Genomic DNA, 57,671 nt, shown 5'->3' with positions numbered 1-57,671 from the left:
CGCTTCCGACCGGTCAGCTGCCACCGCCTGAAGGAATTCCAGCCATGCCCGATGCACCCGCCGCACCCGCGTCTGCGCTCGACGGAGCGAAATTCACTCAGTCGGCTCCCGCTTTCGACCCGAAGCAGTACGGCAACCTCACCGAGATCACCAAGGCCGTTCACGATCTCACGCACAACAGCGACGACGCGCACGCCGACCTGTCCCACTCGTCGGCGGCCGAGCGGTTCTACGAGCTGGAAACCTCGGTGAACACGGCGGTGCAGCGCATCGGTGAGATCAACGAGGCGATGGCCACCGAACTGAAGGCCTTGCGGGACAGTCTCGTCGGTGAGGCGGGCGACGCGCTCCAGTCCTACGGCACGGCGATCCTCAAACAGAGCGAAGACCTCTACAGCGCCCTCAACGGTGGTCAGTACGGCGCGGCGATCGGGAACATCGGGCACGCCATCCAGGCCTTCGCCGCGGGCTGGTGGCAGATCCACGCCCAGATCGACAAGGAGCAGAACGCCGCCAAGGAGATCCTGGAAAACGAGGCTTCGCGGTACATCCAGCAAGCCACCACGCAGCAGCAGGTCGACTCGGTGCAGCCGTGGCTGAAAAAAGAGCTGAACAGCATGTACGACCAAGCCGCCGATGAACGATTGAAGCGGCTTCAGGAAGCGGTCGGCGCGCTGGCGAACCAGTACAACAACCGCGGGAACGATCTCGCCCCGATCCAGATCGTCAACGGCCTCGCCGACCCCGGCGCGGCTGCCGATGTGGCCCGGCAACAACAAGAGGCGCTGACCGCGGCCCAGGGCACGGATCAGCAGGCGGTCGACAGAGAACTGGACCGCATCCAAAACCCGTTGTCGGAGCTGAAACCGAGCACCGAGGGTGCTGAGGCCGTACCGGCGAATCTCACCCCGGCCGAAGATCCACAGGCGGCCGAGCAGGCCGCGGGCGGAGCAGGGACCGGCGGAGCGGGTTCGGCGACGGATCCCGCGCTGGAACAGGCCAAGCAGCAGGCGGCCGATGCCGCCGGCGCGCTCACCGACGCGGCTGTGCCCGCGGAAGAAGCAGCGGCGGCCGGTGAAGGTGCGGCGGCGGGCGAAGGAGCGGCCGCGCCCAGCGAGGCGAGCACCGCTCAGCCCGCGACCGATCCCGCGACCGATCAGGCACTCCAGGACGCGAAGCAGGCCGCCAACGACGCCATCAACGGCCTCACCTCCCCTCCGGGCGGAGACACCGCGGGCGCCGGAACCGACGGCAGCGCCGGAACCGGCGGTGCGGCGGACCCGGGTACCGAAGGCAGCGGAGCCGTGCCGGCCGGCGGCGTCGGAGTGCCTTCGGCTCAGCAGCAGGCACAAACGGCCGCGGACGCCAAGCGGAAGCAGGCCCTGGACGACGCGAAGAAGGCCGCGAACGACGCCATCGAAGGCCTCACCGGTCAGCCGGCCACCGAATCCAGCGGACCCGCCGGTGGCGGTGCCGGATCCGCCAGTGACCCGGCGAGTGCGGCGAAGGACGCGGCCGGGCAGGCGATCGACGATCTCGCGAGCAGCTCGCCCGAGCAGCAGCAGGCTCTCGATCAGGCCAAGCAAGCGGCTCAGCAGGCCATCGACGATCTCGCCGGCCAGGGGGTCACCGATCCCGCGGCGCTGGGCCAGGGCGCGAGCGACGCCATCGACAAGATGGCGCAGCAGACGCAGGATCCCGCGACGCAGGAAGCCCTCGCCAACGCCAAGCAGGCCGCGCTGGACGCCATCAACGGTGACTCCGCCGCGGACACCCCGCGTCAAGAAGCCTTGGACAGCGCCAAGAACGCGGTGCACCAAGCGATCGACGGGCTCGAACAGCCCGACTCCACGCCGGAGGAGAAGCAGGCTTACGCCGACGCCAAGGCCGCGGTGGACAAGGCGATCGACGGTCTGTCCGGCTCCGATCCGCTGGCGGACTTCCTCGGTGGCGACCAGACGGCCACCGCACCGGCGCCCTTGGGCAGTGGTGTCGACGCAGGAGCACTCGACGTCGGTGGTTCGGGCGGCTCGGGTGGCGGCGTCGGTGGTTCCGGCGGCAGCGCCGGGGGTTCCGCCGCGCTTCCCGCGGCGGCGGGCTCCGCCGCACTGGGCCAGTTCGACACGCAACCCGCGCGGGCGGCGGCGCTGCCCGCCTCGGCGGCTGTTCCGACGGTCTCGGGAATGCCCGCCCTCGACCCCAACCTCGCCCAGGGCGGTATGCCGATGGGTGGCATGCCCATGGGCGGTGCGCCGATGGGCGGCGGGATGGGCGGCGGGGCCAACGGCGAGCAGAAGGAGCGCGAGCCGCAGATCTGGCTGCAGGCCGAAGAGGGCTCGTGGGGCGATGGCGACAAGGACGGCCCGCGACACCGTCCGGTGCTGGGCAGGGACTGAGCCATGACCCAGCCCGCGCCCCCCGTCGACGACCCCGCCCTGGCCGGCCTCGACTTCGAGCAGCTCGCCCAGCTCGTCGAAGGACAGAATCCGGACGCGCTGTACCAGCAGGCGGCCGCCTTCGACAGTGCGCTCATGCGGTATCACGACATCTTCGCGGAGATCGTGCGAGAGAGCAGGCAGGTGAGCGAGCTGTGGGACGGTCAGATCGCCGAAGCCTTCGACTCCTTCGCCGCCGAGCTGACCGGTGGCGTCGACAAGATGGTCCAGACCATGGAGAGTCCCGGTCACGGTGTGCTGTTACGTCGTGCCGGTGACGCGCTCACCGTTGCGCAGCAGCGTTTCCGGGAGCTGCGGGCTCAACCCGGGCACGAGGCGGACAACCGGCCCGCCCTGCAGATCGTCCACGACCTTTCGGCCGCGTACCAGGAGGCCGGCGGGGCCATGCCGCTACCGCCGGAGTTCGTACGACGCCTGCCCGGTGCCACGGCGGACGCGCAGGGCGTCCAAGGCGGCGGCGCCGCGGCGGGTGGTGCGTCGCCTGTTCTCGCGACGGTCGACCCCGCCGCGAGCGCGGACGCCGCCGTGCACGCCCAAGGCGACTGGGCGGCCGCTGGAGCCGGACATGCTTTCGGCGTCGCGGGAGCGATGATGGTCTCGTCGGCCCCGGGAGGCGGCAGTAGCACCACGATGGGCGCCGTCGGGGGCGGAGTCGGCGGGTACACGGGCCATGGAACTCCGGTGCTGGGCCGGTCCGCGCCGATGGCGGCCCAAGCCGCACACCAGCCCGTCGGCAGGGCCGACACCGCCCGAGGCCCGATGGGCGGCGGTCTGGTCGGCGCGCTGGGCCGTGGCCGCCCGGACAAGAAACGCGAGCGGGAGCGGCAGACGTTCGCCGTGCAGCAGGAAGACGCGGCGGCGACACCGGGAACGGTCGAAGACGCGCGGCAGCGGGCGGCGGGTGTCAGCACGACCTCGTCGTTACCCGACGGTGTCGACACGAAGTCGTCGGCGGCGTCGGAATCCGGAATCGCGATTCCGGTCGTCGCTTCGCCCGCGCCGGCGAGCGGGCCCGCTGTCGCGACCGCTTCGGCGGGCAGCACGGCTCCGGCGGGCACAGCGGTCCCAGGGCCGTCCCAGCCGTCGGCGGTCGCACCCGGTTCGGGATCGTCCGGTAGCGGCGGGACCACCGCGCCTCTCTCGCTTTCTTCCGGGAGTACGACGATCTCGTCGGTCCCGGCCGCCCCCGCGGGCGGCGGAACTCCGGCCGTGCCCCCGGTCAGCAGGCTCGACGCGACCCTGCCGGTGACCCCCGTGCCCCCACCCGCCGGCCCGCCCGCCCCGGCCGCCATCGGACACGGCGCGCCGATGATGCCGATGGGGATGATGGGCCGCGGGATGGGCGCCGAATCCGGAGCCGAGGGCCGGGACCCGGACATCCCGGTCGGTGCCGCGCCCGAAGTCTGGGACTCCGGTGCCGGAGCGGCGGTGCTGGGACGTCGTCCCAAGGAAGAGATCCCACCCGCCCCGGACGACGGTGCGGACACGAACGAATTCACGCCGGGCTGGCTTTCCTCCGGCCGCATCGATGGACGAAAGAGCTGAACGACATGAACGATTGGGCCTCACTGGGCGATTCGGAACGCGCGCTGGAAAAAGCGATGGCCGATCTGAACGCCGAACGCGAAAAACTCACCGAGCTGAGCCGCGTGTGGAAAGAAGAGCGTACGACCATCAAGGCGAAGGACCAGTCGCTGTCGATGACCTTCGACGGCCGAGGCGACCTGGTGGAACTCGTCTTCAACGAATCGAAGTACCGCGCGATGCCGCCGGCCCAGCTGGCGAGCGTCATTCTCGAGACCTTGCGCAACGGGCGTGCGAAAAGCCTGGAACGCATGAACGAGATCATGGGTGTCGGCGGTTCGCAGGACGGTATCGACCTCGCCGCGTTCGCCACGGGCGAGCTCGATGCCGAGAAGATCATGGAATCCCTGATGGGACCGATGTACGAGAAAATGGACGAGTTCGGCGTCGAAATGCCCGGACGGCGGGAAACGCCGCGGCGTGAGGAGTGACGATGGCTGACCAATTCCGGCTCGACCCGGAGGCACTGGAGCGGGTGAACGGCGATCTCGCCGCGGCCACCGCGCGATTCAAGGAGGCCCTGCGCGAACTGGGCGGCAAACTCGCCGAGCACTACGGCTGCTGGGGCGAGGACGAGGCTGGCAAGGCGTTCGCGAAGAACTACGTCCAGACCGCGCAGGAGACCAATTCGGGCGCCCATCAGACCGCCGACGGCGTGGAGAGCACCTGCGGGAGCTTGCGCGACGCGTCGAAGCAGTTCGTGGGCCTCGACGAGGAGAACGCCCGCGCGCTCGACAAGAGCATGGGCGAGCAGTTCTCCCAGAACAAATAGCGCGTCGAAGCGAGTACAGGCCGCTCCGCCGATCCGTTGGCGGAGCGGCCCTTCCAGGTCTCGGTGCGCGGAGGCCGGGCGATCCGAGGGGGAGCGCCCGGCCCCCGGGCACCGAGATCGTTCACGGGGGAAAGTCCCCATTCGGGCTGGTGCGTGCCCTGCGGTCGGGTGGCGGTGGGCGCCACATGGTCCTCTGAGAGTGAATCGGTCTCGGTATCTCGGTGAAAGGAAGTGGTGAGAGTGGTCGTGGGCGAGGAGACGATGACCGCGGATCCCGAGTCGGAGCAGTGGCTGCTGTTGCTGGATCCGGCGTGGAGCCCGTCGGAGGAGGGGCAGGAGCCGCCGGTCGAGGCGGTGGTGGGCATGTGGCCGGTACTGGAGGAGAACCGGGTGGGGAAGTTCCGGGGAAATCCGGAATACCGGCCGACGGACGAGAACTCGCCCGCCGACCCCTTGGACGCGGTGTTGCGGCTGATGATCGAAGGATCGGCGGAGACCGAGCAGCTGCAGGCGATGTTGTGCGGGACCCTGATGGACGTGGCGATGAACGGCGACGGCCGTCCGCTGGTGATGAAGTCGCCGGACGACATCCGGTGCGTGGTGGTGGCGACGGCGGGCTCGTATCGGGACCTGGTCGTGTCGCCGAGCTGGTTGCGGACGGATCTGGCGGGGCTCATCGAGCTGCTGGAGGACCAGTACGACGTGCTGTTCAACTCGGGCGGGCCGGCCTCGGTGCGGCTGACCGGGGACTTCCTGCGGATGACCGGCGAGTTGTCGGAGGAGGAACTGGAGGAGATCCAGCAGGCCTTCCGGGACCGGGCCCAGGTGCAGGTGGTGTCGAGCGATGCCGAGACCCCGGCCGAGACCGAACCGGCGGCGGAGTCCGAGACCGAGGACGGTCCGGTGACCGTGACTTCGGCCGGTCCGAAGACTCCGACGGCCGAAGCCGAACCGGTGGCGGAGCCCGGGACCACGGCCGAAACCGGTGGCCGAGGGGCGTAGGGAGCGACGTGGGCCGGGCCGGAACGGACGGCACACGTGATCAGAGGGACGACACCTGTCCCGTCCGTCTGATCACGTGTGTCGTCCATTCCGTCACGCGAGACCGCCACCACGGACACGGCCGACCGGATCACGAAGCCCACCTATTTGAGGGGGAAGGCAAACGTGTCGTGTCCCGAGCGCCACGTTGGGGACGCTCACCGTCTCAAGCGTGGCGCTCGCGACGTCCAGTCTCGACGGTCCGGCGATGGAGGTTCCCAATGTCGCATCTGAGACACTCAGCGTCTCAGATGCGACATGGGGAACAAGAACCGGGAACAGGGCGACCCGGCGGTGCCGCGAACGCCTCTTCCGCAACGGTGAAGGTTGCGAAAGTGGCTTTCACAACATCCAAGGCAGGCACACCGGCAAGCGAACATGACACCTTTGCCCTACCTCCCGATAACCCGAATCGCCACTCACGACCACCCCGACCCGATACGCCACGTTTGCCTTACTCCTCGATAACAGACCTGCACAGCCTGCCCGCGGAAGCTTCAGCTTTGACAGGCGCGCAGACCGGGGATGAATTCGCCGTTCGGATCCGCCGGGTGCCCGCCACGCAGCGCGGTACGGGTGGCGCGGAGGGCCAGAGGCACCATGGAGTCCGTCTGGAGCGAAGCCGCGTCCGGAATCCCGAATCCGAGAAGCCGCGAGGGCGCCGTAAGGCCGGGCGGAGCGGTGGGGCACGGCTTGCGCCGCCTGCTCGCCGCCGACGGACGCCCGGCGTGCGACCGGGACTGATCGGCCGCCGTCTTTCCAGTGAGTCGCCGGACGGGGATTTCGGTCCCGAGCACGGCCGAGCGCACCGACGGCCGAGAGAACGCGAGCTTGGTGCCCGCTTCGATGAGCAGACCGGCTTCCATCGCCTCGGCGAGGGCCGGGACGACATGTGACGCCGCCTTTCCCATCGCCGCGGCGACCGAGCCGAAGTCGAATTCCTGGCCGGCGACCGCGGCCCGGCGCAGCAGCTCCCGCGTCTCGACGGCGAGCTCTTGGACCAGGCGGACGACCGCCGTGGCATCGGGTTCGGCCGGTTCGGGCAGCTTCGTCCCCGGTGCCACTTCGGCGACCCCGTCGACGACGGTCAGCGCCGGACCGGCCAGCAGGGCTTCGGCCAGTTCACGGAGCCTGCGCGGGTTGCCCGCCGCTCCGGCGGCGAGCCGGCGCAGTGAGGCGCCCGCCGGTGCGCCGACGAGCTCGCCGACGAGGTCGTTCACCTCGGTTTCCGGCAGTGCCGACACCCGGATCACGTCGTCGATACGGTGCCCCACCGTCTCCCTCAGCCGGGCGACCGCGTCCCGCTGTGGGGCGGGCCGGGTGACCGCGAAGGTCAGCAGGGGCAGCCGCCGGCTGGCCGCGGCCAGCCGGTGCCACAGTCGCAACGTGGCCTCGTCGGCCTGGTGGAAGTCGTCGAGGACCACCACGAGCCGCGCTTCGGCGCACAGCTCGTCGACGCGGTCCAGAAGACGCTCCACCGCGGCTTCGGGCGGCAGGTCCTCCGTAGCGGTCCCCAGCGTGCGTGCGACGGCCTGGAGAGGTCGCGGGGCGCCGGCTTCCCCCAAACTCGCCCAGGCCAGGTGACAGCGAAGCCCGTCGAGCTCGTCCAGGCCGGTGGACAGCAGTTCGGTCTTGCCGATCCCGGCCTCGCCTTCCAACCAGGCGGCCGCCCCGTGGCCGTCCCGCAGAACGCCGACCAGACGGTGCAGGGAGGCGATCTCGGCACGACGTCCGTGCAGGCGGGTCGTCCGCGCGGAGGGTTCCGGCCACGCGCGTACCAGGGGCGGAGCCTGTCGTTCCTGCTCACGGGCCAGATGGACGGGTTCACCGTCGAGGATGTGGTGGTAAGCCCACATCAACTCGTCCCCAGGGTGCACGCTGAGCTCCGTACGGAGGGTGTGGCGTGCCTGGTGGAAGGTTTCCAGGGCCTCGCTGGTGCGGCCACCGCGGTGCAGGGCGATCATCAGCGACCGCCACAACGGCTCGCGAAGCGGATGTTCCCGCACGGCGGCGGTCAGCTCGGGGACGAGGTCCGCGTAGGAGCTCGTCTCCACGGCGGCGGCAGCGCGTTCTTCGACGACGGTCAGCCGCCGATCGGCCAGCCGCTCGCGGTGCGCCTCGGCGAAGGGGCCGGGCAGGCCGGCGAGCGCCTCACCCCGCCACAGGGCGAGTGCTTCGTCGAACTTCGCGACCGCGGCCACCGGATCCCCGCCACGCGCCGCCGTCCGGCCCGCTTCGAGCGCCTTCTCGAACTCGTCGGCGTCGAGTGATCCCGACGCCAGCCGGTACCCCTGAGGGCCGGACACCAGCGGTCCGTCGGTGGACCAGCGGGCGCGCCCCGGGTCGAGCGCCCGGCGGAGCCCCGAAACGTAGGTGTGCACGCTCCCGGCCGCGCTGGCGGGCGCGTTCTCGCCCCAGATGCCGTAGATCAGCTCCGACCGGCTGATGGGCCGGACGGTGGCCCGGAGTGCCAGAACGGCGAACACGGCCTGTTGCCGCGCCGGTCCGAGATCCAGCTCGTGGTCGCCTCGACGGACCCGCAGAGGGCCGAGGAGGTCTACGCGCAGGGAGTGCTCGGTCATGGCTGGATCCGGGTCTCGAGGGTGGCGGGGCGGAGGAGGTCCATATCGAGTTGCACGGCGCCCTCCTCCTGGGTCGATCGGTCTCCGCTCGCGGGCCATCGGGCCTGGCCGGGAGAACATCCGATGGGACTTTTTACCTCGTGAGGGGCTTGCCGAGGGGGTACGAGAAGCCTCAGGGGCCGAACTGTGTGGTCGAACCACAGGGTTCGGCCCGCAGGGGTGTCCTGAGCAGGCGCGCGACTGTGTGACCCCGGGCTGGCCGCACCGGCCCTGGCCTGCGGTTTTGCCCGTCCGGCGCGGTGATTCGCGCCGAACGCGCGCGGTCATCCGTTCCGGCTGTGGGGTGACCCGGCCCGGCTGTCGTGCCTTAGCACGCGACGAGTTCCCGTGAAAGCGTTGCGATGAAATGTTCCGGAGAACTCTATGAACACAATTCGACGTAAGCGCTGCACGTGCATTCGCATCGTCGTCGCCGGATGTTGGTGGGGGTTTCCCCTACCGCATTCACTTGACCGTTTCGAATGAATGCGGCCGTTCAGTAGAGTCGCCCGGTCCGACTCCGGACAACGGCGATATGGCGCGGCTGTCGTCGAGCGTGCGTGCTTGTTTTTCCTTGCTGGTGCGTATGTGCCCGCCGTCGAGAAATGGTTCTTCGGCCCCTGCTGCGTGGAACCTCAAGAAATGTCCGTCCTGTTTTGATGATGATTGGATTTTGATGGATCCGGCTGTGCAGGAAAAAAGCAAGGAAGAGTATTCGAAATCCCTCGGCAATCGCCATGTCCAGATGATCGCGATCGGGGGTGCGATCGGCGTCGGGCTGTTCCTCGGCGCGGGCGGGCGGCTGGCCCAGGCCGGGCCGGCGCTGATCCTGTCCTACGCCGTGTGCGGTATCGCGGCCTACTTCGTGATGCGTGCCCTCGGCGAGTTGGTGCTGCACAACCCGTCGTCGGGGAGTTTCGTCACCTACGCGCGGCGGTTCATCGGGCCATGGGCCGGTTTCGCCGCGGGCTGGATGTACTGGCTGAACTGGGCGATGACGGGTATCGCGGAGATCACGGCGGTGGCGATCTACGTCCACAAGTGGTTGCCGGACGTACCGCAGTGGGTCACCGCGCTGATCGCCCTCGGGGTGCTGCTCGGGGTCAACATGCTGTCGGTGCGGCTGTTCGGCGAGCTCGAATTCTGGTTCTCGGTCATCAAGGTGCTCGCCATCGTCGTCTTCCTCGCGGTCGGCGCGGGCCTGGTGCTCTCGGCCGCGCAGGTCGGTGACACCACGGCCGGTGTGCACAACCTGACCGGGCACGGCGGCTTCTTCCCGAGCGGAATCGGCATCACGTTGATGACCCTCCAGGCGGTCGTCTTCGCGTACGCGGCGATCGAGGTCGTCGGCATCACGGCCGGGGAGACCAAGAACCCGGAGAAGGTGCTGCCGAAGGCGATCAACGGTGTGGTCTGGCGGATCGCGATCTTCTACGTCGGTTCGGTGGTCCTGCTCACCATGCTGCTGCCGTGGTCGGCCTATCGGGGTGGCGAAAGCCCGTTCGTCACCGTGTTCACCCTGCTCGGTATCCCGGGGATCGGCGACGTGATGAACGCGGTGGTGCTGACCGCGGCGTTGTCGAGCTGCAACTCGGGGCTCTATTCGACCGGGCGCATCCTGCGGGCGCTGGCGGAAAAGGGCGAAGCACCGGCCTTCGTCGGGCGGATGAACCGCCGTCAGGTGCCGTTCGGCGGGATCCTGTTCACCGCCGGGGCCTACCTGCTCGGCGTGGGCCTCAACTACCTGGTGCCCACCGAGGCGTTCGACATCGCCGTCGCCGTCTCGTCGATCGGTGTCGTGAGTACCTGGGCCACCCTGCTCATCTGCCAGATGCGGTTGCGCAAGGCCGTGCTCGCGGGGGAGATCGAACAACCGTCGTATCGCATGCCCGGCGCACCGTATACGGGCTGGCTGACACTCGGCTTCCTGGGACTCGTACTGGTGTTGATGGGCTTCTCGACCGGTCCGGAGAAGATCGCCTTCTATTCCATCCCGGTGGTCGTGGTGGTGCTCGCCGTGGGCTGGCGGCTGGTGTCGCGCAACCGCGTGGTCGCCGGACGGGCGCCGACGCGATCCCGATGAAGTGGGCCGGGGTGCCGGAGTTCCCGTCGGCACCCCGGTTTCATCGTGGCGCTCGCACCAGCGGGTCGGACGGCGGGATCAGGCGTCGAAGCCGGCGCAGGGCGCGGTGGACGGCGACCCGGACCGAGCCCGGTGTGGAATCCAGCCGCTCCGCTGCCTCGATGGCGGAAAGCCCTTCGAAGACCCTGAGCCACACGGCGTTGCGCTGATTGTCGGAAAGGTAGCGGAGCAGGGCGTGCAGCCGGGCAAGGAACTCCTCGGTGAGGAGATGGTCCTCCGGAGACGGTCCGGGCTGCGGCCGCTCGGGCGGCGTGGCGACCGGTTTCGCCCGGTCGCGCTGGTGCCGCCGCCGGGCGTCGACGACCTTGTATTCGGCGATGCGGTAGACGTAGCCCAGGAACGACGTGCCCTGATCGTGGAACCGGGGCAACGCGGTGAGCAAGGCCATCGCCGTCTCCTGGGCCACGTCGTCGGCGGTGCACATCCGATAGGTGTCCGGGCCGAGCCGAATCCGGCAGTACGCAAGGATCTTCGGGTACACGAGGCGCAGCAGTTCGTTCACGGCCTGCCCCGTCCGGGCCCCCCGTTCCGGCCGTGACAAGTCCAGCTGGGCCTCCCGCGCCAGGCGGAGCAATTCGACGTTCGTGCCGTTCGCGGGCGCGTCGATACAGGACATGGTCATCGGATGCTCCGTCCGGCCGGGCCCGGGATGGGCACCGCGAACGGACGTTCGCGTGCGTTCCGGTTCTCTCGTTCCGCCATGATGCGAAGCCGCACAAAGCACGTCGAGCGCCGGGACGAGACGTAGGGGTTTCCCGCACGGACCGCCGAAGTGAAGGATTGTCATCCGATCGAGTGGTCCGCCGCCGGGCGCGTTTCTTGTAGCCGTCTCTGACAGCGGGATACTGTCACCCGGTGACCGACCTCGACCTGCGGCTGGTGCGATACGCCGTCGCACTGGCCGAAGAACTGCATTTCGGGCGCGCGGCGAATCGGCTGCTCATCGCCCAGCAGACGCTGTCCGCCCAGATCGGCCAGCTGGAACAGCGGCTCGGCGTGGTCCTGTTCATCCGCGACCGCCGGCACGTCGAAGTGACCGACGCGGGGGCGGTCTTCGTGGAACGCGGACGCAGGCTGCTCGCCGACGCCGAGGACCTCGTCACGGCGCTCGGGCGCACGGCACTGCCGCTGCGGATCGACGTGATCACCGAAGGCCTGGTGACCAACGCGATCGCACAGGTACTTCGCGAACGGCTGTCCGGGCAACCCCTTGAGGTCCTTCAAGGACAGGGGCTCGCGGGAGCGCTCCCCGACCTCGCGCAGGGCAGGCTCGACATGGCGTTCGGGCGGGTGAACTGGCCGGGAATGGTGCTGCCGAAGTCGATCCAGCACGAACTGGTGCGCCTGGAGCCGCACGGTCTGGTCGTGCCGGAGGGCCACCCGCTGGAAGGCCGCGCGGAACTCCGGATGCGGGAACTGCAGGCGCATCCGTTGCTGCTCCACACCTCCGATCGCGCGCTCGACTGGCACAACTGGAACGAGGAACTCGCCGAAGAGTTCGGCCTGACCCATGCCGAGAAGCTGCATGGCCACGGGCGCAGTGCCGCCAACGCGGCGATCCTGGCCTACGGTCTGCCCGCCATCGCTCCGCTGACCGCACCGGTGCCCGACGGTGTCGTCGTGATCCCGGTGGTCGACCCCGTCCCGCTGTACCCGTTCTCGCTGCTGTGGCGGCCGGATCGGGCGGACGGCGCGATCACCCGCGCGGTCCAGGTCGTTCGCGACGCCGCCACCGAACTGGGCTGGCTCATCCCGCCGTGGGAATCCTGGTGGCTTCCGTCGACTGATCGGGAGTACGTCGAGACGGTGCTGCGCGGCCGTCACTGATCGACCGTCCGTTCGTGATCAGCGGAGGATTTCCCTCCAAAGGACGCTTGTGCCGCCACACGGCCCTTGTGTCCGGCCGTCACCGGGGGAACCTCAGCCGAGGAACGAGTCCGGAGGAGACGGTCGTGGTCCAGTACGACGTTGCGGCGATGGAAGCGGCGAGCAAGCGGCTGGCCGCGCTCAGGGACGAACTGGACCGGGCGCGCACCCTGCTGGGGGATGGCGCCGGCGCGAGCAATCCGTTCGGCGGGCTCGGCTCGGGCGACGGCGCGCACGCGTCGGTCTCCGGCTTCCACGCCGGCGTGCACGGGGAGTTCGGGCACGCCATCGAGCACCTGGACCGCTCGGCCGCCAAGTTGCGGCAGACCGCCCAGGAGGCCCAGGGCGTCGACACGGACAACGCGCGGGTCGTGCACCACGCCACCGGTGCGGCCTCAGCGGATCCTGTACCGGCTTCACCGCCGCGAGACACCCCCGAGGTCGGCAACGCCTGGCTGGACGAGATCCGATGACCGCGCCGATGCCACCCGAATGGGGTGCGGTCGAGGAGAAAGCCGCGCGGCTCGAAGCCCTCGAACCGGAGCGCGTCGAGGAAACGGCTAGAAGTTTCCGACAGGCCGCCGAACGACTCGATGGCCACGCGAGCGGGCTTCGCGCCGCCATCACCGGACTACGTGAAGGTGCCTGGAGCGGGCAGACCGCCGAAGGCTTCTACGGCTATGTGGACGAACTCGCCGGTGCCGGCGGCCGGCTCCGCGGCAGCCTCGGTTCGGTCGCCGACGATCTCTCGGCGCTCCGGGAGCGGCTCGGCGGCATCCGGACCTCGGCGGGGGAGCGGGTCGAAGCGGCCCGGCGCGAGATCCGGCAGATCGACAGCGAAGCGGCCGCAGCGGCGGCCAAAGCCGAGACGCGGCAGGACGCCGTCAACCGGCAGGTCGTCGGTGCGGTGCCGCCGGAGAAGCCGTCCACCACGATTCTGGCCGAAGCCGCCGAGCGTGCGGCCACGGCGGCCCGCGCCGCGGGCGAAGACCTCGACCGGCTCGCCACCGAGGCGGACACGGCGATCGGGCGAACCCGAGAGGTGATGAGCCGGCACACCGGCGGAACCTTCTCCGCGGTGGGGAAGCCCGTCGTCGGCACCTCGCGCAAGGGCGCCGCGCCGAGCACGAGCGGTGGTGGGGCAGGCGGAGGTGGGGCGAGCGCGCCCGCGACGACGAGCGGAGGGCCGCCCGCCGCGATGCCGCCGGGCGACGTCCACCAGTGGATCCTGGAAGCCATCAAGGAACTTCAAGCCGTCGGCATACCGGTGTCCGAAGCGGATATCGCGAGCATCTGGGCGATCATCCAGCACGAATCGAGCGGGAACCCCAACGCGATCAATCTCTGGGATTCCAACGCGGCGGCGGGACATCCGTCGAAGGGGCTCATGCAGTGCATCGACCCGACGTTCGAGGCGCACAAACTTCCGGGACACGACGACATCTACAACCCGGTCGACAACATCATCGCGGGAGTGCGATACGCGCTCGACCGCTACGGTTCGATCGGCGAGGTGCCCGGCCTGCAGGCGATGGCGGCAGGCGGTGCCTACCGGGGCTACTGACCGGAACCCGTAGACGGCCGGCGAACGCGAAAGTGGACAGGGTCCGGGTCCGGGTCGCGTTCGCCGGCCGTCGTGGTCGTCCGCGGCGCTCGGACACCTAGGATCACCGTAACTCCGCCGACAGGCCAACCGTAGGGCCGACGGCCCCGGTCAAAGGGAAACCGGTGATCTTTCGGACAACGGGAGTGCCCTCACGGCACCGGCGGCCGCTTCGTTCGAGAGCTCGTACGCGACGTGGCCTCGAATGTTCGTAAAGGATGCCGTGCCCGCTTGGCCCTCTGCGGTGATGAGGGTTGAAGACGGCGTGCCCGTGGGTGGGTGGTCCGCGCGGGGAGCCGTCCGCGCTGGGACGTCGTGAAAGTGGCTTTCGCGACGTGTCCGGGCCTTCCGTCGCCCACGAAGACCGCACCACGTGTGGTGAAGGGGACTTTCCGCGCGTGCGATGAGGGGAAAGCTCCCTTCACCTCGCTGATGCCCCCGAGCGCCGGTCCGTGAAGGCCTCCTTTCCTACCTTGAGAGTAAGGAAGGAGGCCTTCACGGACTTGCCACCCGACAGGACACCTTTGCCCTACGGCTCTTCGCAAGCCGGAGAGGATCCGCTGCCGCGCAGCCCATCTCGTCGCGAAACCCGGCCACGGTCGGTGGGTCGCGACACGAGTCCGATCACGGGACCGCGTAGGGAAAACCGGCGGGCCTGCCGTCTTCCAGCGGGATGACTTTGCGCGGATCCTGTCCGTACTCCAGAAAGGCGCAGATCGGCAGCGCCGCCGCTCCGATCCGGGCGGTGGCCGCGGTGGCCAGGCCCGCCTCGATCGTCGTGGGCCCGAGCGCGCGTTGGGCGAGGTTCTCGCGAAGTTCGTCGAGATGCCGTTCGGTCAATGCGCGGCCGAACCAGCCGGTGAGGACGACGCGCTCGGGCTGCAGAAGATTCGTCATTCCGGCGATGGAAGCGCCGAGATAACCGACGGTCTCGCGGGCGAGTTCCGGATGGGGAGCAGTCAGGAGTCGGCGGCCCGCCTTGGAACCCGGCTTCGGTGTGCCGCCGGAGAGCTGACGGTGGCGTTCGAGTACTCCGTCGGCCCCGATGTAGGTCTCCGCGCATCCGCGCGCACCGCACCGGCAAGGCCGTCCGTCGTAGACCAAGGTCGTGTGGCCCCAATCGCCGGACCACTCGATCCGCCGATCTTCGACCAGGACGACATGTGCCTCGGCTTCGAGCACCACGACCGCTGTGCGACCGGCCTTGCCCGCCGCGCCCAGCCAGCCTTCGGCGCGTGCCAGCGATCGCACCCGGTTGTCGCCGAGGACGATGCGCAGGCCGCTGCGCCCGGCCAATTCGGTCGCCAGCTCCGCGCCGGCGGGTAGGCCGATCGGGCCGGGCACGGCGACTCCGGCGCCGATGATGGCGCCGCGTGTCGTCTTCGCCGCGCGTTCGACCGACCGTAGCCCGGCGATGATCCGCTGGGAAAGCGCGCCGACGTCCGACAGACTGCCGGGAGCGCGGAAATGCGAAACCGCTTGCTGTCGCAGAGCGAAATCGTAGAGACCTATTTGGACATTGTCCTCGGTCACGTCGACGCCGACCACCGAACCGTAGGCGGGATTCACCTCGACCAGGATTCGCGGCCGTCCTCCTCGCGAGTCGGCGGCTCCGACCGTCCGGATCACCCGGTTCGAAAGTAACTCGCTGACCACCCGGCTCACCACCGAGCAGCTCAGGCCGGTCGCGTCACTGAGTTCCACCCGGCTCGACGGACCTTCGTGGTACAGGGTGGTCAGCACCGAAGATCGATTATAACGGCGCATTTCCCGGCCGGCTTCGCCGCGCATGGAGTCACTTTCCTCCCCGTTGACCCTCGAAAATCGACTTCACCATTCGGTTTCCGCTGAAGGCAATATTATTTGCTTTTTCGGATAAACTGGCTGCCCGTTCGTGGTGGTCCGTCACCCGGTTGCTTGGTGAACACTGTTCGGGCGCAGTGTTGACTGCCTGTCAACAAAATGCGTATGCGGATTACGATGGGGCTGTTTTGTGACACGTATTTCAAGGAAGGTGAAGTCCAAGTATTACTACCGGGAAGTATTCACTGTCGGAATCCTGCCCGAACGGGCGGTCCCGCTGACTCTGAAGGCCGGTCGCGGGATGCGGAGGCGCTCTCGTGTTAGCTTGCGGAGAGGGTATCTCCGGTGGGCGGAAGGGATCGCATGCCCCAAAGTCGTCGAAACCGGAAGCGTGGCAAGTCCGCCGCGCGCGGCTCTTTGCGCCGGAAGGCCACGCCGGTCGTGGATTCGGTGGTCCGCACCTCGGTTCGCGAAGCCGCGCCGTCCGAGCGGGACTCGCCGTTCGCCTCGATCGTGGGTAGCGCCGCGCACCAGGCCCGGCACGAGGACGCGGTGACCCGGCTGGTCAACGTGTTCCGGAAGAAGTCCGGCCTTCCGCCGTTCGAGACCGACGAACGGCTGCGGACGGCCGCGCGCCGGCACAGCAAGGACATGGCCCGCAGAAACTTCTGTGCGCATGTCGCGCCCGACGGCGGCACGCCGGCCGAACGGATGCGTGCGGCCGGATATCCCCATCCGGGCGGGGAGAACGTCGCTCGCGGTCAGGTCGATCCGCGAACGGTCGTCCAGGCTTGGCTCGACAGTCCCGGGCATCGGGCGAACCTGGCCAACCCCCAATTCACCACTATCGGCGTTGGTGTCTATTTCCTGGCCGACGCGGGGCCGTACTGGACCCAGAATTTCGGTTACTGAGGGCCGCCCTTTTGTCGGCTGTTTCCCGTGTTCGTCCCTACGGATGGCACTTGCCCTCTCCGAATCGGGCGGGAAGTGGGAATATCCGAGTATGAACAACCTTCCTGAGAAAAGCGCTCGGTCGGCCTTCATCGGGCGCTGTCGTGTTCCGAAGCGTCCGCCTGATCGGGCCGTACTCGTCGACGCTCTCCGCAAGAGCCCGCTGACGCCCGCGGTGTTCATCACCGGAATCGAGCACCGCGCCGCCGCGGCGATCGTGCACGCCGCCCTGCCCTCGGTGACGCACGCCCGGCGCAGGATCCATTGGCTGCTCGACGAGCACCTGTTCGTCGACGAGGCGACGAACGCCGGCGTCCGGGTCCTCACTCATTGGGACGAGCATTCGCAGTGCCCTCGGATGGAGGTCGCGGAGATCGGGGATCGTTTGCTGTGGCAGCGCCTCGTCATCACCTTCGCCGACTGGGAACGCGCGGGACGTCCGGTGCCCGAAGAGACACTGCCCAGCGTCTGATCCGGTCCGGCGGGAGAGGGGGACGGCTCACCGTGCTGTCGGGTGAGCCGTGCCGCGCTGGGGGCCGGGCGTGCGGGAAGGAAGGCTCGTGTTCCGGGATCCGGTGACGACGCCGAGGAGCCGACGACGATGAGGGGTGCATCGTCGTCGGCTCCTCGGGTTCCGGCAGGCCCGTGCGATGGGGGCGCGAATCGGCCTGCACTGCCCCGGTCAAGGCCGGGAGTCCTCGGTGATCGAGAACTGTTGTGACCACTGCCCGCTCCGGGCGGGGGAAGGGTGAAAACGAAGCGTGCCGCGGTCTTCTTCTTTCGGTGACGGGATCGGCGGGGGAACCGATCGGGTGTCACAACGAAGACTTTATCCGCGATCGGTGTTGCGGAAAAGGGAAATAAGGGCATTGTCGTTGGACATCGGCGGCATTCGTGAAAAGTGAGCGGATTTCGCATTCGTTCTTGTAGTTATTCGTCGATGATTTCAGGCGTTGCGGGCTCGAGGACTCGGACGTAGGATGATCGGTGATTTGGCGAGCGCCTGAGGAGTCGATCGGGTCGAAAGGGCATGTCTCACCGAATTTCGCGCTGCCTCCTTGACTGCGCGCTCCGCCTAATTAGAATTCGGCGGAGCATGAACGAGAATAATTCACCTTCGCCGCCCCTTGTCCGTGTGAGATCCTACTTCGGGCCGCCACTCAAGCAGGCAGGCCGGGATCCGGAGATTCCCAGGGACGCGCGATTCCGCGCCGTGGTGGTGGATCCTCATCCTCGAAGACGGCGCGCGTACGCCGGCCGGTTACGGAGGATGGGGGCCGAGCGCGTCGTCGAAGGCAGTACGCCCCGTGGTTTCCGTGCGGGGAAGACCGCGGCGAGCCGGACCCATGTCGCCGTCCTGTACGCGGGCGGCGACGCGCGCGCCATGGTCGATCAGGTGGGCGACCTGTACCGGCGGGGAGCGGAGAGGGTGGTCGTGGTCGCCGGTTCGCGTGACCCCGGTCTCGCCGTGGCGGCGCTCCGCGCCGATGCCGTCGGCTACCTCGCCGATTCGCCCGACTCGGCGACCCGGATCGCGGCGCGCAAGTCACCCTCGGCGGACGACAGACGCGTCGTCGCCGAGTACGCCGTGCAGAAGGCGGTTCTCTCGGAACGTGAGATCGAGATTCTGTGCCTGGTGGCCGACGGACGGACGAACCAGGAGATCGGCACCGAACTCCTGGTCTCGCCGAACACCGTCAAGGGACATCTCGCGCATATGGCGCGGAAGCTGCAGACCGGGGACCGGACCCGGATGGTGCTGCTGGCCCTGCGCGCCGGCGTGATCAGCTGAGGCCGTTGCGGTCACGCCACACCCGCCGCCGATATGCGGCGATCCGGCGGTTCGGCCGGGAGAGTGCCGAAAAGACCCCCGCGGCCAGGGGAAGCCAGCGTTCTTGCGGCGAGGGCTCACGCAGCCAGCGAACCGCTCCGCGGGTATCGACCGTCGGCGGTAGCAGGACCTTGCTCAGCGGACGGTGGAACAGCACGTTCTCGGGAAGATCCTGGTCCGGGATGACGAAGTCGCTCGCGTCGACGAGGGCGTGCACCCGGAACGGCGCCCCCGGGGTCAGGATCAGCGGTCCGCGCGGAACGGCGTCCCGCGCCGAGAAGAGATGCTGGTTCTTGGTGTGGAAGGGAACGGAGAACGCGGCTATTCCCCCGGTCAGCACCAAGGCCAGCGAACGTTCGCCGACTTCGACGTCCCAGGCGAAAGCGCCGCGATAAAACTCGGCCGCCGCCTGTAGCCGCGGCGAGGTCTCGGGAGCGGCCGTCACCGCGCCACGTCCGGGATCGTCCTGGCGAAGGCGCCGACGACCGCGCCGCCGACCACGAGGTGCATGATCATGAGGCCGGTGACGTTGACGGCGGTCGCGCCGTCGTTCAGCAGGAGCAGGTCCGGGATCCACGACAGGACCAGAACGACCGGAACGACGACCCGCGGCGCCCGTGGCGCGAAGCGCGCGAGCAGGCTCAAGCCGAGGGAGCCGACGAGGAAACCCACCACCGTGGCTGGAAGGTACTCGGTGGGGTCGAGCCCGACCGTGGCCGGTCCCTCGTCCAGGGACCTCGCGACGAGCGCGATGACCATGTTGACGGTCAGTGCCGCGATCAGGGCCAAAATGATCCGCGGCGCGGGAGGGCGGGTGTGGTGAATGGTGCGCATCGTGATTCCTTTCCCCGGCAGAGTGCCGCGCTTGTCGATGGTCGCCGGAAAAGGCTGTCCGATACCAGAGAACTTCGGGCATGATCCGCGCACGGAAACGCCCAGTGTGCGATCGTCCGTGCCTCGGCGGAGCGATTGAGGTCGAATGAAGACGGTGCGGCGATCCTGGCCGGATGAACCGAGAAGTGGATTCAGGAACGCCGGACGACCTTTCTGTCCGGCACGTGACGCACCGGCACGAGATCGTGTTCGGGCGGCTGCTGCCCGACGGGGAAGAGCTGCCGGAGAGCTGCGAACTGAGGTACGACACCAGCGATCCGTTCGCCGTCGTGGTGCGGTTCCTGCGCGATACGGCGATCGAGGCGGAATGGCTGTTCTCAAGGGAACTTCTGTCCGCGGGAATACTCACGCCATCGGGCGAGGGGGACGTGCGGATCGGTCCGGATCCGGACGGAGCCAGGCGGGTGATGGTGACCTTGACGACGACCGAGGGCGCGGCCACTTTCACCGTCCGGCTGGGCGAACTGGTCGAGTTCCTCGATTGCAGCCATGCCCTGGTGGCTCCCGGCGAGGAATGGCGCTGGTTCGATCTCGACCGTGAGCTGAGCCACCTGGTCGGTGACGGAGAACGGGAGAACTGAGCCCTGAAGAAGCCGGGCACCGCCCTCACAGCGTGATTCCAGTGCCAGGGAGCCTGTTTTCTCGGTTCGGCCGGCGCCTGTTCGGGCAATGGGCTTGGCTGGAAGGACAACCCGCACGGCCGGTTGGCTTCCCGCGCGTTAGCGTCAGCGCGAACCGGCGGGAGATCGGGCCCCACCACCGTCGGCATCCGGGCTGGGGGCCGTTCAGCCCCCCGGACAGTCCCCAGCCCGCTCGGTGGGAAGACTTTCACCGCCTCGGAGACAGCATGCCCGGGGGTGAAGGGGACTTTCCCCGCGCGAGATGAGGGGAAAGTCCCCTTCACCCCGCTGATCGCCGACGACCACCCGCCACCGGACAGGACACTTTGCCATAAACCTCAATAGCGTCAACCGAAGTACATGAAGGCCTCCTTCCTGGCGCCTAGCGCAAGGAAGGAGGCCTTCATGTACTTCCAGACCCGGACGAACGCGGGTGCTGCCGGGCGGCTGCGATACGGCACGGTTGACCACCTCCCGGTAGAGGCGTGGTGAAAGCCACTTTCGCAACGGTGAAGGTTGCGAAAGTGGCTTTCACAACACCGGCACCCACGATCGCGGGGACGACGCGGACGTCAAGACTCGACGAGAGGCGTCTGCACGAGCCGCACGGACCGGCGCCGGTTCACGAACTGAGCACGTCCGGTCGGCAGCACCCGGGGCTTCAGGTTGCCGAGGAAGGCCCCTTCCGACTTGGGACAGGACAACATCAGCGCGGGGGTACCCAGCTCCCACATGCGGCGGATCGCCGGGTTCGACATCGACCGGCCGCCACCCGAGGTGCTGCGGGCGATGATCACGTGCAGACCCACATCGGCACCCTGTGCCAGCACCGGCAGGAGCGGCTGCAGCGGGCCCGCGCTGCCCGCCGTCTCGGCGAGCTCGAAGTCGTCGATGATGATGTAGAGCCGCCCGCCCTTCCACCAGTCACGCAACGGCAACCTGCTCGGGCTGATTTCCGGGCCGGGGATGCGTTTCTCGAAGATCGTCGCCGCGCCGGCGATCGACTTCGTCAACGCTTCGGCGCCGACGGCGTATTCGAGCTGATGCGATTCCGGGATGCAGCCGCGTAGCTCGCGGCGGAAGTCACCGAACATCACGCGCGCCTCGCTGGAGGAGTGGTGGGCCACCACCGAGCGCGCGATGTGCTTGAGCAGGTTCGTCTTGCCGCTTTCGGCGTCACCGTAGACGAGCAGATGCGGGCTGGCGTCGAAGTCGTGCCACTCGGGCGCCAGGTGGACGTCTTCGACCCCGAGCGGGACGCGCATCTCCGCGGCCGGGTTCGGCGCCGTCGGCCCAGGCAGCTCACGGACGGTCAGCTTGTGCGGCAACAGCCGGACTTGCGGTGCCTTCGGCGCCTGGGGCGTGGTCAGCGCTTCCGCGAGTTCCACCGTGGCGTCGGCGAGGTCGTCGGTCCGCGAAAGGCCGTCGATGCGTGGCAGCGCGCTGAGGAAATGCAACCGGTCAGGGGTGATCCCTCGTCCGGGAATGGACGGCACGGTCGCCGCGAACCGGCTGTTCACCTCGGAGTCGACAGGGTCGCCCAGTTTCAGCTCGAACCGGGTGCCGACCACGTCCCGCAACCACGGCCGCATCTCCGACCACCGGTTGGTGGCGATGATCAGGTGGATACCGAAGCTGAGGCCGCGCGCGGCCAGTTCGCTGAACCGTTCCTCCAGCTCCTCGAAATCCTGCCGCACCGTGTACCAGCCGTCGACGATCAGGAACACGTCGCCGTACGGGTCGAGATCGAGATACCGGCCTTCCCGCCGGGCCCGCCGGTAGCTGGTCATCGAGTCGATGTTGTGCTCGGCGAAGATCGTTTCGCGCCGCGCCATCAGGTTGGTCACTTCGAGCACGGTCCGGGTCACCCGGTCGCGGTCCAGCCGGTTGGCCACGCTGCCGACGTGGGGGAGCGAGGCCAGCGCCGTGAGCCCGCCACCGAAGTCGAGGCAATAGAACTGGACCTCGTTCGCGGTGTGGGTCAGCGCCAGCGAGCAGATCAGCGTGCGCACCATCGTGCTCTTGCCACTCTGCGGTCCACCGACGATCGCGACGTTTCCCTTGCTGCCCGAAAGGTTCGCGCTCAGCAGCTCGCGCCGTTGCTGGGCGGGCAGGTCGATCAGCCCGACCGGGACGTCGAGGGTCGCGGTCTGCAGATCGCCGATCGGGCGGAACCCGAGTTCGGGATGGTCCACCAGCGGGGGCAGCAGCTGGTCGAGGGTCGGGGCCTGTTTCAACGGCGGCAGCCACACCTGGTGGGCTCGCGGGCCGATGCCCTTCAACCTGCCGAGCAACACGTCCAGCATCGTGTCCGTGGAGTCGTTCTGCTCGTCGATCTCTTCCGGCTCCGGTTCGGGAGTGGAGGCCGGGTCGACGTACCGGGTACCGAACGGGACGACGTTCTGACCGACCGAAGCGGCGTCGATCCGGCGGCGTTTGACCCGGTACGGCGCCGACGAGTAGGCCCCCTTGAACCGCACCAAAGTCTGCGTGTCCGGGCGGAGGTAGCCGTTACCGGGGCTGTTCGGGAGTTCGTAGGCGTCCGGGACGCCGATCACACTGCGGCTCTCCATAGCCGAGAACGTCCGGAGACCGAGCCGGTAGGACAGATGCGTCTCCACCTTGTGGATCCGGCCCTCGTCCAGCCGCTGGGAAGCGAGGAGGAGATGGACACCGAGGCTGCGGCCCAGCCTGCCGATCATCGCGAAGACGTCGATGAACTCGGGTTTGCTGGTGAGCATCTCGCTGAACTCGTCGACCACCACGAACAGCGCCGGCATCGGCTCCAGCGGGACACCTTGGGCGCGGGCCGCTTCGTAGTCGCGCCGGGAAGCGTAGTTCCCGGCGGCTCGCAGATGTTCCTGGCGCCGGTTCATCTCACCGGTCAGGGCGTCCTGCATCCGGTCGACCAGCTCGATCTCGTCGACCAGGTTGGTGATCACCGCCGAGGTGTGCGGCAGCTGGTCGAAACCGAGGAAGGCCGCGCCACCCTTGAAGTCCACCAGGACGAAGTTCAGATCCTCCGAAGAGTGGGTGGTGGCCAGCGCGAGTACCAGGGTGCGCAACAGCTCGCTCTTACCGGAACCGGTCGCGCCCACGCACAGCCCGTGCGGCCCCATCCCGTCTTCCGCGGCCTCCTTGATGTCCAGCTCCAGCGGGACCCCGTTGGCGGCGATCCCGATCGGCACGCGCAGCCTGCGCTTGCTGGTCATCCGCTCGCGGCGGTACTTGACCGGGTCGAAGGTCGCCACGTCGCCCAGGCCGAGCAGCGCGGCGAGGTCGTAGTCGACGGCCAGCGGCTCGTCGTCCCCGTCGGCGGCTTCGCCGATCCGGAACCGGGCCATGGTCCTGGCCAGCGCGTTCGCCGCGGTCGCGCTGAGCTGGTCCGGGCTGCACAGCGGCGCGGTCTGCGGTTTGCCGACCCGGTCGAACGACACGGTCCGGATCTCGTCGGCGTCGATCTCGAGGAAGAGCACGTCCGGGCGCTGCTGCCAGGGCAACGCGCCACCGACGTCCAGCACCACCGCGTTGCGGTAGCCCTCGTCGGCGATCCGGTGGTCGGAAGGTACGGACACACCGTCGACCAGCAGGACCACGAGGGGTTCCGACGCCGTGATCGGCGTGTCCGCCTCGAATCGCGGACGGCCGGTGAACGAGGGGCCGCCCACGAGGAGTTCGATCTCGTCGAGGCTCGTCGTGATCAGCCGCCTGGCCCCGGCGGCGTCGTGGCTTTCCTGGTCTTGGTTGTGGGGCAGCCACTTCAGCCAGTCCCAGCGCTCCAGCCGCTCCTCGGTGGCGCACAGCGCGATCCGGACGTCGCCGGGGGCGTGCGCCGTCACGAGCTGGGCGAGCATGGCCCGCAGCACACCGAGCACGGCCTCGTCGTCGCCGCTGAACTGGATCTGGCCGAAGCCGCGGAGATAGACCGCGATCGGCGAGTTCGGCAGGGTGGAATAGGCGCGCATGAAACGACGCAGGGCATGCGCCGAAAGCGGTTCCAGATCCTCGATCGGCTTGCTGTCCGGCGGGGTGAGGTTGAGCGAGGACCGCTGGGTGCCGAGCCCGATGCGGACCTCGCCGAAATCGTCGTGCGCCGGGCGGCGTTCCCACAAGCGGTAGCCCAACGCCATGGACCACAGGGAGTGCGGATCGGGGTGGATCCAGCGCGCCGCCTTCTGCTGATCGGTCAGCGCCTTGCGGACGCGACCGCGCAGCTGCGCCAGGTAGCGGATGTAGTCACGCCGGTGCCCGTTGAGCTTCTGCTTGTGCGTCACCGAGTTCCGCAACATCTGCGCGACCAGCATGCCGATCGTGGAGAGGATCATGAGGCCACCGCCCAGATAGGCGAAGATCCCCGCTCCCGGCCGGACGAACATCATCACCATCGCGAGCGAGCCGAGCCCCATCGGCGCGTACATCAGCACCGAACTGACGCCACCGCCGGTGTCCTCGGGAACACTCGGCGGCGGCTGCAGTTCGATGTCCGCACCGGAGGACGGCGGTTTCGGCCGCCGGGTGCGCCGGGGGAACAAGGTCGTGGCCATGTGGCTCTCCACTCGGTGAGTGAGGTTCTTCCCGCGGGTGGCGATCAGTTACGGCGGAACGTTGCCCGCACAAATGTCCGCGCGTAGCAGAAAACTCCGTGGGCGAGCTGCCTGAACGTGGACGGGCGGGTGACGCCGTGTCGTTCCTTGAGTGCCATGGTGGCGAGTTCCTTTCTCATCGGGTTGTTCACCGTTCGCGGTTCGTGACGGTCCGGGCCAGCTCCGCCAGCTTCTCGGCCGCTTCGTTGCCGGGGCCGAGACGCCCGAGCACTTCGATGGCGGCGGAAACATGACGGCGGCCCTCCGCTTCGGCCCGCTCGCGCGCGCCGGTGCGGACGATCACTTCGGCCGCCTCCTCCGCCAGTTCGTCGGTGATGACGGCCGGGCTCCGGTAGAGCCGCCGCAGCCATGCCGCGTCGGGAGTTCCGGCGTCCATCGCGGTGACGACCGGGAAGGATCGCTTGCGGCGCTTGATGTCGCCCAGAATCGGCTTACCGGTCAGCCGGGGGTCTCCCCAGATGCCCAGCACGTCGTCGGTGATCTGGAAGGCGAGGCCGAGATGCCGTCCGAAACCTTCGAGTGCCGTGACGAACGTGGGCGGGCTTTGCGCCAGGGTCGGCCCCAGGGTGGCGGCCGTGGTGATCAGGGCCGCTGTCTTGGCCGAAGCCATCCGCAGGTATTCCGCCGGTGTCACCACCTCGCGGGTCTCGAACTCCACGTCGAGGTACTCCCCGGAGACCAGCCGGTGGACCGACGACAGGAGCAGGCGTACCGATTCGGTCGCCCCGGGTGCCGCGCTGGCGGCGATCACCTCGACCGCGGCCCCGAGCAAGGCGTCCCCGGTCAGGATCGAGGCCGGTTTGCCGAACACCGTCCACGCCGACGGCCGGTGCCGCCGCTCGGCGTCTTCGTCGATCACGTCGTCGTGGAGCAGCGAAAAGTCGTGCACCAGCTCGACCGCGGCGCCGGCGACCACACCGAGGCCCTCGTCCGCGCCGACGGCACGGGTGGCCAGCAGCGCCAAAGTCGGGCGCAGCGCCTTCCCGCCGGGTTCCGACCGGGGCAGCCCGGTCGCGTCCAGCCAGCCGGCGTGGTAGCCGGCGATATGCGCGACCGTGGGGCACGAGCGGCGCACCGTCTCCCGCATGAGTTCACGCACGCGGGCACGGGCGGCGATCGGATCGTTCGCCAGATCGGTGGTCGAAGTCATCCGGACACCTGCCTCGTGGTGTTCACCAGTGTGGAATCCGTGCTCAGCCTGACGCCGTCGACGACCCGGTAGCGGGCGCAGTTCCGCGACCATTCGAGGTTGCCGCGCATCCACGTCTGCAGGCCTTCGACGAACAGCTCGATCGCGGCCAGCTCGCTCACCGTCAGGCCGCCCCAGCCGGGGAGGAGTCCGAAAAGGACGGTGCGGGCCCGATCGAACTGCTCGATCTGCCCCTCGACGAGATCGTAGACGGCGTCGATCGCCTCCTGGTCCGACAACGCCATCTCCTGGCGCAGGACGAGGACGCCGTTGCTCGTCTCGCCGGAGAGCAGCTCTTTCTCCAGGGACACGACGTCGTTCACCCAGACGACGACGTCCGCGGCCCGGTTGAACAGGATGTGGAACTGCTCGGTCTCGTGGATCAGGACCGGCACCTCGTGGCCGGTCGCCACCTCCAGCAGATCCAGCGACGGGGTGATCCCGCCGGTCGCCCGGCGCAGCTGGGTGTAGCCGAGCAGGTTGGGGGTCCGACCGCTGGCGCGGCTGTCCGCCTCGTATTTGAACCCGGTCAGGAACTGGCCCATATGCTGCTCGAACCGGGCCTGCCAGTGCCTGCTCCTGCCCTCCACCACGAGTTCCCGGACCCGGGCGAGCAGCGCGTCGAGCCGGGTCATTTCCGGGATCCGTTCGCCGCGCAGGACCGAAAGCACGCGTTCCGCCGAAGCGTCGTAGTCACCGACGACGTCGTCGTAGCAGTCGTCGATCACGAACGCCCAGAGGAACCATCCCGCCAGCGCGTCGAGCCGGTCTTCGGTGATGTGGGGATAGGACCGGGCGATCAACTCGCCGAGCCGCGTGCGTTCGAGTTTCGTCCGGGCACGTTCGCCGTCGAGTACCTGGAACTCGTCCGCCCAGTGCAGGATCCGCTGTTCGAGCTTTTCGGCGTACGGCGAGATACGGTCGGGCAGCTGGAGCAGGGAGTGGCCGGGCGAAGGCCAGATCCTGAGTTCGGCTGGGTGCACGGTGGTCAGCTCTTCCGGGTTCCGCGGGGTTCGACGGTCATGGGCATGTGACCGATGGTCAGTTCGGCCTTCGGGACGGGCTTGAGCTGATGCCCCGCCTTCTCCCGCAGCCGCCAGCGCGCGGCGATGGAGGCGAGCGCGATCGTCATCTCGTGGTTGGCCAGGACGTCACCGAGGCATTTCCGGCTTCCTCCGCTGAACGAGATCACCGCGTTCTTCGGCAGCTCCCGGAGTCGTTCGGGGAGCCACCGGTCCGGGTCGAAGGTGTTCGGCGCGGCGAACACGGCGGGGTCCCGGTGCAGCGCGTAGGGACTGAAAAGGATGCTGGAGCCGGCCGGTACGTGGTGACCGCCCAGGGTGGTGTCGACGACGGCGCGCCGGGTGATGAACCACACCGGCGGGTACATGCGAAGAGCCTCGTTGACGATCCGGTTCGTGTAGGGAAGCCGGGGATAGTCGTCGGGCGTGGCCGTCCGGGTGTTGAGCACGCTGTCGACTTCTTCGTGAAGCTTCGCTTCGACGTCCGGGTGGGTGCTGGTGAGGTACAGGGCCCAAGCCAGGCCGGAAGCGGGCGTCTCCACGCCCGCCGCGAGGATCGTCATGAGTTCGTCGCGGATCTCGAGGTCGGTCATCGCCGTGCCGTCCTCGTCCCGGGCGGCGAGCAGGACGGACAGGATGTCGTCGTGTTCGCGGCCGTCCTCACGATAGGCGTTCACCATCGAGTTGATCACGCCTTCGAGCCGCGCCAGCGCCTGCCGGTAGTCCTGGTTGGCCTTGGTCGGGACCTCGTGGACGACCGGTAGGGGCAGCATCATCCGGCGGAAGACGCCCTTCCAGACCACCGGGAACGAGCGCTGCACCTCGGCGATGGCCTCCGCGCCGAGGTCGTCGTCGGAGAACATGGCCTGTGCGGTGACCCGCGTGGTCAGTTTGCTCATCTCCTCCAGCACGTCGATCTCCTGACCGAACCGCCAGGAGCCGACCAGGTCGGCGACGTGCTTCGCCATCACCTCGGTGTAGCCGGTGATCTTGTGCTTCTGGAAGGCGGGCTGGATGAACGCGCGCTGACGCTTGTGCGTGGTGACACTGCAGGTACCGACACCATCGCCGAGGATGACCCGCATCTTGTCGATGAACTCGCCGCCCTTGTCGAAGACGCGGGGACGGTGCAGGACTTCCTGGACCACGTCGTGGGTCACCGCCATGTAGGCGACACCGGGGCCGAGTCTCACCCGGACGACGTCACCTTGATCGCGAAGCCGAGGCAGGTACGTCAGCGGGTCCTTGAAGATTTTGAGCGCGTTGCCGAGTACCGGTATCCGTCCCGGTGCGTCACCGAGCCGGTACTGCGACGATTCGGAGGTGATGGTCATCTGTGCTCCTCGACCTTGTCCGGTCGGCCACCCGGGGCGTGGATGGTCTTGTCGGCCTTGATTCGCACTGTTCCGCACGATGACCGTGCGTGGCCTTCGGAACGCCTTTTCGGTGAACGGTTATGCCCGCGCGGACGACGGGCGCCGTCGTTGGATGATCTTGGGAAGCGGTCCAAAGTGCACAATGCCTGACCGAAAATGCGCTGAGGGGTGCGGCCGCGTAGGCGCCCTCCACTTCACGGCCGCACGATCGAGTGACAAAGCTGCCAGGTGGCCGAAGTGGACGGATACCCATGAGTATTTCCCCAGCTTCTCTGTCCGGGAACCCGATGCGGTCCAAGGAAACACTCAGCGCCGTGGACAAGGCGATGCTCGTCCTGAACGCGGTCATCGCGCACGAAAGCTCGGCCACCCTCGCCGTGCTGACCCGGGAGACCGGCCTGGCCAAGGCCACCGTCCACCGGGTGCTCAACGTCCTGCACGAGCACGGCGTCGTGGCGCGTACCGAGGCCGGGTATCTTGCAGGTGAACAATTAGTGGACGCCGGCCTCAGCGCCAACGCGGATCTGTTCGCGATGTTCCGCCGGGAATCGACGCCGTTCCTGCTCGATCTGCACCGCGCGTCGGGCGAGACCGCGAGCCTGAGTGTCCTCGTCGGCGACACCGTGCATCACCTCAACCAGCTCTACGGTCACCGGACCTGTCGTCTTCCCGAGCAGGTGACCGCCAGGAAGGCCTCGGCGGAATCCGCGATCACCAGGATCCTGCTGGCGCACAGCAGCAGGGTGCCCGCGGCGGTGGCCAGGGCGAAGGAACTGGCCGCCGCGCGCAAGACCGGGATCGCCACCAGCCAGTGCCGGTCCGGGGTGATCACCACGCTCGCCGTGGCCGTGCCGCACGCGTCCGTGCCGTGGCCGGTCGCCTTGGCGGTCACCGGCCGGACCGGGAGCCTCGACCTCAATTCCACCGCGAAGTCGCTTCGTGGCACCGCCTTCGCCTTCGCCAAGCATCTCCGTGTGGTCGCGACGCGGGCGTCGGCGCTGAGCCAGGAGGCCGGCTGACCGGCATTCCGCGGCGCCTTGATCGTCTTTACGTCTAATCATCGATGGCCGTTTGTTGTCGACTCTTGGTGATTCCTGGTCAACTTCCGACCGGTCTGCTGAACTTCATTCAGCCGGGAAGCGTACGTATTACTCCCGGCGGATTCGGTAGAACTGTACGGAAGAGGTCATGCCATGGAATTGTCGACGAGGAACAAAGCTGTTCTGAAGGCGTCCGAAATCGTCAATGGCTGTCCGAGTTCGCTTACTCCGGTGCCGCCGGACGCCGAGCACGACGGGTGGACATGCACGCTCCCCGAAGGACATCTCGCGCGCTGTGACCACCTCGCGGAGGACGGGACGACCTGGTAGGCCGCGCTTTCGGTTTCTGTCCATTCGTCGTATTCGAGCGTGATCGCCGCTTAATCACGTGTGTTCGGCGGAAACGCGTCCGCGCGCTGTGCGCGACACCGTTTCCGAGCGTCCACGTCGGCTCAATAGTCATCCTCGCTGTGCATGTCGTTCATGGCCTCGAGAGCCGCTCCGAGGTCTTTCTGTCCGGTCCGGAGCCGCACCGAGCCGGACGCCAATTCGATCCATTCCGTGTCGGTCTCCAGCCTGCCGTCCGGGGTGATCCGCACCTGGCCTTCAGTGACCACGACCGGTTCCTGCATGCCGCGCGACACCGTGGGACCCAGCTGTGCAGCTCCGTTCCGGACCGCGAGGACGATACGAGGTCCGTCCAGTCTCGCGCTTTGCGCCCGGAGGGTCACGTCACGGGAGGAGAGCGCGTGGAGGAAGTCGCCGAAGGAAAGCGGACCGGAGGTCCAAGCGTCGACCGCGTCCTCCCCGGAGGTCAGGGTGGCCGCCACGATCTCCGCGTGAGGGTAGCGGGGGAGGCGCGAGGCTGTCGCCACCGCGTCTTCGATGCTGCTGCCCCGCATCGGGAAGTACCACCCTCGTCCGCCAGGTCCGATGACGGTCTGTGCCCGGTACCGCCGATCGTTGTTCCTGGTCACCGTCAACGGACGGGTCCAGGAGTGCAGGGCGACGGCCTGCTCTTCGGCGTGTGGGCTCAGTGGCAGCAGTTCCAGGAAGTCCAGGAGATAGGCGAGTTCCTCCCGCGGGCTGGAGAACTCTGGTGTGTGCCCCACCAGCCGTGGTCGGGTCAGCCGTTCCCGCAGCACGCCGTCGAGGGACGGATTCTCCGCCGCGAGCAGCATCGCGCCACTGATTTCGGCGTGCACCTGCCATTCGGCCTCGGTGAGCGCGCCGGCCCAGAACCGGAATTCGTAGCGGTCGCTCGCACTCCCCGCCACGTGCGTGAAGTTGATCGCCTCGTTCCGGTCGAAGTTGAGGCTTCGGACTTCGGCGCGCGAAGTGACGTTCGCCAGGGGGAGCGGGTTCGGACCGACTTCGGTGAGCTGCCGGGGTGACGACCCTTGGCCGCGATGGTTGCCCAAGCGGTAGAGGACGTCTTCGAACACCTTCCCCAGCTGCGCCAGCCTGCCGTTGACGGGCAGGCCGGGCTGATGCTCGAAGCTGAGGTTGACGTGGCCGCCCATCGCCCCGGCTGTGACCGGCTCTCCCTCGCTGTCCCGGTAGTTCCGGATGGAATGCAGGACCCTTGCGACCTTCGTCCAGTTTCCGGGCCCACCTTGGAGAATCGGCGAGCGTAACTCCACGCCGCCCTCGTCGCCTTCCTCGGTCACGAGGGTCCACCGGCCGGGATCGGTCTCGGTGTCCTGGAAACCCTTGCCGTCGTTCCACTCGAGGAATCCCTCTGCTTCGAGCTGCTTGCCCAAGCTCCCGACATCCGCGTCGAACTCTTCGCTGAGGAGCTGGAACTCGATCTCCAGGCCGAACCGGGCGTCCGGACGACCGGTCACGCCGTTCGGTACGCCGTCCGGATAGAATCGCAGAGGGCTTTCGCCGCGCCCGATCCTGGCGATGGCGGCGTCGTGCAGTGCCGCCATCCGCTGGAGCCGAGCGTCTCGCAACGCGTCGACGAGGCGATCGACGGTTTCGAGCCTTCCAGGGAGCCCTCTCGCGTCTTGCACGGTCAGGTCACGCACGGTGACCCGGCTCAGGAGGGCCTGCTTCTGGTCGATTTCGGCGCGCAGTCGTGGTTCGAAAGCCGCAGGGAGCGCGGTGATATGGCGTTTCGCCTGCGCGAGCTGATCGGACAGCCGCGTGAGCTGCCTCGACACGTGGGTCTGCGCAGGAGTGAGCGTCGAGGGGCCGGCTTCGGGGTGACCGGGGCCGAGCGTGAGGGTGCCGGGTGTGCTCGAGGCAACGTGCTGGACGTGACCGTCCGGGGTGATGTGGATGGGGAGACCCGGATGCGCGACGGACAGCCGGAGACCTCCCGCGGCGAAGGAGGGATGGTCTCGCAGGGCCAGGACGAGCCGCGCGTAGCCGTCGGCTTCGGTGATCCGGCAGGCCCAAAGCCGGATTTCGCCGATCGTGTTCCAGGTCGCGAGCGGGATCGGTAGGGTGGAGATCACCTCGATGAGCTGGTCTGGTGTGTGGGTGATCTCGCCGCCCAGGAAGCCCGGCAGGGAGAAGACGCCGTTGTCGTGATCGACGACGATGCGCAGCACCCCGGGCTCCGGGGTGGGGAAGGCGGCGGCGATGTTCGCGGCGTATCTCTCCTGCACGAAGGCGAACCCGATCCGGTCGGGAAGCGGGATGGCGCGGACCGGCCGGACAGGTGAGCGAACAGGGATTCCGGAGCTGTCGGGCAAAGGCCGGTGAGGCTGGATTTCGAGCATGGACTCGGCGTGGGCGCGGAGACCGTGTTGGGAGCCGGCGATATGCCGGACACGCATTTGCTTGACGAGCTGGGCGACCCGGTCGGGGTTGCCGGGATCACGGAGCGAGGCGTCGCGAAGGAGCAGCTCGCCGATGCGGCGCTGGACGTCGTGCCGGACGAAAGCCGAGTCGGCGGACAACCGCTCCAGCCGGTCGCCGTTCTTGACCGCATCGGTGACCGCTTCGCGGACGAGGGCCGCCAGGGTGCTGTACGACCCCTTGATTCCCTGGCCCATCAGGCGGCGGGTCAGGTCTTCGGGAGTGGCGCTCTTGTCGGCCCAGGCCGCGGCGTAGGCGAGTTTGTCGATCCAGCCGTGATCTTCCGGATCGTCGGCGTCGAGTGACCGGCCCAGGAATTTCCCGTCCGAAACCAGGGGGAGCGAGTCGCCTTCGGGACCTGTCTCGACTCGATGGTCTCCCGTGTCCAGTGTGCTCGGCTGAGTGACAGCGGTTCTCCTTTTGCCTACAGCGGCACGTAACGCCTCTTTGCGCCCTTCCAGGTTGTGTGCCTTCAGGACCGTCAGCAAGGCGTTGACCCCGATATCGGGGTTCTTCTTCATGAAGGCGGGAACAACGGAATCGAGGAGTGCGTCGACCCGTGGATCTTTCTCTCGATCTTTGATGTTCAAGACCGGGCGCCGCCGATGATGCCGTTCGGCGGCCTCGATGGCTTTCTTCGCGTATCCGGTCAAGGTCTCGCGACTGGCGACCAAACCGGCGTGTTCGGCGCGGCGGGCGATCTCCGTCGCCTTTTCGTGCGGGTGGCTGATCGCCAGCTGCCACAGCACCGCCGTGAAGTCGTTGGGATCGTCGGTGTCGAAACGGTGCTCTTGCGGACGGCCACGGTAACCGGGCCGCCACAGCGATCCGTCGGCTTCGGCCTCCTCCACCGCCCGGGTGATGGCCTCGGTGATCCCGCTCTTTCTCGCGACGCCTTCACGGTTCAAATGGAAGCTCAAGGTCGCCGATCCGAGGCCGCCGTTTTCGGCGACCACCTTGCGCGCCAGCTCGTCGATGACTCGCCGGTGCTCTTCGTTGGCAGGGTCGAGCTCGCCGGCACGGATGGTGATGGGGTCGATTTCGGGACCGGTGGTTTCGATGCCGGTCCCCAGGTGATCGGGGGGCGCTTCCAGAGCTGCTCGGGCGTGCTCGTCGAGGGCACTTTGGCCGCCGGAGATGTGACGCATGCGCATGTGTCTCGCCAACCGCTTGACCTGGGCTGGGCCCCGCAATTCCGGCGACACGCGCAGAATGGTGCCGATCCGGCTCCGGATGGCGTCCCCATGAGCAGGGTTCTCGGAGTCCAGCAGGGAAAGCCGGTCTCCGTTGCGGGTGGCCTCGGCGACGGCCGCGGAGACCAGGCGAAGCAGATTCGCCCATGCTCCGGTGATGCCTTCCTCGATCAGGCCCCGGGTCAGGTCTTCGGGAGTGGCTCTCGTGTCGGCCCAAGCCGCGGCGTAGGCGATTTTGTCGATCAGTTCGTGATCGGTGAGCCGGTCCGCGTCCAGGGAGTGGCCGAGGAACGTCTTGCCGGGGTGTGCGTCCGGTTGGTCACCGGCGGCCGCGCGCGTGTCCTGCGCTTCCCTTCGCTCCTTTACGAATTGCTGGAGCTCGGCGTCCGTTCCTTGTACGTTCCGGTCTCTCAAGCGCTCTATGATGGCTGCCTGGCTCAAGGTCGGGTCGCTGAGAAGCCGGTCTGCCAAGTCCGCGATTTTCGCGCGGTGCTGGAAATTCGGCAGATACAACTCCAGATTCCGGCGCGCATCCGCTTCGGCGGCCTTGATCGCCTGCCTGGCTCCGGTGAGCAGATGGCCGTCGCAGTCGATGAATCCGGATTCCACAGCCGTTCGCGCGATCTTGTCGGCGGTGGCGTGGGGGCGGATGATCGCCTGCTGCCACAACCACACGGTGAGGTCGTCGGGCCTGTCCAGGTCGAACGTCCCGTGCCGGTGCTCACCTCGATAGAGCGGATTCCAAAGCTCGTCGTTCTTCACGACGGTTTCCCTGGCCAGACGGATCACGGCGCCGGCGACCATGGGTTTGTACAGTTCCCCGTTCCCCCCGCGCAGATACGCGAGCAGATGCGGCCGACCCAGGTCGCCGTATCGATGGAGCAAGGCGGTCGTCGCGGCGGTGAGCCGGGTCGCGGTTTCGTGGCCGACCAGCGCGATGAGGTCGGCGGTGGTGTCCGGGTGAGCGGCGTGGCGGCGTTTGAGAGCGCCGCCGGAACCCGTGCCGATATCGGTGGTGCTCTGCTTCGGGCCGAGGGCGAGGGTGCCCTCGACGCCGGGGTCGGTGGTGTGCACGGTGCCTTGAGGGGTGACGTACACGGGCCTGCCGGGATGGGCGACGGAGAGATCCGCGCCGAGGACGGTGCGGACAGCGTGGCCGAGTGACGAGGTGTGGTCCGGGAGGAGGTCGCAGGCCCAGAGTTCGACGGTCTTGAAGGCGTGCCAGGACCGGAGTCGCGGGTCGAGGTGGGCGAGAACCTCGGCGACCTGGTCCGGGCGATGGGGGAGGGGGCGGTGGTCGTCGCCGGGAAAGAGGAGGTGGCCGCCGTGCTGGTGGCTGACGAGACGGAACACGCCGGGCTCGGGATACGGGAAGGCGTTGAGCACAGTGCGGGTCTGCGGTCCGGTGATGAACGCGACGCCGCCGCCTCCGGGCAACGGGATCGCACGGACCGGTTGTACCGGGGAATGCGTGGGAATGCCTTGGAACAGTTCGCTGGGAGTGCGCCCCGGGTCAGGGGCGGGGGAGCCCTGGACGGCTTCCGGGTGAGGTGTGACCCCGGCCTGCTCGGTCAGGAACGAGGTGGTGGCCGAGGAAAGGGCGCGCTCAACGTTGCGCTCCGGCATGACCGCCACGGAACCGTCATCTCCCGGGACGAGGCGGGGCCCGGTGCTCGTCGACGGAACCGTCTGCGGCGCGAGGACACTGGACGGCGCTTGAACCCGGGCGCTCCGGAAGTGCGCCGGCGCGGTCGCCCTTTCCCCGGAGCTGGTCGTGTCCAGCCGTGAGTCACCGGCCACGGTCGCCGCCGCCGGCTGGACCGGCTGGGTGAGGGCGGCCACGGTGTAGGTCGGTCGAGCTCCCGGTTCGGCGGAGCCGGTGGGGCTTTTCTCCGTGGTCGCGCCGGTTTCGGCTTCGGGGATGGTGAAGGTGGGCAGGGCTGGTACGTGGATCGAGTCGAGAGCGGGCGCACCCCCGGTGGCGGCCCGTCCGCCGCCGTGGGCGCTGAACGCGCTGACGATGCCGAGGAAGGGGTTGGCACCCGCGTTGCCGGTGAGGACGTTGATGAGCGGCGCGGTGAGCAGTGCGGCACCGACCTGTCCGGTGCCGTAGGCGACATGGCCGACCGCCTTGAGCGGGCCGGCCAGCTCGGTCAGCAGGGGGCCTTCGGGCGCGGTGACGATCTTGCCCGCGGAGGTCTTGACCAGTCGGCCTTCGAGAGAGAAAGCGGTGGAACGGATCAGGCCCGCTCCGGCGTGGAAGAGCCCGGCGAAGCCGCCGCCGAGTAAGCCGCCGACGAGCGACGAGGTCAGCGAACGGGTGTCCCAGCCGTCGCGAAGGCCGTCGGCGACCTGCTGGGCTTGGACGCCGAAATCGGTGCCCGCCATGAGACCCGCTCCGATGGCGGCGAACTTCGCGGTCTGCTTCCCGGTCTCGGCCAGACCCCGCAGGATCACCGGCCGCGTGAGCGCACCCAGTTTGGTGATCAGGGCGCGCCAGATAACGCCGATGCTGATGCGCGCGGCGGCCAGGACCGGGGCGACGAACAGGGCCCCGATGACCGAGACGAGGAGCTCGATGACCGTGGCCAGCGCGAAAGCGGCGAAGACGACGAACATGACCTTGGTCTTGTAGACGTCCGCGGCGGCGTTTTTCGCCATCTTCGCCAGCTCGCCCGCACCGCGGGTCAGGGCGTCGAGGACCTCGGGGACGGTGGAGCCCAGGTAGTGGCCGAAGAACTCGCCCGTCTCGCCCGCCAGCGCCTCGGCGGTCGCGGTTCCCGCCGCACCGGCGGCGGCCCGGTAAGCGGCGGCCGCCGTCTCGAATTCCGCCCACGCCAGCCACAGCGCGGTCAATCCCCGATCGTCACTCTCCGGCCAGGAGAACCCCAAGGTGACCTCGAGGAACTTTCGGACCCCAGGGGGAACGCGCACACCGCCTTCACCCAACGTTTGCCTTACCTCTCGACCCGGCGAAGCGGCACCCGAACAGGTGCACTTTGCGTCAACCGAGTGGCTGTTACCGCCGGGTTACGCCCTTTCGGGTCGAAAGAGGGGGATTTACTTCACCAGGCGAGAGGACGCGGCACGATCAGTCCAGCAGTGCGCGCAGCAGCAGGCCGATCTGGTCGGTCGCGGTGAGGAAACCGTCGTGGCCGTGCGGTGAGACGATCTCCGAGATCCCGGCGCAGCCCGGGATTCCCGCGGCCAGCTCGTCGAGCGCGGACGGCCGGTACATCCGGTCACCGGACAGCCTCGCGACGATCGCCTTGGCGGTGATCCCGGCCAGCGCCGCTGAGACGCCACCCCGGCCACGCCCGAGGTCGTGGCTGTTCCGCACCCTGGTGAGGGTGACGTAGCTTCCCGCGTCGAACCGGCGCACCAGCTTGCCCGCGTGGTGGTCGAAATACGACTCGACGGCGAAGCGTCCGCCCCGGAACGGGTCTTCCCCGTCCTGGGGTCTCCGGCCGAACCGCTGCTCGAGTTCGGCCTCGGCCCGGTAGGCGAGATGCGCGATGCGCCGCGCCGTCCCCAGGCCCCGGTGCGGGCCCTCGCCCGGCGGGAGATGGTGGTAATCCCCGCCGTGCCAGCCAGGGTCGGCGGTGATCGCGTGGATCTGCGCCGAGCCCAGGGCGAGGTGATCGGGCGGAGTGACGGCGGCACTGCCCAGCACCATGACCGCCGCCACCCGGTCCGGACAGGTGACCGCCCATTCGAGCGCCCGGTTGCCGCCCATCGAGCCACCGATCACCGCGCGCCAGCGCGAGATCCCGAGCCAAGTGCTCAGCAGCGCTTCCGCCCCGACCAGGTCCCGCAGGGTCAGAAGGGGGAAACGGCTGCCCCACGGGGAGCCATCCGGGGCCAGGGACGCGGGTCCGGTGGAGCCTTGGCAGCCGCCGAGGGCGTTCGCCGCGACGATGAAGTACCGGTCGGTATCGAGCGGAAGCCCAGGCCCGATCAGCGAATCCCACCAACCAGGGCTGGGATGTCCCGGGCCGGCTTCTCCCGCCGCGTGGCTGTCACCGGTGAAGGCGTGTTCGAGCAGAACCGCGTTGGTCTTCGACGGATTCAGCCGCCCCCAGGACTCGAAGGCCAAGGTGAATTCCGGGAGGGTTCCGCCACCCTCCAGCGCGAAGGCGCTGCCGTGAGGGAACCACTGGCGGCGTCCCGGTGGGTCGCCTTCGCGCCAGGCACCCGTCGCCGGAGGCGGGGAAACAGCGGTATGCGGCAATGTCACAGCTCTTTCGTTCGGTCCTTTTCACAGCAGCTTCAGATCGGACGACCGGTGCACCTGCCGTTCGGCGTCGACGATCAGGACTCGGCATCCGGGCTGTGAGGCGGCCCAGGCGATCCCGTCGACACCCATCGCGAAGGCGGCCGTGGCCAACGCATCCGCCCGAAGCAGGTCTTCGGCGACGACGGTCACCGACAGCAGCCCCTCGGCGGGCCGCCCGGTGCGGCCGTTGAAGATATGCGAACCGCGCTCGTAGCAGGCGGACGTCGCGACGGCGCCGTCGGCCGATTCCACGACGGCGCAGATCTCTCCGCGCTGCTCGGGATGACGGATGCCGATCCGCCAGCCGCGGCCGGGTTCCGGCTCTCCCGCGGTCACCACGTCACCGCCGGCGTTGACACAGAAGACTTCGAGTCCGGCGGATTTCAGCAGCCGGGCGGCCCGCTGGACCGCCCAGCCCTTCGTGATGGCGTTGGGATCGAGCGGCTTGCCAGGTAGCCGCGCCGTGAACGCCCCGCCGGAGAGCTGTTCGTAGTGGTCACAGGTCATCAGGATGTCGAGCAGATCGTCACTGAGCTCGGACACGGTCAGGTCGCCGCGATCGAAGCGGCTCACCTCACTGTCCGTCCTGAACGGGCTGAATCTTTCGTCGGCCTCGTGCAGCCACGCGAAAACGCGCGCGAGCGACGTCAGGTGGTCACCTTTGTCACGGATGTCGACCGAAACCGGCAGCCCCATGACCTGCTCGACCCGCTTCACCTCGCGTCCAGCGCCGCCTGAAGGGACTTCAGGTACGACTCGCTCGTCATGGTCGCCCCGGACACGGTGTCGATGGCGGCGCTCTGCGCGGTCAGCGTCGCCTGCTGGAGAGCCTTGATCGCTTCCGCGCCCCTCCCCGGTTCAGGTTGCCGGAGCAGCCGGATCTCCGAGATCCGGTTGTCGGACACCACGAGTTGCACTTGCACCGTGCCGTACTTGTCGGTCTCCGCCGAGCCGTCCACCGTGCGCGCGGCCTGCGCGCTCGGCGGTGCCTCGATCACCTCGAGGATGTTCGGCGGGGCAGCGGTCGGCGTGGACGAGCCCGGATCGTAGACGTAAAGACCGATGAACCCCGCGGTCGACAGGGCCACGATGAGGGTGAGGACGGTTTTCTTCATGGGTCGGTCGACTCCCGGCTCAGATCGTGAGGCTGAAGCGCTCGGCGTGGACCTGCTGACGCGGAACGCCGATCTCCCGCAGGCTGCGCAACGTGGCCGAGGTCATGCCGGGCGGGCCGCAGACGAAGACGTCCCGCTCACGGATGTCCGGCACCAGCCGACCCAGACTGTCGGGTCCCAGCAACGGCCCGAACGGCCCGGACCAATCGGACGGCCCGGTGAGGACATGGACCGCCGCGCCCCGGGCCCGTGCCAGGTCCTTGATCTCGGGCAGCAGCACGGCGTCCTGTTCGCTCCGGACGCGGTAGACCAGGATCACGTGCCCGGCGATCTCTTCGAGCAGCGCGCGAAGAGGGGTGATCCCGACCCCGCCCGCCACGAGCAGAGCGCGCGTCTTGCGCTGATGCATCGCGGTGAAAGCGCCGTAGGGGCCTTCCGCGAACACCCAGGTGCCGACCTTCAGCGAGCGCAGGGACGAGCTGCCGTCACCGGCGGCCTTCGCGGTCAGCCGGAGGGTGCGCCCGTCGGGTGCGGCCGAAAGGGAATACGGATTGGCCTGCCACCACCGGTCCTTGGTCAGGAACCGCCACAGGAAGAACTGCCCGGCCTTGACCGGCATCCGGTCGAGGTGCCTGCCGGTCATGTACACCGACACGGTTTCGGCCGACTCGGGCACCACGGCGACGATCCTCAAACGATGACGGAGATTCCGGGCCAGCGGCAGCACGAGGCGTCCGACGATCACCGACGCGAGTCCGGCCACCCAGACGAGGCACCAGTAGGTCCAGGCGATACCGCCGGACGCGAACGACTTGCCCAGCATCACCTGATGGCCGAAGCCCAGCACGACCGCGGCGTAGGCGTAGAGGTGGATGAAGTGCCAGGTCTCGTAGGACATCCGCCTGCGGACGAACCGCGCCGAGACGCCTCCGACGAGCACGATGAGCGCGAACGCCACCACTGCGCGGAGAACGCCTTCGAGCTGGGTGATCATCGAAACGAATTCGTCGACGACTCCCTTGTCGTCGAGTTCCGCGTAACCGAAGACGGTGAAGACGAAGTGGGCCACCAACGACCACAAGAGCCCGATGGCCGTCCAACGGTGCCAGGTGGTGAGGCGGTCCATACCGATCCGCCGGTCCAGCCACGGCAGCCGGGCGACGAGAATCAGCTGGAACGTCAGAACCAAGCCGCCGTAGAGGCCGGTGAGCCTGCCGATGTCGATGAGCGTATTGCCGGACAGGCCTGCGGCGAAGAAGAGAACGGTCGTCGCGGCGACGTTGGCCGCGATCACGGCTAGAAAGACCACGGTGGCGAGGATTCTGGGCCGGACGGAGACCAGTGGCCGGTCGGTTGGTCGCATGACTGCGGTCACTCTCGCTTCCCTTCTTCGCGTCGTGGGGCCGTGAAGCGGCCCGATTCGACCTGGCACCACGGTCGATGATCGGTTCACCGGGCCCCGGTGTGCCAGGTGCGGAAGGGCATCGCCGCTAGCAGTTTTGCCCACACCTGCCTGAGTCCACTGTGGATGGACGACGTGCCCAGGAGCGATAAGGCGGCTGAAGGGAGCTTTCCCCTCATCACACGAGAGGAAAGTTCCCTTCGCCTCGAATCTTGCGGTTTTGGCGCTCGGCGGAGGCCAGGAAGCGTTGTGAAAGCCACTTTCGCAACGTTGAAGGTTGCGAAAGTGGCTTTCACAACCCCAAGCCCGTACGCCCACGACCGATCCGCCGCCGTCACCTCCGTCGCTTTCCGACCGGGCGCGCCGTCGGTTCGTGAGGACTTTCCCTCGGGTTCTCCGCTTGGTTCCCGGTCCCGCGCCGGGCATCGGTGCCGCGACCGAAGATGATCGCTTCAGCCGGTCGCCCGGTCATCCGTGCCACCCGACGACGGAAGTGAGGTCTCGAATGACCCGAGCGGACGGCGGAGCCGAGGAACGCGACTGGCTCTCCGAGAGTGTCAGGATCGCCGCCCGCAACGTCGAAGTCGGCGGTGGTCCGTTCGGCGCCCTCGTAGTCCGGGACGGCGAGGTGGTCGCCACCGGGGTCAACCAGGTCACCTCCCTGCTCGACCCGACGGCGCACGCCGAGGTGGTCGCCATCCGCCAGGCCTGCTGGAAAATTAAGAGATTCTCACTCGCGGGTTGTGTGCTCGTGTCCTCGTGCGAGCCTTGCCCGATGTGCCTGGCGTCGGCCTTGTGGTCCCGTCTCGACAAGGTCGTCTACGCGGCCGATCGGCATGACGCGGCGCAAGCGGGCTTCGACGATCTCGCCTTCTACGAACTGTTCGAGAAGCCGCGCGATACCTGGACGTTCCCGGTTTCCGCCCTGCGCGTCCCGGACGCGTCCCTGCCGTTCGAGGCCTGGGCGAGGCAAACCGACCGTATCGACTACTGACGCAGGAAAGGTTGGCGGTAGTGCGCCGGATCGTGCACCAGCTGTCCTTGAACGAGAACCACTGGCCGATGTTGCCCGGCGTGGGGGAGGCCTTGTCCGAGTCCCTCGGCTCGGTGAACCTGACCGGCGACGCGCTCGCCACCCGGCTGGAATCACGGCTGGCCGCCGGACTCGGGGTGACGGCGGGACAAGTCGTCGCCGGAGCGGGTTCGGGGGCGTTGCTGCAGCAGTTCCTTTCCGCGCATTGCGCACCCGGCGAAACCGTGGTGCACACGTGGCCTTCCTTCGATCTCTACCCACTGCTGATCCGCAACGCCGGTGCCGAACCGGTCGCCGTGCCGGGCGACGCCGGTGACGGGCAGGATCTGGACGGAGTCGCCGCGGCCGTTTCCGCCCGGACCCGGGTGGTGCTGTTGTGCAATCCCAACAACCCCACCGGTGAGGTACTCGGAACCGGACGCCTGACGGCGCTGCTCGACGCCCTGCCCGCGAACGTCCTCGTGCTCGTCGACGAGGCGTACCGGGAGTTCGCCGAACCGGACGCGATCGCCGACGCGGTGAGCCTGATCCCCGAGGATCCCCGGGTCGTGGTGGTGCGCACCTTCTCCAAATCGCACGGTCTCCTCGGACTGCGCGTCGGCTACCTCGTCGGCGCCGAGAAGGTCGTGGGCCCGGTACGACCGACGACGCCCTTCCATCGTGTGCCCACTCCGGCCCAGGCGGCCGCGATCGCCGCGCTGGACGCCGAAGACCGTATGCGCGAGCAGTGTCGTGAGCTGGCCGCGGAGCGGGACAGGGTCCGCGACGGCCTGATCGGGCTGGGCTTCGATGTCCCGCCGAGTGGTGGGAACTATCTGTGGCTCCACCTCGGGGCGCGGAATCAGGATTTCGTCACGTGTCTCGCCGGGCACGGGGTGGCCGTCCGGGTGGTCGGCGAGGCCGGAGTCCGTGTCAGCACTGGACTTCCTGATGCCAACGACGCCGTTCTCGCGGCCGCGCGCAGTTTCGCCGCCGAGGGAGCGATCCGGTGATCGAGACCTTGGGACGAGGGACCGGCGATCCGACCGCGATGATCCGCGACGCTTTCGTGCGGCGGTGCCGCCGAGAGGGTGACCGGTTCGACGAACTGATCCGGCACGCGCTGGCGGGACCGGGAAAACTGGTTCGCCCCTTGGCGCTCATCGCGTCGGCCGAAGCGGTCGGCGGTTCCGTGGATTCGGCGCTCCCCGCCGCGATCGCGGTCGAGTACCTGCATGTGGCGTCCTTGGTACACGACGACATCATCGACGGCGACGATGTCCGCCGCGGTCGCCCTTCGGTGCACGCGCGCTACGGGACCGCCGACGCCATCGTGACCGGCGACGCCCTGCTCTTCGACTTGTTCGTCATCGTCGCCGAAGGAGGCTTGCCCGCCGACGTGGTGGCACCGGTGGTCGCCGAAATCGCCCGTGCGGGCAACGACCTGTGCCGAGGGCAGGTACTGGAATCGGGGCTGAAGCACGACAGCGCGCTCGAGGACTATCTCGAGGTGGCCGGTTTGAAGACCGCCGCGTTGTTCCGTGCCGCCTGCCGGGCGGGCGCGCTCCTCGATGGTGGCTCAGCCGAGCAGGTCGACCTGCTGGGGAGCTATGGCGAGCACACCGGAATCGCCTTCCAGATGTACGACGACTGCCTGCCCTATCTGGCGGATTCCAGCCGCGTCGGCAAACCCGCCGTGAGCGACGCGGCCAACCTCCGTCCGACCTGGCCGGTCCTGCTCGCGTATCGCGACGGGGAACCGAAGCACCGGCGGCTCATCGAAACCGCGCTGTCGGGAGCACTCCCTCCGGAGGAGACGTTGAGATCGCTCCGCGTCGCCGTACTCGCGAGCGGTGGCCTGGGTTCCGCCTGCCGGAGCGCACGGGAGCACGCAGGCCGGGCGAGGGCACGGTTGAGGGAACTGCCGGTGGCCGCGGCGGCGACCCGGCTCGCCGGGATCACCGACCGCGCCGTGGACCGTGACCGCTGATCGCCCCGCGCGCCGCGGACTCCGCGAGGCCGCCACGGCCCATTGGCAGACCTGGCGGCCTTACACGACCTGCTACCCGGCCCTGCTGGGTCTCGCGGGGGCTTTGGCCGCGGGCGGACGACGGCCCGTCGAACTCTTCGTCGCCGTACTGGCGCCGGTCCTGGGCTGGCTGTCCGGGCACTATCTCGGCGACTACTTCGACCGGCACCTGGACGCGATCGCGAAACCACAGCGGCCCATCCCGTCCGGACGATTGTCACCCGCCGTGGCGCTGGCCTGCGGGATCGGCTGCGCGGCGACGTCACTGGCGGCTTTGATCGCGATGAACTGGCGGATCCTGCCGGTCTTCGCCTTGGCGATGGGCGGGATCGTCGCCTACAGCGCCGTGTTCAAGCGGAGGGGCTTCGCCGGAAATCTCAGCCGGGGGGTGCTGTCGGCGCTCGCGCTGACGATCGGCGCGATGACCGTGACCACCTGGCCGCCTTGGACACTCGTCCCGGTGGCGCTGGGATTTCTGCTCCACGACAGCGCTTCCAATCTGATCGGCACGGTCCGCGACGTCGAGGGCGATCGGGCGGGCGGCTACCACTCGGTGCCGGTACGCCATGGCGTGCGGGTCGCGGTGCGGCTCGCGGTGGTGCTGTACGTGGCGGGCGTCGCCGCGGTGGGCGCCGGCGCTTTCGTCGCCCGCTTGCCCGGAGACCAGATCGCGTTCGTCGCGATCGCGGCCGTGACCGGTTTCTTCGCGTTCGCGGCCGTCCGGCCCACGGCGCTCACCGCGCGGCGGGCGTTGCGTTCGCACGAGGTGCTCGTCGCGGAGCGGCTGGTGCTCGCGGCGGCCGTCACGGCGGGCGCCGCCGGCGTCGAAACGACCGCACTGGTGCTGGTACCCGCACTGGCTTTCTCGCTCGTCACTCAGGCCCGGATGCGGGCCCGGCACGAGTTCCCGGCAGGGGACGGAGAGGACACGGTTTGAGCTCAGTCCAGTCGGCGAAAGGGAAGTTGTCCACGGCCATCGCGGAGGGAGCGGAGGAGCTGTGGCGGGCACAGCGGCCGGACGGGGTGTTCGACTACGGGGCGAGCACTCTGCGGTCCACCCTCGCGACCGCGGGCGCGATCACGGCGCTGCACTTCGCGGACCCGGGTGGCGCCGCCGACCTGATCGAGGCCGGAGCCGACCGGCTCCGCCGTGTCCAGAACGACGACGGCGGATGGTCGATGGTCCCCGGGCAGGACAGCGAACCGGGTCCGACCGCGGTGGCCGCGGCCGCGTTGCATCTGGTGGGGCCCGTCGGCAATGCCGGGGCCGTCGCGGCGGGACGGGAGTGGACGGCCGGTTACGGCGGTCTGGAGGCGATCCCGCATCCGGAGGTGCTGCTGTGGTGCCGCCAGTTCTACGGTATGGCGGGCTGGCTCGACCAGCGGGAGATGCGCCGTTTCCCGCTCGAATTGGCCTTACTGCCAGGACTTTACCGCCGGTTGTTCGATCTCCGGTTGCCGATGGCGTCGGCGCTGGGTCTCGCGCAGACCAGGCACCGGCCCCTGACGCGGCTGCAGCGGATGCTGGCCCGGCGAGCCGAACCCCGGGCATTGCTGGGGATCCGGCAGGCGTTCGAGCACGAGGGCTCGGCGGGGTCGTGGTCCGAGGACGCCTGGGTGACCGGCCTCGTCTGCGTCGGGCTGGCGAGGGCCGGGCTGGGACAGGACATGGTCGACGCCGCCGTCGGCTGGCTGCGGCGCACCATGCACCCCGACGGTTCGTGGACGACCACACCGCTCGATGGCGCGTGGACGATGTACGCGGTCCGCGGCCTGATCGAAGCCGGTTACCGCGACGATCCAAGGCTGGCGGTCTCCCGTGATCTCTTCGTCCGCCTCCAGCAGCACCGGCCGTTCCTGGCCTTCGGCTGCCCGCCGGGCTTCTGGGGCTGGTCCGGTCCGAACGGCTGGCCCGCGGTGCTGGAGACCGGCGAGATCGTCTCCGTGCTGGCCCGGCTGCCGGGTGACGCTCAAGCCGACGCCGTCCGCAAGGGTGTCACGTGGCTCAGCGGCCGTCAGGACAGCCGCGGTTCGTGGAGCCTCTGTGTCCGCAACACCAAGGTGGTCAACAGCGGGCCGTGCCCGATGACGACGGCACAGGCCGTCGGGGCGCTTCTCGACGCGGGTGTCCCCGTCACCGATCGACGGATCCATCACGCGCTGCATTGGCTCGGCACGGCGCAACTGCCCGACGGGAGCTACGAATCCGTCTGGTATCGGGAGCACACAATGGGGACCGCGGCGGTGCTGGAGACCTTCGCCCGGTGCGGCCGGACCGGTTCGGGGCCCGCGGCACGGGCTCAGGAGTGGCTGGTGCGAGCCCGAAACCCCGACGGTTCCTGGGGTGACGGGCACGGTGCTCCCGGCTCCGCCGAGGAGACGGGATGGGCGGTTTCGGCGCTGCTGACGGCGGGTAAGGATTCCGTCGCGGTGATCGACGGCGTGCACTGGCTCCTCGACGCCCGGACGACCGGCGGCGGGTGGACGCCGCAGCCGGTGCACGAGTACGTGCGCCGGGTCAGCCGGTACGCCAACCCTGCCTTCACCCAGGGCATGGCGTTACGGGCACTGGGCCGGTATCTCGAGGTGACGCGATGAGGCCGGAGCACTACGACGTCGTCGTCTGCGGCGCGGGTGTGGCGGGACTTGCCGCCGCGTGCGCGGTGGGCAGGCTCGGGCACCGGGTCCTGGTGCTGGACAAACGCCTGACGCCCGCACCGGTGGCGAAGGGGGAGGTTCTGCAGCCCGGCTCGCTGGCGGTCCTGCGCGAGTGGGGAGTGACCGACGCGCTCGATCGAGCGGGAGCGTTGCGCCTTTCGCGACTGGCCGCCCGCGCCCCGGACGGTGAGCCGCGGATGGTCCTCGACTACTCCCGGCTTCCGGCCTCGCATCCGTGGCTGCTGGCGCACGACTATCCCGTGATCCTCGAAACGCTGGAGGACGCGCTGCCCGGCAACGTCGAGATCCGACGGGGCGTGCAGGTCCGGCAACCGCGGTCGACGGCGGGCCGGGTGACCGGGGTCCGATGCGACGACGGCGACATCTCCGCGTCGCTGGTGGTGGCCGCCGACGGGGTTTCTTCCCGGCTGCGCGCCGCGGCCGGGCTGGACGCGCCCCGGCGGGACTATCCCCACCGGTTGGCCGCGTTCGACCTGCACGACGTGGCCGTACCGCCGGAATTCACCGCCTACGTCACCGAAAACGGCTTACGCCTGCACTATCCCTTGCCCTGCGGGCGAGTCCGGCTCTACGTCCAGATCGCATCGGACGAACTTCGCGGTGTCGACGCGGACGGGTTGGGCGGGTGGGCCGATCAAGTGCTGGCCGGCTGTCCCGGCCTGGCCCCGCTCGCGACGTCGTTCCGCGCCGCACTGGACCGCAAACAGGTGCTGCCGGTATCGAGAGCGCTGGCGGTTTCCTTGACGGCCCCTGGCATCGCCTTGGTCGGCGACAGCGGTCATCTGGTGCATCCGATGGCGGCGCAGGGGATGAACAGCGCGATCGCCGACGCGTACGACCTCGCCGCGAAGTTACGCCAAGGCGGGTCCCTGGCAGACGACGTCGTCGATCACGCGCTGTGCCGCTACGACGCGGCGCGACGGCCGAACCTCGGCCATATCGGCCGGACCAGTCACAACGCGGCCCGGATGATCACCGGCGGCAGCAGGCTCGGTGACCGCGCGCTGGCCGGCACGGGTGCCAATGACCGCCTCCGGCACGAAGTGACGCACACGATGTCCGGGCTGGGGGTCCGGCGGCTGACCCCGCTGGACCGGCTGCACCAGCTCGGGCTGCCCGACCCGAGGTCGAACCGGTTGCCCGGCTGGGTGCGATGAACTCATTCGCGCGTGTACTCCAGGACCACGAGACCGTTCGCGCCGTCGAGCCGGTCGCGGCGGACGAGCCCGGCGCCGGACGCGAGTTCGTCGAAGTCCTCCGGCCCGCGCTCCCGGCCACCCAGCAGGGTCAGCGACTGCAGGTCGAACGAGGAGTTGTTCTTGGCGTGCTCGGCACCGGCGAGCACTTCGACCACCAGGAGCCGTCCACTTTCGCCCGCGGCCTCCGCGCAGCGGCCGAGAATCTCGCGGGCGTCCGCATCGGGCCAGTCGGTGAGAACTCGCGAGACGAGCACGACGTCGTAGCCTGGCGGAACCGGGGCGAAGAAACTCCCGCCGAGGAATTCCGCACGGTCTTTCAGGCCACTGCCGATGAGGAGTTTCTCCGCCTCGGGCCGGACTTCGGGCAGATCCAGCACCGCACCGGTCAGATGCGGATGCGCGGTCAGGACCGCCGCCAGCAGCGATCCCGTCCCGCCGCCGACGTCGAGCACGCTGGACACCGAACCCCAGTCCCAGCGGGTGGCGACCTCGGGTCCGGTCTGCCAGGCGAATCCCGCCATCGTGGTGCCGAAGAACCGCCTCAGCGCTTCGTCGGCCCGGTAGTCGGACCAGAAGTCGGCGCCGTGCACTACGGGATAGGCGGGCTCGCCGGTGCGGACCGAGTGCGGCATCCCGCTGTAGGCCAGATCCATCGTGAGGCCCGGGCCGTCGGCGTCGAGCCACGAACGCAGCAGCGCGTTGCGTTCGTCCAGCAGCGCCCGCGACACCGGGGTGAGCCCGTGCCGCCCCGGCTCGGACTCGGCGAACACCCCGACCTTCACGAGATGGTTCAGCAGGCGGGTGAGCGAGGCCGGGTCGGAGCCGGATTCGGTCGCGAGGGCGGCTGTCGTCGTGTACCCGTCTCGGATCAGTTCGGGCAGCCGCAACGCGACCGCGGTCCGCACCGCGAACGGGGTGGCGAGGTCGACGAGTTCGGCGAGCCTGCTGGTGCCGTCCTGGAGCTCCGTGTTCTCGGCCGTCACCGCGGTCCTTTCGGGAAGGGGGAGGGGAAAACTTCGGTACGTCGCTGAACAATGCACCGGAAAGGCTTGCCGCGCAAGGTTTTCCGGCCGGATCAGGCAAGCATTCCATCTACTGTGGAATGCGGATCGACACTGCGCGAAAGGAACAAGGAATGGATTCCCTCGAGGTACGACCCGTGACCGGCGCGCTGGGCGCGGAGGTCCGCGGCGTCGCGCTCGCGGACATCGACGACGCCCTGTTCGAACGGATCTACGGCCTGCTTCTCGAACATCTCGTGCTGTTCTTCCCCGGCGAGAACGACCTCACGCCCGCCGACCACAAGGCGTTCGGGCGCCGGTTCGGGAACCTGGAGGTCCATCGATTCCTGCCGAAGCTGGCCGGACACGACGAGATCGTCGTTCTCGATTCCGACCTGGGCGCCAAAGCCGACGTCTGGCACACCGACGTCACGTTCGCGCAATCCCCGCCGGTCGCCTCGATCCTGCAGATCGTGCGATCGCCCGAAGTCGGGGGAGACACCATGTGGAGCAACCAGTACCTGGCCTACGAGGCCTTGTCCGAGCCGATCCGGGAACTGGCCGACGGGCTCACCGCGATCCACGTCTTCGAGCATCCCGACGGTTCTTTCCGCAGCGAGGCCGAACATCCGGTGGTGCGCATACATCCGGGGACAGGCAAGCGCTCCCTCTATGTGAACCGGATGTTCACCCGGCGCGTTCCCCAGTTGACCCCCGACGAGAGCGCGGTGCTGCTGGCGCATCTGTTCGCGGTGTCCGAAAGCCCGCAACGGGTCTGCCGCTACCGCTGGACCGAGGGCGCCGTCGCGGTCTGGGACAACCGGGCGACGCAGCACTATGCCGTGAACGACTACGCCGAGCGCCGGGTCGGTCGCCGGGTCACCGTTCTCGGCGACGAGCCCAAGGGCGACGGCGCGCGCTGGCCGGATCACCGGATCGCGGGGATGAGCGCGACGGTGGTGAAGGGCTGAGGCGCGTGGGCCGCTCATGTCCCGCCAGGCCTGCGTAACGGGTGTTGCGGACCTGGCTTTCACAACCTTCGACGTTGCGAAAGGGTCGTGAGTGCTAAAGAGCGTTCTAACCCTCTTTAGCACTCACGACCCCACGCAGAAAAGCTCATATGGCGGCAAAACGGGCGCTCGATAGTAGCTGACTGTCTCTTACGGACACTCGAAAGTTCACGTTCGCCTCTCTTCCGACAGAACCCGAATCGCACACATATGGCCGCCCATCGAGCGACCGGCCGCTCGACAGGACACCTGCCCTACCCCACAACGAAAGGAGCAGTCGGTGAGCGACCCCGATTTCCTGGACTCCTACTGGCGTGACCCGCACGCCGCCCTGAACCACGTCCGCGAAAACACCCCTGTACGCGAGGTGACCTTCGAAGGTGGACCGACCTGGCTCGTCACCCGCTACGCCGACGTTCGCTCCGGCCTGGCCGACCCCCGGCTGGCGAAGGATTGGAGGGCTTCGTTGCCACCCTTTGAGCGGGCTTCGGCGCCGCCGGGTCTGCCCGCGCCGCTGTCCCATATGCTCACCTCGCTCGACCCGCCCGATCACACGCGAGTACGCAAGCTGGTGAGCCACGCGTTCACCGCGCGACGGCTGGCCCGGTTGCGTCCGCGGGTCGAGGCCTTCACCGACGACCTGCTCGCCGAACTGCCCACCGGTGAGCCGGTGGACCTCGTGGGGCGCTTCGCGATCCGGCTGCCGATGGAGATCATCTGCGAACTGATCGGTGTACCCGAATTGGACCAGGAGGACTTCGCGCACTGGTCGATGGTGCTGATGGACGAATGTCCCGAACCGTTGCTCATCGAGGCGTCGAAGCGGCTGTCGGACTACCTGGAAGAACTCGTCGAGGCACGCCGGCGTGTGCCCGACGACGCCCTGCTTTCCGAGCTCATCGCGGCTTCCGAAGACGGGGAGCGGATGTCCGACGTCGAGATCGTGGCGATGGCGATGGCTTTACTGATCGCCGGACACGAGACCAGCGCGGTCTTCCTCACGAACAGCGTGCGAGCACTGCTCGCCGATCCCGCCGCGCGGGCACGCCTCGGCTCGCCCGAGACCGCGGGGCCGCTGATCGAGGAACTCTTACGGTGGCTTTCGCCCGCGCTCAACGCGTCTTCGCGGTTCGCCACCGAGGATCTCGCGATCGGCGGGGTCTCGATCCCGCGCGGTGCCTCGGTCACGCTTTCGGTCGGGGCGGCCAATCGCGATCCGGACCGGTTCCCGGACCCGGACACCCTGGAACCGGAGCGGGACACGACGGGAAACCTCGCCTTCGGGCACGGGATTCACCGGTGTCTCGGCGCGGCATTGGTGCGGTTGGAGGCCGAAGTGGCGTTGCCCGCCTTGTTCGGCAAGTTCCCGCGGATGCGGGCCGCGGCCGGCGACGAGGAGTTGACTTATCGGCGAAGCGTGCACGTCCACGCACCCCGGACCTTCCCGGTCGTGCTCGACCCGTGAAGGTCCTCGGCGCGGGCAAGGCTGTTCGCGTGATCGGCGGCCAGGTCCTCCGCACGGCCGTGGCTCAGGTGTCCCGTCGTACTCCGTCGTCGTCGACGTGATCGGCGAAGTCCTCCCAATCCGCGTTGGCGAGTGAAAGGTTGTTTTCGATTTCCTGGATGGCGTGCGGAACGGCGCGGAAAGACCGGCCGGCGGGCACTCCTGGCCAGTCGCCGTCCGGGTCGGGCTCCGAGCCGAGATCCACCACCAGGATCGGGTGCTCGGGGGAGTGGATCGTGATTTCGTCCACGATGAGCATGATCGCGTGTTCGGCACGGGCCACTTCGGATTCCAGCAGGTCGGTACTCGTCATTCCCGTGAAGGCCGGGTCGTCGACATAGCTCACGTTCGCCTCGAACCCGTCCGGCGTGACCCAGCCGATTCCGGTCTTCACCCGATACCACGCATCGTCGTCGGAGAAGTCGGTCCGGATCACCGGAACGTTCGGCGTGGCAGGCAGCCGGGGTAGGCCGGACGCGGCCGGGGCGCGCTTGCGTTTCGTCTCCGGCCTTCGCCGGTTCGAGGATGTCGCGAACTTGTCGCTGTCGCGTTTGTACCCGTTGCGCCACATGACTTCGCCGTCTGAGTCCAGCATCTCCAGATCGCCGCTGTCACGGAGCACGACCTGCCGGGGATGGAACGGGAAATTCGGCGTGGTGAGGCTGTCCCATGCCTTGCGGACGCCGCGCAGGTCCACCCCGTCGGCCTCGTCCTTGGACCAGCGCAGGAACAGGCCGTCCTCCTCCAGGACGAGGCGGGTGCCGAAAGGATCCGGATACATCGACGGGACGAGATAGAACCAGCGAGTGATCCGGCCCCTGGGACCGTAGAGGAAGGTACCGGCGTGCTGATGGTCGTGCACCAGCACGTACCGGCCGTTGGGAGAGGTGAGGCTCTGGTCGGCCAGGCTCTGCCCGACCAGCATGCGGTCTCCCCGCGCGATGGGCGACGGGGGCCGCGACACGTCGGTGGTGGCGGTGTCGGTGTGCCAGACGATCTCGCCCGCGCCGTTGAGCAGGACGACGTCGCCGTCGTCGCGGACTTCCAGCGAGACCACACCGCGGTCCGCCGTGCCGGTGGACCGCAGCGGAACACCATTTTCATCGTGGGCCACGAGATCGCCGTCCGGCCGCAGGGTGACATCGCTGACGCCGGAGCCGCGCGTCTTCCGGCGCCAGTCGCCGGGGCTGAACTCACTCGACCACCACAGCGGCCGTCGATCGTGGTTACGGATGAGGACAAGATCGTCGAAACCGAAGTGTTTCAGGGTGAAAGCGTCGTTGAGTGAGGTCAGGGATTGCCTTCGCAGGCTCTCGCCCGCCCGCAGGCGATGGCCTCCGGTCATCACGTCGCCGTTCTTGGCGAGCGGCGGAAGCGCGCGACCGAAGGACGTGAGTACCTCGGTGCCGGGGAAGCGGCTCAGCCGCTTTCCTCGCCGGTCGGGAAGTCCGTCCGGTAACGGGTCCATCGGGATGCCCGGCGCTTGCGGCGCGGCACACGATCCACGGTAGGCCAGGGGAGCGTGCCCAGCGCGTCGCCGGTAGCCGGTGAACCCGTTCACCGGGGCGAGGAACCGGACGGTTTCGAGTTGCAGGTGGGGAGAACCGTTGTTCCCGACGATGTCGAGGCGGTAGCAGTGGTGGGCCGCGGGGTCGGCGATCCGATAGGTCCTGGTCTCGTGCCGGGTGGTGAACGACTGATGCGAGCGCGTGTCGAGGGTCCGCCACAGTTGCCCGTCCACGGAGCCACGCAGGACCCATGCGGCAGGATCCCGGTCAGGCGCGTCGTTGGCGCAGGTGAGGAGGTAGTGGTCCACCGCGATCGGTCGCGAGAACTGGAATTCCAGGGAAGCACGGTCATGAGGTGCGAACCATTTGCAGGGTGCTTCCTCGATGAGGTTCGCGGCCACCTCGCCCACTTCGTCGTACTCGGCGCTGGCCCAGACCTCGGTCACCATCCTGGTGACATCCGCGTTGCCTGCCGGACCGGCCGAATGGAGGACGATCGAGCACGAGTCGCCCGTCCGGTCGCGCCAGGCCAGCCATGACGGCGCCACGCCGGATCCGTCGTCGATCAGCAGTCTGAGCGGTTCCGACGGCCGCCGTCCGGTGGCGTCCTCGATCTCCGTGTCGAACGTATGATGTCGCGCAGCGCCGCTGGCCGGTGAACTCACCGGCTCGCCGCTGAGTTCACCTCGTATCTCCAGCACGTCGCCCCCGCCGGTACGGCGATGGCCACGGCACTCGGCCATCCCCGGCGAGAAACCGACCGCGCAGGAAGAACCGTCCGCGGCGCCCCAGGACAGTTCCTCGAGTGCGGCGTTCTCGCCGTCGCCGATGTGAACCAGCAACTCGTGACCCGGAGTCCATTCCGTCGAGCCCAAAGCACGCCACCACACCTGGAAGGTGCTCGACGATCCTGCGCTGAACATGCGTTTCCTCGCTGCGCCTGGCGTCCAGTAGGTGAGGACGCGGGAAGGTTGACGCACATGAACGCTAAAGCGAGGCGTCCGGCTGTCAAGGGATGTTCGGCGCCCAAGGTCTTTTCGGCGAAGAGATCCGCGCTAACCCCGCCTCGGATCGGGATGCGGGATGCCAAGTCCTGTCATGGTTTTCAGTAGCAGGGAGCGGAATTGCCGTTGTTCCGCTTCCGTCAAGGTGGCCATTGCGTGCGCGTCCACCGGTGCGGTCAGTTCCTGCGCTTGTTCCAGGACCGAGACACCGACCTCGGTGATGGCGTTTTCGAGGACCCGGCCGTGGGTGGGGTGCGGTGACCGCCGCACGAGTCCACGGTGCTCCAGATTGGAGATGGCCGACCACATCGCCTGCGGGGTGACACCGGCGCGGCGGCCGAGTTCGGCGCTGGAGAGCCGGTCGGGGGCACTGATGGCCAGCTGGGCCAAGGCGGCCAGTTGCGCCTGGGTGAGGTCGAGCGGCCGCAGGGCGCGTTCGATCTGCTGGTTGAGCGTGCTGGAGAGCATCCTGAGCAGATAGGCGATCCGGGTGGCCGGTTCGACGGGCACGTTTTCGTCTCCTGGTCCCACGGACGCCTTTCCTCGCGAGCGCCCTGGCGGTTCGGACACCTTGGCATGTTATCAAGTGATTGATAACATGCGCGCACCTCCTCGAAGGGATCCGTGATGATCACCCACCTCCGGAGCGTCGAGATCCACGTGACGAACCCGGCCGAACTCCTGCCGTTCTACGCGGACGTGTGGGGGCTCGCGGTGGTCGAGGAGACCGACGATCGGATCCGGTTGCGTGGCCGGGGAACCGAACACCATGTGCTCACGCTCGCCACCGGCGAGGAACACCGCCTCGGCGGGATCAGCCTCGCGGCCGACGGGGAACGCGGTATCGCGAAGCTCACCGATCGCCTGCGGGGCGAGCAGGTCGAGCTCCTGTCCACAAGCGACACGCGGGTGGAGTTCCTCGATCCCGAAGGCCGTCGCATCGAGGTCGCCTGCGGCCTGCCCGAACACGCGGCCCCTTCCCCGAAGGCGTACGGGCCCGATCGGCTGAGCCATGTCGTGCTCAACTCGGTGGACCTCGCCGCGGCCAAGGACTTCTACACCCGGGTGCTCGGCTTCCAGGTCTCGGACACCTATGAGAACGATCAGATGGTCTTCTTGCGCTGCAACAGGCAGCACCACTGCGTCGTGCTCGCGCCGGGGAAATGGACTTCGCTGAACCACGTGGCCTACGAGGTCCGGGACACTGACGAGGTCATGAAGGCGCTCGGCCGCCTGCGCAAGGCCGGCTTCGACACCGTGTGGGGGCCCGGTCGGCACGGCCCCGGCGGCAACGTCTTCTGCTATTTCCTCGACCCGGCCGGAAATGTCATCGAGTACACGGCGGAACTGCTCGAGGTGGGGGACGACTGGGTGCCCGGCGAATGGGCCAGGACCCCGGAGAACGCCGATGTGTGGGGGACCGGTGGCGGAATCACTCCCGCGGTGATCGAGGCGATGAGCAACCCGCCCTGGGAACCTGCTTGATGAAGGCGCTCGTCATCCGTGTGTTCGGCGGCCCGGCGGTACTGGAGATGGCCGAACTGCCCGACCCGGAGCCAGGTCCTGGAGAAGTACGGGTGCGCGTCCACGCGGTCGTGGTCGCCCGGACCAAGGACGTCGCCGCCCGGGCGGGAAAACCGCCTTTCGCGCCACAGATCAAGACTTTCCCGCACGTGCTCGGCACCGAGCACGCCGGGGTGATCGACCGGGTCGGGCCAGACCTGGACGATGGCCTCGTCGGGAGGCGGGTCGCGGTCTCGGCGGTGCTGAGCTGCTCACGATGCCGCGCCTGTCTGGTGTCCCGGGAGGAGGCGTGCAGCGAGTTCGGTCTCGTCGGGATCCACCGCCAGGGCAGCTATGCGGAGTACTGCGTCGTGCCCGTGGACAACGTTCGCGAGATCCCGGCCGAGGTCGCTTTCCCCGAGGCGGCGGCCCTCGCGGCCAACGGCGGTGTCGCCAGCGCCCAGCTCGACGCCGGTGCCGCCGGTCCCGGCACCACCGTCCTGGTGCCCGGGGCCGGGGGCGCGCTGGGCGTGACCGTCGCCGCGCTCGCCGCGTTCCGTGGTGCCCGGGTGATCGGCGTGGACCGGCGTCCGCCAAGGCTGGCCGGGTTGCCGCTCGTCGCCCTCGACGGCGCGGCCGACGACCTGCCCGCGCGCATTCTCGAGGCCGCCGGAAGCGGCGGACTGGATTGTGTGGTCGACAACCTCGGTATCACGGCCTGGTGCGAGGCCTACCTGCCCGCTCTCGGCGCGCTGGGCCGGGTCGTGGTCTCGGGTGCGGTCAACCACGACCCGGTGCCGATCCGGCTGCTCCAGTTCTATCTGCGCAGCCAGTCGCTGATCGGCGTCCGGACCGGGAACCGGCAGCAGATCGACCGGTTGTGGGCGGATGTCGCCGCCGGTTTCCGGCTCCCGGCCGGATTCGTGCACACCCTGTCGTGGACGCGGGCACCGGACGCGCACGCGTCACTCCAGTCGGGCGGCACCAGCGGGCAGCTGGTGCTGACCATGGACGAGTCGTCAGCTGCAGGATGACCGGTTCTCCGCTTGTTCGTGCTCGGGACGACGTTCGACGGGGCCCAGCCGATTCACCAAGGTCAGCCGATCCCCTCGGTAGAGAGTGCGGACCCGCTCGAACGGCTCGCCCAGAGCGTCCCAGGAGGTCCGGTGGACCACCAGCGCCGGCAGCGCGGGGAGGGTGCCCAGCAGGTCCGCTTCCCGGGGGCTCACGTGCGCGGTTTCCGTTCCTTGGTCGGCGCCGCCGAACGTGACACCGAACCGGGTCCGCAATTCGTCGTGCAACGATCGGTTTCCGACGGGGGCGTGGTTGAAACCGGGAAACCGCTTCGCCGGGATGAACGCCGACTCGACGGCGAGAATCTCGTTGCCGGAGCCACGTACACATTCCAGGTGGATCACTGAATCGTTCCGGTGTATTCGCAGCTCTTGTGCCAGTTCGCAGCCTGCCCGCCGTCGTTCGAACGTGGTCCAGGTCCGGCCGGTCAGGGCGTCCGGGCCCGGTCCGTCGGCCGTACCCAGGTGCTGCGCGATCTTCCGGCGTCCGACGACGAAACTGCCGCTGCCCTGGCGCGAGTCCACCCAGCCTTCGACCACGAGCTGCAGTACCGCTTGCCGAAGTGTGGCGCGTGCGACGCCCAATCGAGTGCACAACTGGCGTTCCGAAGGCAACGCGACGCCTTCGCCCAGCGTTTTGCACAGTGCGAGAATCTGCCTTTTCGCCCGGTAGTAGCGCGGAATACGGCCGTCTTCCGGGATTCCGGCGCGTGCCGGATCGGTCATGGTGCCCGAGTCCGTGCAGTGCGGTTCTACGCAGCGAGATTTCACGAACGCCGATCGTAACCATTTCGACAGGTTTTCCCGCGGGCGCGGGCGCCACAGGGTGTTTTCGTCCGGTCGTATCCGCACTTTCGGCCACGGAATTCCGTCGAATGGCGCAATGCCCGCCATTTCTGCCCGCTTGGGCCGAAGTGGTGTCCGGATACCTCCGAACGTGGCCGGTTCTGTTGTCCTCGCCGGGCGGATCGGGCTCACTGGGAAGAGAGGATGCCTGAGACATCCTCGAATGAGAGCACCGGGACGGTGATCGGGAATGGATCCTGCGGAGCTGAACCATCGCGAACGCGCCATTCTGGGCGCTGTCGCCGCCGGTCGGGGCGAATTGCTGGCAGGCTGCGAGCCGGACCTCGCCGTGGACGGCGGCTGGTGCGACCGCGTCGCCGTCACGCGGCTGATCGTCGGCGGCTGGATCTGCGCGGCACGCCCGGCGAGAGTCGGCGACCTGGTGCCCGCCCAGCTCACGGACGTCGCGCGTGACGCCTTCGCGGCCACGCGCACCTTGACAGCCTGACCATGTCCGTGAAGGCCTCGCCGAGGACGTGGAGGCCCGCATCATGTACCTAGGCGCCAAGGTCTCGGCACAGTCGCATCTCCGCTGGTCAAGCAGGTTGTGAAAGCCACTTTCGCAACGTTGAAGGTTGCGAAAGTGGCTTTCGCAACACCGCCGAGCCTCTGCCGCCGCGAGGCCCGCAGTACCCGCAAGGCCCGAGGTGAAGGGGACTTTCCACTCATGTGATGAGGGGAAAGTCTCCTTCATCTCGCTCACGTCTACTTCACGGACATCACCTCCAACAAGACACCTTTGCCTTACCTCTCAACAGAACCCGGAACGCCACTCACAACACCCGCTTACGGGACTTTGCCCCAGGGCGAGGACGGGCCTTCAGGTATGTCGGACGACCGCGGGCGAGGGATTTCCCGATGAATCAGCGGTAAGCGCCTTTCCGACCAGTAACTACTCCGAAAGAATGATATTCGCCTAGACACCACGCGCACTTAAGTCTGGCGGGAGGAGGTGAAGAGAGGTGTCGGGTGGTTCGGTGAGGTTGCCGCCTGAGCTGCAGAAGTTCTTTTTGGTGACGTTGGGGATGCCCTGGCCGGAGGGTAACGACGCGGCGCTGGCCGAGTTGGCGCGGGCGTGGCGTGAGTTCGA

At 68.4% G+C, this 57,671-nt stretch carries 43 protein-coding genes; 25 read left to right on the top strand and 18 right to left on the bottom strand.

Annotation, left to right across the window (positions count from 1 at the left end; all coding sequences use genetic code 11):
• Positions 1–44 precede the first annotated feature (44 nt).
• From CFP71_RS20475 to CFP71_RS20455, 5 genes are all read left to right on the top strand, one after another.
• Positions 45–2,396, top strand: coding sequence for a hypothetical protein (locus CFP71_RS20475; protein ID WP_093935477.1), 2,352 nt, complete (start codon positions 45–47; stop codon positions 2,394–2,396).
• A gap of 3 nt (positions 2,397–2,399) precedes the next feature.
• Positions 2,400–4,001, top strand: a complete 1,602-nt coding sequence (locus CFP71_RS45365) for a WXG100 family type VII secretion target (protein ID WP_093935476.1) — start codon at positions 2,400–2,402, stop codon at positions 3,999–4,001.
• Between the two features lie 5 nt (positions 4,002–4,006).
• Positions 4,007–4,471 carry a YbaB/EbfC family nucleoid-associated protein gene (locus CFP71_RS20465; protein ID WP_093935475.1) on the top strand — a complete coding sequence of 155 codons (465 nt, stop codon included), beginning with the start codon at positions 4,007–4,009 and terminating at the stop codon, positions 4,469–4,471.
• 2 nt (positions 4,472–4,473) lie between these two features.
• Positions 4,474–4,812, top strand: a complete 339-nt coding sequence (locus CFP71_RS20460; RefSeq protein WP_093935474.1) for a WXG100 family type VII secretion target — start codon at positions 4,474–4,476, stop codon at positions 4,810–4,812.
• A gap of 234 nt (positions 4,813–5,046) precedes the next feature.
• On the top strand, positions 5,047–5,814 hold the full coding sequence (locus tag CFP71_RS20455; RefSeq protein ID WP_244199761.1) for a type VII secretion system-associated protein: 768 nt from the start codon (positions 5,047–5,049) through the stop codon (positions 5,812–5,814).
• A gap of 536 nt (positions 5,815–6,350) precedes the next feature.
• Here the strand turns inward: CFP71_RS20455 and CFP71_RS20450 are convergent.
• Complete coding sequence (locus CFP71_RS20450) at positions 6,351–8,435, bottom strand: ATP-binding protein (RefSeq protein ID WP_167406210.1); 2,085 nt, start codon at positions 8,433–8,435, stop codon at positions 6,351–6,353.
• Positions 8,436–9,219: 784 nt separating this feature from the next.
• On the opposite strand from CFP71_RS20450, the gene CFP71_RS20445 reads away from it, so the two are divergent.
• Positions 9,220–10,557 (top strand): amino acid permease, encoded by a 1,338-nt coding sequence (locus CFP71_RS20445; RefSeq protein WP_425266629.1) that lies wholly within the window; start codon positions 9,220–9,222, stop codon positions 10,555–10,557.
• A 40-nt stretch (positions 10,558–10,597) separates the two neighbouring features.
• Here the strand turns inward: CFP71_RS20445 and CFP71_RS20440 are convergent, their stop codons facing one another.
• Complete coding sequence (locus tag CFP71_RS20440) at positions 10,598–11,239, bottom strand: sigma-70 family RNA polymerase sigma factor (RefSeq protein ID WP_244199760.1); 642 nt, start codon at positions 11,237–11,239, stop codon at positions 10,598–10,600.
• A gap of 233 nt (positions 11,240–11,472) precedes the next feature.
• Between CFP71_RS20440 and CFP71_RS20435 the strand changes: the two genes are divergently transcribed.
• The 3 genes from CFP71_RS20435 (at position 11,473) to CFP71_RS20425 (ending at position 14,047) form a co-directional block, all read left to right on the top strand.
• Entirely contained in the window at positions 11,473–12,444 is a 972-nt protein-coding gene (locus CFP71_RS20435; RefSeq protein ID WP_093935471.1) for a LysR family transcriptional regulator, read from the top strand.
• A 125-nt stretch (positions 12,445–12,569) separates the two neighbouring features.
• Positions 12,570–12,956 carry a WXG100 family type VII secretion target gene (locus CFP71_RS20430; protein WP_093935470.1) on the top strand — a complete coding sequence of 129 codons (387 nt, stop codon included), beginning with the start codon at positions 12,570–12,572 and terminating at the stop codon, positions 12,954–12,956.
• Complete coding sequence (locus tag CFP71_RS20425) at positions 12,953–14,047, top strand: transglycosylase SLT domain-containing protein (RefSeq protein ID WP_093935469.1); 1,095 nt, start codon at positions 12,953–12,955, stop codon at positions 14,045–14,047. The genes CFP71_RS20430 and CFP71_RS20425 overlap by 4 nt, the downstream gene beginning before the upstream one ends.
• A 663-nt stretch (positions 14,048–14,710) precedes the next feature.
• Here the strand turns inward: CFP71_RS20425 and CFP71_RS20420 are convergent.
• On the bottom strand, positions 14,711–15,877 hold the full coding sequence (locus tag CFP71_RS20420; RefSeq protein ID WP_093935468.1) for an ROK family protein: 1,167 nt from the start codon (positions 15,875–15,877) through the stop codon (positions 14,711–14,713).
• 375 nt (positions 15,878–16,252) lie between these two features.
• Here CFP71_RS20420 and CFP71_RS20415 point away from each other — a divergent pair, with 375 nt between their 5' ends.
• The 3 genes from CFP71_RS20415 (at position 16,253) to CFP71_RS20405 (ending at position 18,632) form a co-directional block, all read left to right on the top strand.
• Entirely contained in the window at positions 16,253–16,801 is a 549-nt protein-coding gene (locus tag CFP71_RS20415; RefSeq protein ID WP_167406209.1) for a CAP domain-containing protein, read from the top strand.
• A 91-nt stretch (positions 16,802–16,892) separates the two neighbouring features.
• Positions 16,893–17,312, top strand: coding sequence for a hypothetical protein (locus tag CFP71_RS20410; RefSeq protein ID WP_093935467.1), 420 nt, complete (start codon positions 16,893–16,895; stop codon positions 17,310–17,312).
• Positions 17,313–18,110: 798 nt separating this feature from the next.
• The gene (locus tag CFP71_RS20405) at positions 18,111–18,632 is read left to right on the top strand and encodes a LuxR C-terminal-related transcriptional regulator (protein ID WP_167406208.1); all 522 of its coding nucleotides are present in this window, start codon (positions 18,111–18,113) and stop codon (positions 18,630–18,632) included.
• Here the strand turns inward: CFP71_RS20405 and CFP71_RS20400 are convergent.
• Together CFP71_RS20400 and CFP71_RS20395 are read right to left on the bottom strand one after the other, a co-directional pair.
• Entirely contained in the window at positions 18,625–19,116 is a 492-nt protein-coding gene (locus tag CFP71_RS20400) for a hypothetical protein (RefSeq protein ID WP_093935465.1), read from the bottom strand. The two genes, CFP71_RS20405 and CFP71_RS20400, sit on opposite strands and share 8 nt — an antisense overlap.
• Positions 19,113–19,505, bottom strand: coding sequence for a DUF6069 family protein (locus CFP71_RS20395; RefSeq protein WP_093935464.1), 393 nt, complete (start codon positions 19,503–19,505; stop codon positions 19,113–19,115). The genes CFP71_RS20400 and CFP71_RS20395 overlap by 4 nt, the downstream gene beginning before the upstream one ends.
• 173 nt (positions 19,506–19,678) lie before the next feature.
• Here CFP71_RS20395 and CFP71_RS20390 point away from each other — a divergent pair, with 173 nt between their 5' ends.
• Positions 19,679–20,146 (top strand): SsgA family sporulation/cell division regulator, encoded by a 468-nt coding sequence (locus tag CFP71_RS20390; RefSeq protein WP_093935463.1) that lies wholly within the window; start codon positions 19,679–19,681, stop codon positions 20,144–20,146.
• A 611-nt stretch (positions 20,147–20,757) separates the two neighbouring features.
• Here the strand turns inward: CFP71_RS20390 and eccCa are convergent.
• The 4 genes from eccCa to CFP71_RS20370 form a co-directional block, all read right to left on the bottom strand.
• Positions 20,758–24,729 carry a type VII secretion protein EccCa gene (eccCa, locus tag CFP71_RS20385; RefSeq protein WP_093935462.1) on the bottom strand — a complete coding sequence of 1,324 codons (3,972 nt, stop codon included), beginning with the start codon at positions 24,727–24,729 and terminating at the stop codon, positions 20,758–20,760.
• A 187-nt stretch (positions 24,730–24,916) separates the two neighbouring features.
• Positions 24,917–25,939: a polyprenyl synthetase family protein gene (locus CFP71_RS20380; protein WP_167406207.1), complete on the bottom strand. Its 1,023-nt coding sequence runs from the start codon at positions 25,937–25,939 to the stop codon at positions 24,917–24,919.
• Positions 25,936–26,961, bottom strand: a complete 1,026-nt coding sequence (locus CFP71_RS20375) for a terpene synthase family protein (protein WP_093935460.1) — start codon at positions 26,959–26,961, stop codon at positions 25,936–25,938. Before CFP71_RS20375 ends, CFP71_RS20380 begins: the two co-directional genes overlap by 4 nt.
• A gap of 5 nt (positions 26,962–26,966) precedes the next feature.
• Entirely contained in the window at positions 26,967–28,334 is a 1,368-nt protein-coding gene (locus CFP71_RS20370) for a cytochrome P450 (protein ID WP_093935459.1), read from the bottom strand.
• A 293-nt stretch (positions 28,335–28,627) separates the two neighbouring features.
• Here CFP71_RS20370 and CFP71_RS20365 point away from each other — a divergent pair, with 293 nt between their 5' ends.
• The gene (locus tag CFP71_RS20365; protein ID WP_093935458.1) at positions 28,628–29,395 is read left to right on the top strand and encodes a helix-turn-helix domain-containing protein; all 768 of its coding nucleotides are present in this window, start codon (positions 28,628–28,630) and stop codon (positions 29,393–29,395) included.
• A gap of 473 nt (positions 29,396–29,868) precedes the next feature.
• On the opposite strand, the gene CFP71_RS20360 is transcribed toward CFP71_RS20365, so the two are convergent.
• From CFP71_RS20360 to CFP71_RS20340, 5 genes are all read right to left on the bottom strand, one after another.
• Positions 29,869–36,354: a WXG100-like domain-containing protein gene (locus CFP71_RS20360; RefSeq protein WP_143267130.1), complete on the bottom strand. Its 6,486-nt coding sequence runs from the start codon at positions 36,352–36,354 to the stop codon at positions 29,869–29,871.
• A 157-nt stretch (positions 36,355–36,511) separates the two neighbouring features.
• Complete coding sequence (metX, locus tag CFP71_RS20355; protein ID WP_425266630.1) at positions 36,512–37,651, bottom strand: homoserine O-acetyltransferase MetX; 1,140 nt, start codon at positions 37,649–37,651, stop codon at positions 36,512–36,514.
• 27 nt (positions 37,652–37,678) lie between these two features.
• Positions 37,679–38,413: an FAD:protein FMN transferase gene (locus CFP71_RS20350; RefSeq protein ID WP_208635994.1), complete on the bottom strand. Its 735-nt coding sequence runs from the start codon at positions 38,411–38,413 to the stop codon at positions 37,679–37,681.
• Entirely contained in the window at positions 38,410–38,811 is a 402-nt protein-coding gene (locus CFP71_RS20345; protein WP_093935455.1) for an FMN-binding protein, read from the bottom strand. Before CFP71_RS20345 ends, CFP71_RS20350 begins: the two co-directional genes overlap by 4 nt.
• A gap of 19 nt (positions 38,812–38,830) precedes the next feature.
• On the bottom strand, positions 38,831–40,174 hold the full coding sequence (locus CFP71_RS20340) for a ferredoxin reductase family protein (RefSeq protein ID WP_093935454.1): 1,344 nt from the start codon (positions 40,172–40,174) through the stop codon (positions 38,831–38,833).
• 544 nt (positions 40,175–40,718) lie between these two features.
• On the opposite strand from CFP71_RS20340, the gene CFP71_RS20335 reads away from it, so the two are divergent.
• Genes CFP71_RS20335 through CFP71_RS20310 form a run of 6 tightly spaced genes read left to right on the top strand, consistent with a single transcriptional unit; the run spans position 40,719 to position 47,090 of the window.
• Positions 40,719–41,207, top strand: coding sequence for a nucleoside deaminase (locus CFP71_RS20335; RefSeq protein ID WP_093935453.1), 489 nt, complete (start codon positions 40,719–40,721; stop codon positions 41,205–41,207).
• A 20-nt stretch (positions 41,208–41,227) separates the two neighbouring features.
• Positions 41,228–42,238 (top strand): aminotransferase class I/II-fold pyridoxal phosphate-dependent enzyme, encoded by a 1,011-nt coding sequence (locus CFP71_RS20330; protein WP_093935452.1) that lies wholly within the window; start codon positions 41,228–41,230, stop codon positions 42,236–42,238.
• Entirely contained in the window at positions 42,235–43,215 is a 981-nt protein-coding gene (locus CFP71_RS20325) for a polyprenyl synthetase family protein (RefSeq protein WP_093935451.1), read from the top strand. The genes CFP71_RS20330 and CFP71_RS20325 overlap by 4 nt, the downstream gene beginning before the upstream one ends.
• Positions 43,205–44,191: a UbiA family prenyltransferase gene (locus CFP71_RS20320; RefSeq protein ID WP_093935450.1), complete on the top strand. Its 987-nt coding sequence runs from the start codon at positions 43,205–43,207 to the stop codon at positions 44,189–44,191. The genes CFP71_RS20325 and CFP71_RS20320 overlap by 11 nt, the downstream gene beginning before the upstream one ends.
• Entirely contained in the window at positions 44,188–45,852 is a 1,665-nt protein-coding gene (locus CFP71_RS20315; RefSeq protein WP_093935449.1) for a prenyltransferase/squalene oxidase repeat-containing protein, read from the top strand. The genes CFP71_RS20320 and CFP71_RS20315 overlap by 4 nt, the downstream gene beginning before the upstream one ends.
• Complete coding sequence (locus CFP71_RS20310) at positions 45,849–47,090, top strand: FAD-dependent oxidoreductase (RefSeq protein WP_093935448.1); 1,242 nt, start codon at positions 45,849–45,851, stop codon at positions 47,088–47,090. Before CFP71_RS20315 ends, CFP71_RS20310 begins: the two co-directional genes overlap by 4 nt.
• A gap of 2 nt (positions 47,091–47,092) precedes the next feature.
• On the opposite strand, the gene CFP71_RS20305 is transcribed toward CFP71_RS20310, so the two are convergent.
• A complete protein-coding gene (locus CFP71_RS20305; protein ID WP_093935447.1) occupies positions 47,093–48,115 on the bottom strand; it encodes a methyltransferase in 1,023 nt (340 codons plus the stop codon).
• Positions 48,116–48,267: 152 nt separating this feature from the next.
• Between CFP71_RS20305 and CFP71_RS20300 the strand changes: the two genes are divergently transcribed.
• Together CFP71_RS20300 and CFP71_RS20295 are read left to right on the top strand one after the other, a co-directional pair.
• Positions 48,268–49,104 carry a TauD/TfdA dioxygenase family protein gene (locus CFP71_RS20300; protein WP_093935446.1) on the top strand — a complete coding sequence of 279 codons (837 nt, stop codon included), beginning with the start codon at positions 48,268–48,270 and terminating at the stop codon, positions 49,102–49,104.
• 319 nt (positions 49,105–49,423) lie between these two features.
• Positions 49,424–50,608: a cytochrome P450 family protein gene (locus tag CFP71_RS20295; protein ID WP_093935445.1), complete on the top strand. Its 1,185-nt coding sequence runs from the start codon at positions 49,424–49,426 to the stop codon at positions 50,606–50,608.
• A 64-nt stretch (positions 50,609–50,672) separates the two neighbouring features.
• On the opposite strand, the gene CFP71_RS20290 is transcribed toward CFP71_RS20295, so the two are convergent.
• Both CFP71_RS20290 and CFP71_RS20285 read right to left on the bottom strand, forming a co-directional pair.
• Entirely contained in the window at positions 50,673–53,078 is a 2,406-nt protein-coding gene (locus CFP71_RS20290; protein WP_093935444.1) for a DUF6924 domain-containing protein, read from the bottom strand.
• A gap of 132 nt (positions 53,079–53,210) precedes the next feature.
• Positions 53,211–53,669 carry a MarR family winged helix-turn-helix transcriptional regulator gene (locus CFP71_RS20285; protein WP_093935443.1) on the bottom strand — a complete coding sequence of 153 codons (459 nt, stop codon included), beginning with the start codon at positions 53,667–53,669 and terminating at the stop codon, positions 53,211–53,213.
• 117 nt (positions 53,670–53,786) lie between these two features.
• Between CFP71_RS20285 and CFP71_RS20280 the strand changes: the two genes are divergently transcribed.
• Both CFP71_RS20280 and CFP71_RS20275 read left to right on the top strand, forming a co-directional pair.
• Positions 53,787–54,644 (top strand): VOC family protein, encoded by an 858-nt coding sequence (locus CFP71_RS20280; RefSeq protein ID WP_093935442.1) that lies wholly within the window; start codon positions 53,787–53,789, stop codon positions 54,642–54,644.
• Positions 54,644–55,696, top strand: coding sequence for an alcohol dehydrogenase catalytic domain-containing protein (locus CFP71_RS20275; RefSeq protein ID WP_167406206.1), 1,053 nt, complete (start codon positions 54,644–54,646; stop codon positions 55,694–55,696). The genes CFP71_RS20280 and CFP71_RS20275 overlap by 1 nt, the downstream gene beginning before the upstream one ends.
• Here CFP71_RS20275 and CFP71_RS20270 read toward each other — a convergent pair.
• Complete coding sequence (locus CFP71_RS20270) at positions 55,682–56,461, bottom strand: GntR family transcriptional regulator (protein ID WP_093935440.1); 780 nt, start codon at positions 56,459–56,461, stop codon at positions 55,682–55,684. The two genes, CFP71_RS20275 and CFP71_RS20270, sit on opposite strands and share 15 nt — an antisense overlap.
• A 310-nt stretch (positions 56,462–56,771) precedes the next feature.
• Here CFP71_RS20270 and CFP71_RS20265 point away from each other — a divergent pair, with 310 nt between their 5' ends.
• On the top strand, positions 56,772–57,029 hold the full coding sequence (locus CFP71_RS20265; protein WP_093935439.1) for a hypothetical protein: 258 nt from the start codon (positions 56,772–56,774) through the stop codon (positions 57,027–57,029).
• Positions 57,030–57,671 lie beyond the last annotated feature (642 nt).

The sequence above is a fragment of the Amycolatopsis thailandensis genome, assembly GCF_002234405.1.
Classification (GTDB): Bacteria; Actinomycetota; Actinomycetes; order Mycobacteriales; family Pseudonocardiaceae; genus Amycolatopsis; species Amycolatopsis thailandensis.
Note: the sequence above shows the minus strand (reverse complement) of the source record. Positions and strands in the feature narration are given on the sequence as shown.

What these genes read in the sequence shown, in the direction of transcription:
- CFP71_RS20475 (WP_093935477.1), top strand. Translation starts at nt 45, where the DNA reads ATGCCCGATGCACCCGCCGCACCCGCGTCTGCGCTCGACGGAGCGAAA.
- CFP71_RS45365 (WP_093935476.1), top strand. Translation starts at nt 2,400, where the DNA reads ATGACCCAGCCCGCGCCCCCCGTCGACGACCCCGCCCTGGCCGGCCTC.
- CFP71_RS20465 (WP_093935475.1), top strand. Translation starts at nt 4,007, where the DNA reads ATGAACGATTGGGCCTCACTGGGCGATTCGGAACGCGCGCTGGAAAAA.
- CFP71_RS20460 (WP_093935474.1), top strand. Translation starts at nt 4,474, where the DNA reads ATGGCTGACCAATTCCGGCTCGACCCGGAGGCACTGGAGCGGGTGAAC.
- CFP71_RS20450 (WP_167406210.1), bottom strand. Translation starts at nt 8,435, where the DNA reads ATGACCGAGCACTCCCTGCGCGTAGACCTCCTCGGCCCTCTGCGGGTC.
- CFP71_RS20445 (WP_425266629.1), top strand. Translation starts at nt 9,220, where the DNA reads ATGATCGCGATCGGGGGTGCGATCGGCGTCGGGCTGTTCCTCGGCGCG.
- CFP71_RS20440 (WP_244199760.1), bottom strand. Translation starts at nt 11,239, where the DNA reads ATGACCATGTCCTGTATCGACGCGCCCGCGAACGGCACGAACGTCGAA.
- CFP71_RS20425 (WP_093935469.1), top strand. Translation starts at nt 12,953, where the DNA reads ATGACCGCGCCGATGCCACCCGAATGGGGTGCGGTCGAGGAGAAAGCC.
- CFP71_RS20420 (WP_093935468.1), bottom strand. Translation starts at nt 15,877, where the DNA reads ATGCGCGGCGAAGCCGGCCGGGAAATGCGCCGTTATAATCGATCTTCG.
- CFP71_RS20415 (WP_167406209.1), top strand. Translation starts at nt 16,253, where the DNA reads ATGCCCCAAAGTCGTCGAAACCGGAAGCGTGGCAAGTCCGCCGCGCGC.
- CFP71_RS20410 (WP_093935467.1), top strand. Translation starts at nt 16,893, where the DNA reads ATGAACAACCTTCCTGAGAAAAGCGCTCGGTCGGCCTTCATCGGGCGC.
- CFP71_RS20405 (WP_167406208.1), top strand. Translation starts at nt 18,111, where the DNA reads ATGGGGGCCGAGCGCGTCGTCGAAGGCAGTACGCCCCGTGGTTTCCGT.
- CFP71_RS20395 (WP_093935464.1), bottom strand. Translation starts at nt 19,505, where the DNA reads ATGCGCACCATTCACCACACCCGCCCTCCCGCGCCGCGGATCATTTTG.
- CFP71_RS20390 (WP_093935463.1), top strand. Translation starts at nt 19,679, where the DNA reads ATGAACCGAGAAGTGGATTCAGGAACGCCGGACGACCTTTCTGTCCGG.
- eccCa (WP_093935462.1), bottom strand. Translation starts at nt 24,729, where the DNA reads ATGGCCACGACCTTGTTCCCCCGGCGCACCCGGCGGCCGAAACCGCCG.
- CFP71_RS20380 (WP_167406207.1), bottom strand. Translation starts at nt 25,939, where the DNA reads ATGACTTCGACCACCGATCTGGCGAACGATCCGATCGCCGCCCGTGCC.
- CFP71_RS20370 (WP_093935459.1), bottom strand. Translation starts at nt 28,334, where the DNA reads ATGACCATCACCTCCGAATCGTCGCAGTACCGGCTCGGTGACGCACCG.
- CFP71_RS20365 (WP_093935458.1), top strand. Translation starts at nt 28,628, where the DNA reads ATGAGTATTTCCCCAGCTTCTCTGTCCGGGAACCCGATGCGGTCCAAG.
- CFP71_RS20345 (WP_093935455.1), bottom strand. Translation starts at nt 38,811, where the DNA reads ATGAAGAAAACCGTCCTCACCCTCATCGTGGCCCTGTCGACCGCGGGG.
- CFP71_RS20340 (WP_093935454.1), bottom strand. Translation starts at nt 40,174, where the DNA reads ATGCGACCAACCGACCGGCCACTGGTCTCCGTCCGGCCCAGAATCCTC.
- CFP71_RS20335 (WP_093935453.1), top strand. Translation starts at nt 40,719, where the DNA reads ATGACCCGAGCGGACGGCGGAGCCGAGGAACGCGACTGGCTCTCCGAG.
- CFP71_RS20310 (WP_093935448.1), top strand. Translation starts at nt 45,849, where the DNA reads ATGAGGCCGGAGCACTACGACGTCGTCGTCTGCGGCGCGGGTGTGGCG.
- CFP71_RS20300 (WP_093935446.1), top strand. Translation starts at nt 48,268, where the DNA reads ATGGATTCCCTCGAGGTACGACCCGTGACCGGCGCGCTGGGCGCGGAG.
- CFP71_RS20290 (WP_093935444.1), bottom strand. Translation starts at nt 53,078, where the DNA reads ATGTTCAGCGCAGGATCGTCGAGCACCTTCCAGGTGTGGTGGCGTGCT.
- CFP71_RS20280 (WP_093935442.1), top strand. Translation starts at nt 53,787, where the DNA reads ATGATCACCCACCTCCGGAGCGTCGAGATCCACGTGACGAACCCGGCC.
- CFP71_RS20275 (WP_167406206.1), top strand. Translation starts at nt 54,644, where the DNA reads ATGAAGGCGCTCGTCATCCGTGTGTTCGGCGGCCCGGCGGTACTGGAG.
- CFP71_RS20270 (WP_093935440.1), bottom strand. Translation starts at nt 56,461, where the DNA reads ATGACCGATCCGGCACGCGCCGGAATCCCGGAAGACGGCCGTATTCCG.
- CFP71_RS20265 (WP_093935439.1), top strand. Translation starts at nt 56,772, where the DNA reads ATGGATCCTGCGGAGCTGAACCATCGCGAACGCGCCATTCTGGGCGCT.